This is a genomic window from Stenotrophomonas sp. STEN046, assembly GCF_056759755.1.
This window is the reverse complement of record NZ_JBRRDR010000025.1, coordinates 1-56137: the sequence shown is the minus strand read 5'-3', so window position 1 is coordinate 56137 and position 56137 is coordinate 1. Positions and strand designations below refer to the sequence as shown.

46 protein-coding genes, 12 tRNA genes and 1 other RNA gene (1 of these 59 cut by a window edge) are annotated in these 56137 nt (G+C 66.0%); 17 read left to right on the top strand and 42 right to left on the bottom strand.

What is annotated here, in order from left to right:
- From ACVOLJ_RS12945 to ACVOLJ_RS12930, 4 genes are all read right to left on the bottom strand, one after another.
- Positions 1–9, bottom strand: the beginning of a protein-coding gene (locus tag ACVOLJ_RS12945) for a BUD32 family EKC/KEOPS complex subunit (RefSeq protein WP_475277560.1). 774 nt of this gene lie to the left of the window's left edge; 9 of the gene's 783 nt are visible here — the first part of the coding sequence; its start codon is at positions 7–9; its stop codon lies off the left edge, out of view.
- 73 nt (positions 10–82) lie between these two features.
- On the bottom strand, positions 83–1060 hold the full coding sequence (locus ACVOLJ_RS12940) for a beta-ketoacyl-ACP synthase III (protein WP_475277559.1): 978 nt from the start codon (positions 1058–1060) through the stop codon (positions 83–85).
- A gap of 91 nt (positions 1061–1151) precedes the next feature.
- Positions 1152–1346, bottom strand: a complete 195-nt coding sequence (rpmF, locus tag ACVOLJ_RS12935; protein ID WP_475277558.1) for a 50S ribosomal protein L32 — start codon at positions 1344–1346, stop codon at positions 1152–1154.
- Positions 1347–1454: 108 nt separating this feature from the next.
- Positions 1455–1964, bottom strand: a complete 510-nt coding sequence (locus tag ACVOLJ_RS12930; RefSeq protein WP_475278168.1) for a YceD family protein — start codon at positions 1962–1964, stop codon at positions 1455–1457.
- A 114-nt stretch (positions 1965–2078) separates the two neighbouring features.
- On the opposite strand from ACVOLJ_RS12930, the gene ACVOLJ_RS12925 reads away from it, so the two are divergent.
- A complete protein-coding gene (locus ACVOLJ_RS12925) occupies positions 2079–2651 on the top strand; it encodes a Maf family protein (protein WP_475277557.1) in 573 nt (190 codons plus the stop codon).
- Between the two features lie 97 nt (positions 2652–2748).
- On the opposite strand, the gene ACVOLJ_RS12920 is transcribed toward ACVOLJ_RS12925, so the two are convergent.
- On the bottom strand, positions 2749–4590 hold the full coding sequence (locus ACVOLJ_RS12920; protein ID WP_475277556.1) for a glycosyltransferase family 39 protein: 1842 nt from the start codon (positions 4588–4590) through the stop codon (positions 2749–2751).
- 44 nt (positions 4591–4634) lie between these two features.
- Between ACVOLJ_RS12920 and ACVOLJ_RS12915 the strand changes: the two genes are divergently transcribed.
- From ACVOLJ_RS12915 to ACVOLJ_RS12900, 4 genes are read left to right on the top strand one after another with little or no spacing between them, the layout of a single operon-like run.
- Entirely contained in the window at positions 4635–5588 is a 954-nt protein-coding gene (locus ACVOLJ_RS12915) for an AAA family ATPase (RefSeq protein WP_475277555.1), read from the top strand.
- Between the two features lie 2 nt (positions 5589–5590).
- Positions 5591–6535, top strand: coding sequence for a DUF58 domain-containing protein (locus tag ACVOLJ_RS12910; protein WP_475277554.1), 945 nt, complete (start codon positions 5591–5593; stop codon positions 6533–6535).
- Positions 6528–8477 (top strand): transglutaminase TgpA family protein, encoded by a 1950-nt coding sequence (locus ACVOLJ_RS12905; protein WP_481564273.1) that lies wholly within the window; start codon positions 6528–6530, stop codon positions 8475–8477. Before ACVOLJ_RS12910 ends, ACVOLJ_RS12905 begins: the two co-directional genes overlap by 8 nt.
- A complete protein-coding gene (locus ACVOLJ_RS12900) occupies positions 8474–9001 on the top strand; it encodes a Slp family lipoprotein (protein WP_475277552.1) in 528 nt (175 codons plus the stop codon). The genes ACVOLJ_RS12905 and ACVOLJ_RS12900 overlap by 4 nt, the downstream gene beginning before the upstream one ends.
- A 102-nt stretch (positions 9002–9103) precedes the next feature.
- Here the strand turns inward: ACVOLJ_RS12900 and ACVOLJ_RS12895 are convergent, their stop codons facing one another.
- From ACVOLJ_RS12895 to dnaX, 4 genes are all read right to left on the bottom strand, one after another.
- Complete coding sequence (locus ACVOLJ_RS12895) at positions 9104–9463, bottom strand: histidine triad nucleotide-binding protein (protein WP_475277551.1); 360 nt, start codon at positions 9461–9463, stop codon at positions 9104–9106.
- A 66-nt stretch (positions 9464–9529) separates the two neighbouring features.
- Positions 9530–10129 carry a recombination mediator RecR gene (gene recR, locus ACVOLJ_RS12890; RefSeq protein WP_475277550.1) on the bottom strand — a complete coding sequence of 200 codons (600 nt, stop codon included), beginning with the start codon at positions 10127–10129 and terminating at the stop codon, positions 9530–9532.
- Positions 10130–10236: 107 nt separating this feature from the next.
- Positions 10237–10557 (bottom strand): YbaB/EbfC family nucleoid-associated protein, encoded by a 321-nt coding sequence (locus tag ACVOLJ_RS12885; RefSeq protein ID WP_176021600.1) that lies wholly within the window; start codon positions 10555–10557, stop codon positions 10237–10239.
- A 6-nt stretch (positions 10558–10563) separates the two neighbouring features.
- Positions 10564–12624 carry a DNA polymerase III subunit gamma/tau gene (gene dnaX, locus ACVOLJ_RS12880; protein ID WP_481564277.1) on the bottom strand — a complete coding sequence of 687 codons (2061 nt, stop codon included), beginning with the start codon at positions 12622–12624 and terminating at the stop codon, positions 10564–10566.
- A gap of 132 nt (positions 12625–12756) precedes the next feature.
- Between dnaX and ACVOLJ_RS12875 the strand changes: the two genes are divergently transcribed.
- A tRNA-Ser gene (locus ACVOLJ_RS12875) sits at positions 12757–12849 on the top strand.
- Between the two features lie 424 nt (positions 12850–13273).
- Here the strand turns inward: ACVOLJ_RS12875 and ACVOLJ_RS12870 are convergent.
- The 3 genes from ACVOLJ_RS12870 to ACVOLJ_RS12860 all read right to left on the bottom strand — a co-directional run bounded on the left by ACVOLJ_RS12870 (position 13274) and on the right by ACVOLJ_RS12860 (position 23920).
- On the bottom strand, positions 13274–13852 hold the full coding sequence (locus tag ACVOLJ_RS12870; protein ID WP_481564272.1) for a DUF3592 domain-containing protein: 579 nt from the start codon (positions 13850–13852) through the stop codon (positions 13274–13276).
- 144 nt (positions 13853–13996) lie between these two features.
- Positions 13997–23236, bottom strand: coding sequence for an autotransporter-associated beta strand repeat-containing protein (locus tag ACVOLJ_RS12865; RefSeq protein ID WP_481564271.1), 9240 nt, complete (start codon positions 23234–23236; stop codon positions 13997–13999).
- 366 nt (positions 23237–23602) lie between these two features.
- Entirely contained in the window at positions 23603–23920 is a 318-nt protein-coding gene (locus tag ACVOLJ_RS12860) for a DMT family transporter (protein WP_475277547.1), read from the bottom strand.
- Positions 23921–24220: 300 nt separating this feature from the next.
- Here ACVOLJ_RS12860 and ffs point away from each other — a divergent pair.
- An RNA gene (ffs, locus tag ACVOLJ_RS12855) (signal recognition particle sRNA small type) lies at positions 24221–24317 on the top strand.
- Between the two features lie 78 nt (positions 24318–24395).
- On the opposite strand, the gene ACVOLJ_RS12850 is transcribed toward ffs, so the two are convergent.
- Genes ACVOLJ_RS12850 through ACVOLJ_RS12840 form a run of 3 tightly spaced genes read right to left on the bottom strand, consistent with a single transcriptional unit; the run spans position 24396 to position 26298 of the window.
- Positions 24396–24785, bottom strand: coding sequence for a nuclear transport factor 2 family protein (locus tag ACVOLJ_RS12850; RefSeq protein ID WP_475277546.1), 390 nt, complete (start codon positions 24783–24785; stop codon positions 24396–24398).
- Positions 24782–25549 carry an MBL fold metallo-hydrolase gene (locus ACVOLJ_RS12845; protein ID WP_481564270.1) on the bottom strand — a complete coding sequence of 256 codons (768 nt, stop codon included), beginning with the start codon at positions 25547–25549 and terminating at the stop codon, positions 24782–24784. The genes ACVOLJ_RS12850 and ACVOLJ_RS12845 overlap by 4 nt, the downstream gene beginning before the upstream one ends.
- Positions 25549–26298, bottom strand: a complete 750-nt coding sequence (locus ACVOLJ_RS12840) for a 3-deoxy-D-manno-octulosonic acid kinase (RefSeq protein ID WP_475277544.1) — start codon at positions 26296–26298, stop codon at positions 25549–25551. The genes ACVOLJ_RS12845 and ACVOLJ_RS12840 overlap by 1 nt, the downstream gene beginning before the upstream one ends.
- A gap of 20 nt (positions 26299–26318) precedes the next feature.
- On the opposite strand from ACVOLJ_RS12840, the gene ACVOLJ_RS12835 reads away from it, so the two are divergent.
- Positions 26319–27365 carry a glycosyltransferase family 9 protein gene (locus tag ACVOLJ_RS12835; RefSeq protein ID WP_475277543.1) on the top strand — a complete coding sequence of 349 codons (1047 nt, stop codon included), beginning with the start codon at positions 26319–26321 and terminating at the stop codon, positions 27363–27365.
- A 109-nt stretch (positions 27366–27474) separates the two neighbouring features.
- Here ACVOLJ_RS12835 and ACVOLJ_RS12830 read toward each other — a convergent pair whose 3' ends face one another.
- Both ACVOLJ_RS12830 and ACVOLJ_RS12825 read right to left on the bottom strand, forming a co-directional pair.
- Positions 27475–27879 carry a DUF6165 family protein gene (locus tag ACVOLJ_RS12830; protein ID WP_303638112.1) on the bottom strand — a complete coding sequence of 135 codons (405 nt, stop codon included), beginning with the start codon at positions 27877–27879 and terminating at the stop codon, positions 27475–27477.
- A gap of 222 nt (positions 27880–28101) precedes the next feature.
- Positions 28102–28192 (bottom strand) — tRNA-Ser (locus ACVOLJ_RS12825).
- 168 nt (positions 28193–28360) lie between these two features.
- On the opposite strand from ACVOLJ_RS12825, the gene ACVOLJ_RS12820 reads away from it, so the two are divergent.
- Complete coding sequence (locus ACVOLJ_RS12820) at positions 28361–29065, top strand: PP2C family protein-serine/threonine phosphatase (RefSeq protein WP_475277542.1); 705 nt, start codon at positions 28361–28363, stop codon at positions 29063–29065.
- Positions 29066–29128: 63 nt separating this feature from the next.
- Here ACVOLJ_RS12820 and dnaQ read toward each other — a convergent pair whose 3' ends face one another.
- Genes dnaQ through ACVOLJ_RS12805 form a run of 3 tightly spaced genes read right to left on the bottom strand, consistent with a single transcriptional unit; the run spans position 29129 to position 30970 of the window.
- Positions 29129–29857 (bottom strand): DNA polymerase III subunit epsilon, encoded by a 729-nt coding sequence (gene dnaQ / locus ACVOLJ_RS12815; RefSeq protein WP_481564269.1) that lies wholly within the window; start codon positions 29855–29857, stop codon positions 29129–29131.
- A 3-nt stretch (positions 29858–29860) separates the two neighbouring features.
- Positions 29861–30313, bottom strand: coding sequence for a ribonuclease HI (gene rnhA, locus ACVOLJ_RS12810; protein ID WP_025878155.1), 453 nt, complete (start codon positions 30311–30313; stop codon positions 29861–29863).
- Positions 30314–30325: 12 nt separating this feature from the next.
- Positions 30326–30970 carry a methyltransferase domain-containing protein gene (locus ACVOLJ_RS12805; protein WP_475277540.1) on the bottom strand — a complete coding sequence of 215 codons (645 nt, stop codon included), beginning with the start codon at positions 30968–30970 and terminating at the stop codon, positions 30326–30328.
- Between the two features lie 11 nt (positions 30971–30981).
- On the opposite strand from ACVOLJ_RS12805, the gene gloB reads away from it, so the two are divergent.
- Positions 30982–31746, top strand: coding sequence for a hydroxyacylglutathione hydrolase (gloB, locus tag ACVOLJ_RS12800; protein WP_481564268.1), 765 nt, complete (start codon positions 30982–30984; stop codon positions 31744–31746).
- Complete coding sequence (locus tag ACVOLJ_RS12795; RefSeq protein ID WP_475277538.1) at positions 31743–32945, top strand: lytic transglycosylase domain-containing protein; 1203 nt, start codon at positions 31743–31745, stop codon at positions 32943–32945. The genes gloB and ACVOLJ_RS12795 overlap by 4 nt, the downstream gene beginning before the upstream one ends.
- A gap of 194 nt (positions 32946–33139) precedes the next feature.
- Here ACVOLJ_RS12795 and ACVOLJ_RS12790 read toward each other — a convergent pair whose 3' ends face one another.
- The 17 genes from ACVOLJ_RS12790 to ACVOLJ_RS12710 form a co-directional block, all read right to left on the bottom strand.
- On the bottom strand, positions 33140–35095 hold the full coding sequence (locus ACVOLJ_RS12790; protein WP_475281337.1) for a peptidyl-prolyl cis-trans isomerase: 1956 nt from the start codon (positions 35093–35095) through the stop codon (positions 33140–33142).
- A 183-nt stretch (positions 35096–35278) separates the two neighbouring features.
- Positions 35279–35355: transfer RNA gene (locus ACVOLJ_RS12785), tRNA-Asp, on the bottom strand.
- Positions 35356–35462: 107 nt separating this feature from the next.
- Positions 35463–35539 (bottom strand) — tRNA-Asp (locus ACVOLJ_RS12780).
- A gap of 89 nt (positions 35540–35628) precedes the next feature.
- Positions 35629–35705, bottom strand: a tRNA-Asp gene (locus ACVOLJ_RS12775).
- A gap of 26 nt (positions 35706–35731) precedes the next feature.
- Positions 35732–35806 (bottom strand) — tRNA-Val (locus ACVOLJ_RS12770).
- Between the two features lie 11 nt (positions 35807–35817).
- Positions 35818–36090 (bottom strand): HU family DNA-binding protein, encoded by a 273-nt coding sequence (locus tag ACVOLJ_RS12765; protein ID WP_004146343.1) that lies wholly within the window; start codon positions 36088–36090, stop codon positions 35818–35820.
- Positions 36091–36308: 218 nt separating this feature from the next.
- Complete coding sequence (lon, locus tag ACVOLJ_RS12760) at positions 36309–38759, bottom strand: endopeptidase La (RefSeq protein WP_481564267.1); 2451 nt, start codon at positions 38757–38759, stop codon at positions 36309–36311.
- Positions 38760–38901: 142 nt separating this feature from the next.
- Positions 38902–40191, bottom strand: coding sequence for an ATP-dependent Clp protease ATP-binding subunit ClpX (gene clpX / locus ACVOLJ_RS12755; protein ID WP_475281335.1), 1290 nt, complete (start codon positions 40189–40191; stop codon positions 38902–38904).
- Between the two features lie 126 nt (positions 40192–40317).
- Positions 40318–40944, bottom strand: coding sequence for an ATP-dependent Clp endopeptidase proteolytic subunit ClpP (gene clpP / locus ACVOLJ_RS12750; RefSeq protein WP_025878142.1), 627 nt, complete (start codon positions 40942–40944; stop codon positions 40318–40320).
- Between the two features lie 76 nt (positions 40945–41020).
- Complete coding sequence (tig, locus tag ACVOLJ_RS12745) at positions 41021–42316, bottom strand: trigger factor (protein WP_481564266.1); 1296 nt, start codon at positions 42314–42316, stop codon at positions 41021–41023.
- Between the two features lie 190 nt (positions 42317–42506).
- Positions 42507–42591: transfer RNA gene (locus ACVOLJ_RS12740), tRNA-Leu, on the bottom strand.
- A gap of 125 nt (positions 42592–42716) precedes the next feature.
- Positions 42717–43088 carry a hypothetical protein gene (locus ACVOLJ_RS12735; protein WP_481564265.1) on the bottom strand — a complete coding sequence of 124 codons (372 nt, stop codon included), beginning with the start codon at positions 43086–43088 and terminating at the stop codon, positions 42717–42719.
- A gap of 214 nt (positions 43089–43302) precedes the next feature.
- Positions 43303–43378, bottom strand: a tRNA-Lys gene (locus ACVOLJ_RS12730).
- A gap of 173 nt (positions 43379–43551) precedes the next feature.
- Positions 43552–43627: transfer RNA gene (locus tag ACVOLJ_RS12725), tRNA-Lys, on the bottom strand.
- 79 nt (positions 43628–43706) lie between these two features.
- Positions 43707–43783: transfer RNA gene (locus tag ACVOLJ_RS12720), tRNA-His, on the bottom strand.
- Between the two features lie 175 nt (positions 43784–43958).
- A tRNA-Arg gene (locus ACVOLJ_RS12715) sits at positions 43959–44035 on the bottom strand.
- A 39-nt stretch (positions 44036–44074) separates the two neighbouring features.
- Positions 44075–44151: transfer RNA gene (locus ACVOLJ_RS12710), tRNA-Pro, on the bottom strand.
- 180 nt (positions 44152–44331) lie between these two features.
- Here ACVOLJ_RS12710 and ACVOLJ_RS12705 point away from each other — a divergent pair.
- Both ACVOLJ_RS12705 and ACVOLJ_RS12700 read left to right on the top strand, forming a co-directional pair.
- Positions 44332–45090, top strand: a complete 759-nt coding sequence (locus ACVOLJ_RS12705; protein WP_475281332.1) for a Bax inhibitor-1/YccA family protein — start codon at positions 44332–44334, stop codon at positions 45088–45090.
- Between the two features lie 74 nt (positions 45091–45164).
- Positions 45165–45797: a flavin reductase family protein gene (locus ACVOLJ_RS12700; protein ID WP_481564264.1), complete on the top strand. Its 633-nt coding sequence runs from the start codon at positions 45165–45167 to the stop codon at positions 45795–45797.
- A gap of 30 nt (positions 45798–45827) precedes the next feature.
- Here ACVOLJ_RS12700 and ACVOLJ_RS12695 read toward each other — a convergent pair whose 3' ends face one another.
- The 5 genes from ACVOLJ_RS12695 to grxC form a co-directional block, all read right to left on the bottom strand.
- Positions 45828–46718 carry a LysR family transcriptional regulator gene (locus ACVOLJ_RS12695; RefSeq protein ID WP_481564263.1) on the bottom strand — a complete coding sequence of 297 codons (891 nt, stop codon included), beginning with the start codon at positions 46716–46718 and terminating at the stop codon, positions 45828–45830.
- Between the two features lie 85 nt (positions 46719–46803).
- The gene (locus ACVOLJ_RS12690; protein ID WP_481564262.1) at positions 46804–47538 is read right to left on the bottom strand and encodes a cysteine hydrolase family protein; all 735 of its coding nucleotides are present in this window, start codon (positions 47536–47538) and stop codon (positions 46804–46806) included.
- Positions 47539–47754: 216 nt separating this feature from the next.
- A complete protein-coding gene (locus tag ACVOLJ_RS12685; protein WP_475281328.1) occupies positions 47755–48759 on the bottom strand; it encodes an isocitrate dehydrogenase in 1005 nt (334 codons plus the stop codon).
- A 366-nt stretch (positions 48760–49125) separates the two neighbouring features.
- Positions 49126–49518, bottom strand: a complete 393-nt coding sequence (locus ACVOLJ_RS12680; RefSeq protein WP_475281327.1) for a carboxymuconolactone decarboxylase family protein — start codon at positions 49516–49518, stop codon at positions 49126–49128.
- Positions 49515–49805, bottom strand: coding sequence for a glutaredoxin 3 (grxC, locus tag ACVOLJ_RS12675; RefSeq protein ID WP_475281326.1), 291 nt, complete (start codon positions 49803–49805; stop codon positions 49515–49517). Before grxC ends, ACVOLJ_RS12680 begins: the two co-directional genes overlap by 4 nt.
- Before the next feature lie 142 nt (positions 49806–49947).
- Here grxC and ACVOLJ_RS12670 point away from each other — a divergent pair, with 142 nt between their 5' ends.
- The 4 genes from ACVOLJ_RS12670 to ppk1 all read left to right on the top strand — a co-directional run bounded on the left by ACVOLJ_RS12670 (position 49948) and on the right by ppk1 (position 55929).
- Positions 49948–51594, top strand: a complete 1647-nt coding sequence (locus ACVOLJ_RS12670; RefSeq protein WP_481564261.1) for a M48 family metalloprotease — start codon at positions 49948–49950, stop codon at positions 51592–51594.
- 116 nt (positions 51595–51710) lie between these two features.
- Positions 51711–52400 carry a phosphate regulon transcriptional regulator PhoB gene (gene phoB / locus ACVOLJ_RS12665; RefSeq protein WP_475281324.1) on the top strand — a complete coding sequence of 230 codons (690 nt, stop codon included), beginning with the start codon at positions 51711–51713 and terminating at the stop codon, positions 52398–52400.
- Between the two features lie 105 nt (positions 52401–52505).
- Positions 52506–53837, top strand: a complete 1332-nt coding sequence (phoR, locus tag ACVOLJ_RS12660; RefSeq protein WP_481564260.1) for a phosphate regulon sensor histidine kinase PhoR — start codon at positions 52506–52508, stop codon at positions 53835–53837.
- A 4-nt stretch (positions 53838–53841) separates the two neighbouring features.
- Positions 53842–55929 (top strand): polyphosphate kinase 1, encoded by a 2088-nt coding sequence (gene ppk1 / locus ACVOLJ_RS12655; protein WP_481564259.1) that lies wholly within the window; start codon positions 53842–53844, stop codon positions 55927–55929.
- Positions 55930–56137: the final 208 nt, after the last annotated feature.

Below are 56137 nucleotides of genomic sequence, written 5' to 3'. Positions count from 1 at the left end.
CTCAACCATGACAGTCTCCTTTAACGCATTACGGCCCCAGAGGGGCCGTAACGACGGTTTCACGTTGTCGTAACCTGCACTATCAATAGCGCAGCAGTGCCGAACCCCACGTGAAGCCCCCACCGAACGCCTCCAGCAGCAGCAGCTGGCCGCGCTCGACCTTGCCCGAACGGACCGCAGCGTCCAGCGCCAGCGGCACCGAGCCGGAAGAGGTATTGCCGTGCTTGTCGACGGTCACCACCACCTGGTCCATCGACATGTCCAGGCGCTTGGCGGTGGCTTCGATGATGCGCAGGTTGGCCTGGTGCGGGATCAGCCAGTCCAGGTCGGACTTGGTCAGGCCATTGGCCTCCAGGGTTTCGTCCACGACCGAGTCCAGCGCCTTGACGGCGTACTTGAACACGTCGTTGCCCTTCATGTTGATGGTGCCGCCACCATTGTTGCCTTCGCCGAAACCGACCGAGACACCGACCGGATTCCACAGCAGCTCTTTCTTGCTGCCATCCGAATGCAGGTGGGTGCTGAGGATGCCGGTCTCTTCGTCGGCCTTGAGCACGACGGCGCCCGCGCCATCACCGAACAGCACGCAGGTGGTGCGATCGTTCCAGTCGACGATGCGGGTCAGGGTTTCCGCGCCGATCACCAGCACATGGCGGGCATCACCGGAACGGATGAATTTGTCAGCCACGCTGAGCGCGAACACGAAGCCCGAGCAGGCCGCGTTGACGTCGAAAGCGGGACAGCCGCTCACACCGAGCTTGGCCTGGATCAGGCACGCGGTGGAGGGGAAGATCAGATCAGGCGTCGTCGTGCCGACGACGATCATGTCGAGCTGCGAAGCGTCGATACCGGCAGCTTCAAGCGCGCGCAACGCGGCCTGGTAGCCGAGGTCGCTGGTGGTCTCGCCTTCGGCAGCGATGTGCCGTTCACGAATACCGGTGCGCGTCTGGATCCACTCATCCGAGGTCTCGACCATTTTTTCCAGGTCGGCGTTGGTCAGGACTTTTTCCGGCAAATAGCTACCGGTGCCCGCGATCCTCGAGTAGATCCGCTTGCTCATCATGTTTCCTGTTGCACAGGCCGCCGTTCACCGGCGTGCCCGGGAAAGAAGGCGAAGGCCGCTGCCCAGCGGGCAGCGACCTTCCGGCACATCAGTCTTCCTGGACGGCCGACGACTTGGTCTGGATGACCTTCTTGCCGCGGTAGAAACCGTCAGCAGTGATGTGGTGACGCAGATGCACTTCGCCGGTGGTCGGGTCGGTCGACAGCTGCTTGGCGCTCAGGGCGTCATGCGCACGGCGCATACCGCGGCGGGACGGGGTGACACGGGATTTCTGCACAGCCATGGGATTGCTCCAAACTCGGTTCGATTTGCTTCGTCGTATCGTCGCGCAGGACGCCAGCGCCCAGCACAATCTTCGCTTTCGCCGCAGCCGCCGACGACAATCCGGCTGCTATTGTTTCTTCAATGCTGCCAACGCCGCAAACGGGTTGGCCTTTTCAGTTTCTTCTTCGGTCGGTGCCCAGTCCTTGTCGACTGCCTCACCGTCCGGCGACAGCGGTACCACCGGCACCGCCAGCACCAGTTCGTCCTCGACCAGGTCCAACGGACGCAGCTGGCCATCTTCGGGCACCAGCAACGCCTCGTATTCCTCCGGCAGGGACGATTCCTCGTCCTCGTCGCGGATCAGGCCAAGCCTCTGGGTCATCTTCACCGGCAACAGGAATCGCTGCATGCTGCGCTGACAGGTCAGCGGCAACGCGGTATCGATGGTCAGTTCCACATAGGATACCCGCAAGATCTCGTCGCGACCGAATTCGAGCGAGTAATTGCACTCACCTTCGGTATCAGCGACCAGCCCCTGCAGGCGAGTCAATTCAGCCAGGGAGACCTGACCGTCGAAGCGCCTTCGCGCTACGACCATCCGCCAGGCATCCAGCGTTTCGGGCACGTTCGCGGACATAAGCCGCCGAATATTAAGGATCGGCAGGACCTGTGTCAAATGACTGCCATGAAAGGCTTGCTGTGGCTGGCCGTGCCGGGCCAGACTGCCGCGCCCCGCTCCCGGAATTCTCGCATGCCTGCCCTGGTTCTGGCCTCCACCTCCCGCTACCGCCGCGACCTGCTGGAACGGCTGGGCCTGCCCTTCGACTGCGCACGCCCGCAGGTGGACGAAACCCCGCTGGCGGGCGAAGCCCCGGCCCCGCTGGCCGCACGCCTGGCTCATGCCAAGGCCGCCGAGGTGGCTGCGCGCCTGCCCGGCGCCTGGGTGATTGGTTCAGACCAGGTGGCCGACCTGAACGGCCAGCCGCTGGGCAAGCCGGGGACGGTCGAGGCGGCCTGCGCGCAGCTGGCGGCGATGTCCGGTCAGACCGTGCGCTTCCACACTGCCATCAGTCTCACTCGGGATGGAGAATCATGGGCCGCCATCGACCTGACCGAGGTGCGCTTCCGCGACCTGGGCGCGCAGGAGATCGCTCGCTACGTTGCCGCCGAGCAGCCGCTGGACTGTGCTGGCAGCTTCAAGTGCGAAGGTCTGGGCATCAGCCTGTTCGAGGCGATCGACAACCGCGACCCTACCGCACTGATCGGGCTGCCGCTGATCGCGCTGTGCGGCCTGCTGCGCAGGGCCGGGTTCGCGGTGCCGTGAGGGCCTGCACCTACCTGTAGCGCCCAGGCCATGCGCGGCTGCCGTTCGGTCAGGCATCAGGCCGAGCAGGGGCTTGGCCCTGCATGAGGCCCCCGCCTCAGCGCTTGACCACCACGAACGGCTGCTCCTGCCACAGCTCCACGCTGCCATCGCGGCCATGCAGCCGCAGTCCCAGCCAGTGCTTTCCGGGCGCCAATGTCGTGGTATCGAGCGTTGCGTCGAAACCGACTGCCGGATGGTTGGGATCGGTACTGTCCGGCCAGGTGTGGCGGATATCGAAGGCCCGTCCATAGCGGGCATCGCCGATCGATTCGCCATCGACCAGCACTTCAACCCGTGACAGGCCGACGCCATCCTTGAAGGCCCAGCCCTTTATAGCCAGCGTGCCTTCCACCGAATCGCCGTTGGACGGTGCGTCCAGCCATGCCAGCGCCGGCGTCACGCAGGGCCCCTGCGCGCGCTGCACCGGCAGGCGGAACAGCAGGAAACGCTGGAACCCATGGTCGTTGCTGACCACACGCGGCGGTGGCAGCGGCCCGACCTGCCCGCAGATCGCGTGATACCGGGTAAGCAGGTCGCGGAACCGCTGATCGCTGGGCGACAGCACCAGCAACAGCGGCACATCGCGCCGGCCTTCATGCACCAGGTTCCACTGCGCCAGCTGTGCGGTGCGGCCGTGCTTGTCGTTCAGCGGGTGCGGCAGCACTTCGATGTCGCCGCGATCGAGCTGGAAGCCCAGCTCAGCCCCGACCTTGAAGTTGCCGGCCAGCACGCGGCTGCCCGCCGGCATCTGCTGCAGTTCTTCGCGCACTGCGACGGCCAGTGGCTGCCAACCGGCGAAGTTGCGCGGGTAGTACTTGTCGCCGGCCAGCTGTTCGCGCAGCGACGACGATGACGCCATCAGGTAATAGCCGAACGCCAGCACCATGCCCAGCCCGGCCAGCCACCAACCGGTGCGCCGCAGCCAGCGCGGCCAGCCGTTGAGCACCACCGGCACGGCCACCAGCAGTGCCAGGTAGCCCGGCAGCGGCCAATGGAAACTGATGCGCTCGACGTCGGTGAAGAAGCCCAACGCGAAAATGCCCAGGGTGGAGACACCACCGACCAGGCCGAAATAACGCCACTGCACGCGCGCACCGCCACCGCTGCGGGTGCCGGCCAGCGCCACCTTCCACATCGCGATGCACAGGATGGGCGTGACCAGCATCGGCTGGATCACCAGGAACCACAGGCCGCGCCACTCGAACGCCCACGGATGCCGCTCGACCACCTGGAACTTCAGGCCCGCATCGTGGTTGTCCGCATTCCATGCCAGCAGTGGCAGCCACGCCAGCACGCCAACCGCCAGCGCCACCCAGACCCGTGCGTCGGTCAGCATGCGTCGGCCTTGTGGCAGCGCCAGCAACGCGATGAAGCCCACGCCGATCACGCCGATGAAGCGATAGTGGCTGAGCGCGCCGATCATCAGGCCCAATGCCAGCTTCACCGCCGAAGAGGCGTCGACGGTGCGCAGCAGGCGGGCGCCGGCATCCAGGCACAGCACTGCCGCCAGTGCCAGCGGCACATCAGGAACTGCCAGCAGGCCCAACGTGGCCGACAACGGCATCAGCAGCGTCAGGCTGCCCGCCTGCCACCCCGCCACGTTGCCGAACCAGCGCGCGGCCGTGCGCGACACCAGCAGCGGCAACAACGCGCCGATGGCCAGGAACGGCAGGCGCAGCGCGAGCACATGCTGGCCGCCGATCTCCACGCCCAAGCGCGCCAGCCAGGCGGTCAGCCCGGGTAGATCCGAATAGGCGGCTGCCAGGTGCTGCCCTTCCTGCCAGTAGAACGCCTCATCGACGAACAATGGCAGGCGTGCGGCCACGACAAGCTTGGCCGCTGTGACGAGCGTCCATAACCAGAGAAAAATCGTACGTGCGCGCTGTTCGCCCTGCATTGCTCTATGGATAGAATCGAACGGTTCCCGACATTGAGACGATCATGACAGCTTCGTCCCCCATGCCCAGCATGCTAACCGATCAACTGCGCCAGTCCCTGCGTGATGCACAGGACCAGGTCAACGCGCTGGTGCTGGGCAAGGTTCACGAGGTGCGTCTGGCCTTCGTGGCCCTGCTTTCCGGCGGCCATCTGCTGATCGAGGACCTGCCCGGCCTCGGCAAGACCACGCTGGCCCATGCGCTGGCCAGCAGCCTGGGCCTGAGCTTCCAGCGCGTACAGTTCACTTCCGACCTGCTGCCAGCCGATGTACTGGGCGTATCGGTGTACGACGCCGGCAGCCGGCAGTTCCAGTTCCATCCCGGCCCGGTGTTCACCCATGTGCTGCTGGCCGACGAGATCAACCGTGCACCGCCACGCACGCAGAGCGCGCTGCTGGAAGCGATGGCCGAGCAGCAGGTCACGCTGGACGGACAGACCCATGCCCTGCCCGATCCGTTCTTCGTGATCGCAACGCAGAACCCGGTCGATCTTTCAGGCACGTTCCCGCTGCCCGATTCACAGCTGGACCGTTTCCTGCTGCGGCTGGCCATGGGCTACCCGAGCGCGCAGGCAGAGCGCGAGCTGCTGCGCGGCACCGATCGTCGCGACCTGATCGCACGCGCGCTGCCACAGCTGGATGACAACCAGGTGCGTGCGCTGCGCGAGGCCGTCGGCCAGGTGCATGTCAGCGACGCCCTGGTCGATTACGTGCAGGCCCTGCTGACCCGCAGCCGCCAGCATGCCGGAGTGCGCGTGGGATTGTCGCCGCGCGCCGGCCTGGCCCTGCTGCGCGCAGCGAAGGCGCATGCGCTGCTGCTTGGCCGTGGCCATGTGGTGCCTGAAGACGTACAGACGCTGTTCGTGTCGGTTGCCGGGCATCGGCTGGTGGGTGAAGCGGAATCGAGTTCCGGGCCGGCACTGGCACGCGCGATCCTGCAGACCGTCGCGGTCGACTGACGGTGGCATCGCCGGTCCCACGCCTGTTGCAGTTTGCACGCCCACGCGTGCCCGAGGCATTGCCGCAACGACTGGATCGCCGGCGCATCTATGTATTGCCGACCCGCTTCGGCCTGTTCATGGCCTGCCTGCTGGTGGCGATGCTGCTGGGCGCGTTGAACTACAACAACAACCCGGCCCTGCTGCTGGCTCTGCTGCTGGCGGCGGCGGCCATCGCCAGCGCGATCGCCGCGCACCTGCAGCTGTCCGGCGTGCAGATCGATGCGGTCGCCGCCGAGCCGGTCGCGGCCGGGCACCCCCTGCGCCTGCGCGTGGATCTGTCGTTGCGCGACCCGCGCCCACGGCACGGCCTGCACCTGCAGCTGGGCGCGAGTGAAACCTGGCTCGACCTGCCGGCGCTCGGCCGCGGTGAAGCCGAGCTGGAGGTGCCCAGCGAACGCCGCGGCTGGCTGGAACTGCCACGCATCCGCCTGTCCACCACCCAACCACTGGGGCTGGTGCGGGCCTGGTCCTGGGTGTGGCCCGAACAACCGCTGCTGGTCTATCCACTGGCCGAAGCGAAGGCACCGCCCCTGCCGGAACAGGGCAGCGATCCCCTGCATACCCGCGCCCACGCCAGCGGCGAAGAGCTGCACCAGCTGCGCCCCTACCGCGCTGGAGATCCACCGCGCAGCATCGCCTGGAAGCATTCGGCGCGGCGCGACACACTGCTGGTGCGCGAGTACGAGAAGCCGGTAGGCATCGAAGTCGTGCTGGACTGGCGTGCGCTGGCGCCGCTGGACCAGGAAGCGCGCATCGCACGGTTGGCGCGCTGGGTCGACAGCGCCGAACGCGAAGGGCGTCGCTACACCCTGCTGCTGCCGATGCAGCCGCCCATCGGCCCGGGCCAGGGCGCCAGCCACCACCATCTCTGCCTGCGCGCACTGGCGCTGCTGCCCCATGACTGAGCCCGCCCTGCTGCTGGACCGCAATGCCAAGGCATGGTCATTGGCCAGCGCGGCGCTGGCCCTGCTGCCACTGCTGCTGCAACTGCCGGGCGCGCTTGCCGGCCTGATCGCCGTGGCCGCGGTGCTGACTGCGGCGCTGTCCCAGCGCGGCGTACTGCCGATGCCGGTGCGGGTACTGCTGGTGCTGGGCATGCTCGGCGCCATCGTCTGGCAGATGGGCCCCGTGCGTCCGGGCCGCGATACCGGCTGCGCGCTGCTGGCGGCGATGCTGGCCATCAAATCCAGCGAACTGCGCAGCCTGCGCGATGCACGCAGCCTGGTGGGTTTCGCGCTGTTTGCCCCGTTCGCCGCCTTCCTGCTCGATCAGGGGCCGCTGACCACCGGGCTGGCCGTGCTGGCCGGCACCTGTGCGCTGATCGCGTTGCAGCGGCTCGCACAAGGCGAAGGCCGCAGCGCGCAACCGCCGGTATCGGCGCAGTTGCGCGGGGTGGGACGCCTGCTGCTGATCGGCCTGCCGCTGGCACTGGCCTGCTTCTGGTTGTTCCCTCGGTTGGCGACACCGCTCTGGGGCATTCCTGATCGTGCGGTCGGCACACCCGGTCTGTCAGACACGATGGAACCGGACCAATGGCTGGACTTGATGGCCGACGACACCCCGGCCCTGCGTGCGCAGTTCTTCGGTGCGGTTCCAGAGCCGGCGCAGCGTTACTGGCGTGGGCCGGTGCTGACCCGGTTCGACGGTCACGTCTGGAAACGCGACCGTCGCAGCGCACAGTTGCCTGCGGCGGAGGTTGAACATGGCGCGCAGGGCTGGGACTACCAGATCGATTACGAGCCCACCGACCGTCGCCAGCTGGTGGCACTGGACCTGCCTACTGCGGCGCCGGCAGGCAGCCGGCTGGATGCGGAGCTGAGCCTGAGCAGCGACCGGCCACTGGCCGCATTGAGCCGCTGGCGCCTTCACTCGGCGCCGCCGCAACGATTCGATGCGACGCTGTCGGAGTACCAGCGGCGTACCGCGCTGCAGCTGCCGGCGGGGTTCAATCCCCGCACGGCAACCCTGGCACGGCAGTGGCGGCAGGAAGCAGGCAACGACGATGCCGCGCTGGTCCGCCGCGCATTGGCCTGGATCACGGCAGACTTCTCATACACGCTGGAAACACCGGCGGCCGGTCGCGACCCGGTCGATGGCTTCCTGTTCGATTACAAGGCCGGCTACTGCCAGCATTTCAGTTCGGCGTTCGTGGTGCTGATGCGCAATGCCGGTATCCCGGCACGGGTGGTGACCGGTTTTGCCGGCGGCACCCGCAACCGGCTCGGCGACTACTGGGTGCTGCGGCGGATGGATGCCCACGCCTGGGCTGAAGTGTGGCTGCCGCAGCGCGGCTGGGTAAGCGTCGACCCGACGGCGGCGGTGGCACCTGAGCGCATCCTGGACACCCTGGATGACCGACTGGCGGCAGGCGCCGATGACGGCCTGCAACAGGGATGGCTGCAACTGGGCCAGGTGCGCGACTGGATGCGCCGCGGCTGGAACGACCTGGTGCTTTCCTTCGATGCACGCCACCAGCAGCAACTGCTGCAACCGTTCGGGTTGGACGAGCTGGGTCCGGGACAGCTGTTGGCCGGCTTCGTGATGGCCGCGTTGTTGGCATTGGCCTGGATGGCATGGCTGCTGGCCCGCGGCGAGCGCGAACGCGACCCGCTGCTGCGTGCCTGGCACCAGCTGGGGCGGCGGTATGCGCGGCGGGGGCTGGGCCGTGAACCGCACGAACCGGCACTGGCCTGGGCCCGCCGGGTTGACCGGCAGCGCCACGATCCGGCCCTGATCGCACTCAGCCAGCGTTTCGCCGACGCACGCTACGCTGGCACTTGTACCGAGCTCGCCCCATTATTGCGGGACCTGCGCAGGCATCGCCCGACTTCCGGAGCCTCCCCATGAATACCAAGTTCCTCCTCACCGCCGTGGCCGCCCTGGCCCTGTCGGCCTGCGCCACGGCTCCAAAGCCGCTGCAGGGACAGTTCAGCCTGGTTTCCCCGCGCGACTCGGTTGCCACCCAGCAGGTCGGCACGCCGGTCCGCTGGGGTGGCCGCATCATCGAAACCAAGCCCGGCCAGGGCGAGACCTGCTTCCAGATCATCTCGCGCCCGCTCAACGGTAGTGGCCGCCCGAACACGACATCCTCGGACGCCAGCGACGGCCGCTTCATCGCCTGCCGCGCCGGCTTCTACGATCCGGCCGTGTTCGAAGCCGGGCGCGATGTGACCTTCATCGGCAAGATCGACGGCTATGCCAATACCCGTATCGGTGATTACGACTACCGCCTGCCCAAGCTGGCCGCTGACGTGATCTACCTGTGGCCGGAGCAGCGCCAGGTCGATGTGGTGCCCTATCCCTACAGCCCATGGGGCCCGGGTCCATATGGCCCGTACTGGGGCGGCTACCGCGGCTGGGGCTGGTGGTAGTCCAAGCCTGATACACATGACGCGAAAGGCCGCCCTCGGGCGGCCTTTCTGCATTCACGCATTGCAACGCCAGTAGATCCACGCCATGCGTGGATGGCGGCCTCAACGCCCTGGCGTACCGAAGTGACCCAGCGGCGCGCCAGCCAGCAGATGCATGTGGATATGGAACACGGTCTGCCCGGCATCTTCGCGACAGTTCATCACGATGCGGTAGCCGTCCTGCGCAAAGCCCTCGGCACGTGCGTATTCGGCGGCGGCCAAGGCCAGCTTGCCGATCAGATGCGCCTGCGACGGCTGCAGATCGTCCAGGGTCGGGATGATCTCGTTCTTGGGGATGAACAACACGTGCACCGGCGCCTGCGGCGCGATGTCCTTGAAACCCAGTACGTCCTCATCTTCATAGACGATGGTGGCCGGAATCTCGCGGCGGATGATCTTGCTGAAGAGGGTTTCGCTGCTCATGGTCGGCCTCGGCGGAATGTCACCCGCATTGTAGGCCGGTAGCGCCGGGGCCTGCCCGACGCAGGCTCAATCGCGCACTTCGCTGCGGGTACCGAACGCGTGGGAAAGCGTGCCGCGATCGACGTATTCCAGTTCGCCCCCCAGTGGCAGGCCCTGGGCCAGACGGCTGGGGCGCACCTGGCGGGCGCGTGCCAGCTGCGCGAGATAGTGCGCGGTGGCCTCGCCTTCGACGGTCGCGCTGGTGGCAATGATCAGCTCCTGTACTTCAGCCTCGGCCAGCCGCTGTTCCAGCTGCTCCAGCCCCAGCTCGCGCGGGCCGATGCCATCCAGCGGCGACAGGCGCCCCTGCAGCACGAAGTACACGCCGCGGAAGCCGGTGGCATTCTCGATCGCCAGACGGTCCGCCGGTGATTCGACCACACACAGCTGGCTGCGCTCGCGGCTGCCGTTGGCACAGGTCGGGCACAGCTCGGTTTCACTGAAGTCACGGCACTGCGCGCAATGCCCGATGCGCTCCACCGCCTGCGCCAGCACTTCAGCAAGGCGTTTGCCGCCTTCGCGTTCGCGCTCGAGCAGGTGATAGGCCATGCGCTGTGCCGTCTTCTGGCCTACGCCAGGCAACACCCGCAATGCATCGATCAGTTGTTCCAGCAGAGGGGCGGACACGGCGGCGTGCTCTTGTAGCGTCGAGCGGGCTCGACTGATATCCAGGGCAGTCGAGCACGCTCGACCCTACGCGGCGGCACCCGCACGCGCGGGCGCCACGCACTGCATCAGAACGGCATTTTCATGCCCGGCGGCAGCTGCATGCCGGCGGTGGCCGAACCCATCTTCGACTTCGATTCTGCATCGATCTTGTTGGATGCATCGTTGAAGGCGGCGGCGATCAGGTCCTCGAGCATCTCCGGATCGCTGGTCAGCGACGGATCGATGCGCACCTTGCGGCACTCCTTGGCACCGGTAAGCGTCACGCTGACCATGCCGCCACCGGCACTGCCGGTCACTTCGATCTTGGCGATTTCTTCCTGGGCCTTCTGCAGGTTTTCCTGCATCTTCTGGGCCTGCTGCATCAGTTGGGCGATATTGCCGCGCATGTCGTCTTACTCGTCAAAAGAACGGATGGAATCGGAAACAACCCGGGCGCCGTGCTGCTGGATCAGCAGCTGGACTTCCGGATCGTCCATGAAAATGGCCTCGGCGGCCTGCTGTCGCTCACCACGCTGACGGTCGGCACGCTGATGCAGGGTCTCGGCCGGAACCTGCTCGGTCTCGGCGATATCGACCACGATCTTCAACGCCCGGCCCAGGGATTTTTCCAGTACCTCGCCCAGGGCTGCCAGCGCACGTTCGGAGCGCAGGTACTCAAATCCGGGCGAAAGGCCCAGTTTCAAGACCCCCTGCTGGCAGCTGATGAACGCCGCATTGGCCGCCAGCTGCCGTGAGGGACCGCTCAGGCCACTGCTGGCCACCAGGTCAAGCCAGTCCTCGGCACAGGCCAGATCACCCAGGTTGCCCGCCGGTTCGGCCACGGGACCGCGCGCCGTCTCGGCCGGCGCGATCTCGATTCCTTCGGCGTGGAAGGGACGCTCTGGTTCGTGCGCAGGCGGCAGCGGCTGTGAACGCGTCGCTGCTGGTGCCTGCAAAGGCGCGACCATGGCCGCATCCGGGGTGGCCATTTCAACGGCCAGCGCCTCATCGCGGGCGTCGGCCTCTGCGGTCGCCCACGGCGGCAGATCGTCGCCGCCTTCAGCGGCAGGCTCGGCAGCAGCCAGCGCTGCCTCGGCCTTCACCGGCGGCGGCGACTCGGGCTCCTCCACGGGGACCGGCTCGGGCTCGGGCGTGGGTTCGGGCTCGGGGACTGGAACCGGCTCAGGTTGCGGTTCGGGCGCGCGCTGGGCCTGAACGGCCGGCGCAGCCTCCACGGCTGCCGGAATGTCATGGTGTGCTGCCGCGGCGGCGGCGGGTGCGGCCTGCGAACTTCCGGTGCCAGCCGCAGAAGGGCCGTTGCCGGAGGGTGCAGCGCCGCCGACAGCATCGGCAGTACGCGGCACCGGCGGCACCATGGCGGCCGGACGGAACGCCAGCATGCGCAGCACCGCCATTTCGAAGCCGGCGCGCGGGCTGGGGGCCAGCGGCAGGTCGCGGCGACCGTTCAGGGCCATCTGGTACCAGAGTTGCACCACTTCCGGGCGCAGGCGCTCGGCGAAGGCACTCGCGTCCAAGCCTTCGGCGGCGGCCGCAGCGCCCGGCACCAGCTGCTGCACCTGGATGCGGTGCAGGCCCTCGGCCAGCGCGTCCAGCACGCCACTCCAGTCCGGCGAGAATTCAGCCAGTGCCGCCACCACCTGCAACAGGCGCGGGCCATCGCCCTCGGCCAGGGCATCAAGCATGGCTGCAACCTGGGTGCGATCAACCGTACCCAGCATGGTGCGCACCACGTCCTCGCGCAGCGCACCGCCGGCATAGGCAATGGCCTGGTCGAGCAGCGACAGGCCATCACGCAGGCTGCCGTCGGCGGCCTTGGCCAGCTGCACGATGGCGGTCGGGTCCGACTCGATCTCCTCGGCGGCCAGGATCCGGGTCATCTGGCCCTGGATCTGGTCCTCGTCCAATCGCTTGAGGTTGAACTGCAGGCAGCGGCTGAGCACGGTGACCGGCAGCTTCTGCGGGTCGGTGGTGGCCAGCAGGAACTTCACGTGTTCCGGCGGCTCTTCCAGCGTTTTCAGCAGCGCGTTGAACGCCGCCTTGGACAGCATGTGCACTTCGTCGATCAGGTAGACCTTGTACTTGCCACGCGAGGGCATGTACTGGGCGTTCTCGATCACCTCGCGTACGTCATCCACACCGGTGTTGGACGCGGCATCGATTTCCAGCAGGTCGATGTAGCGGCCGGAGTCGATATCCAGGCAGGCCGCACACTGGCCACACGGGTCAGCGCTGGTGCCCTGCTCGCAGTTCAGCGACTTGGCGAAGATGCGCGCGATCGTGGTCTTGCCCACGCCGCGGGTACCGGTGAACAGGAACGCATGGTGGACCCGGCCGCTGTCCAGCGCATTGCTGAGCGCACGGACCACGTGTTCCTGGCCTACCAGCTCGGCAAAACGCTTCGGACGCCACTTGCGGGCAAGGACGAGATAGGACATCAGGCCACCGTCTTCCATCGGATGTTCCATTGTGCCATGCCTGTCCAGCCCCTCGGCCTGGATGCACCCATGAATGGGGTGCTTGTGTACTGGCGCGCCGCCCGCTAGAATTTGCGCCCCTGCTGAGGCGTTTGCCGATGGCAGGGATCCGGAGAGGTGTCCGAGTGGTTGAAGGAGCACGCCTGGAAAGTGTGTAAGCGTCTAAACCGCGCTTCGGGGGTTCGAATCCCCCTCTCTCCGCCAGATAAATGAGAAAGCCGCCCAATGGGCGGCTTTTTTATTTGGCTGGCGGAGAGCATCGGGTGAGAGAAGCCCCGTGGGTTCGACGGTTCTGCAGGAGCAGAACCGGACAGCCGAAGGCTGGCCCCGCAGCGCGCAGCGCGTAGGGGCTGGGTGCAGGGATGCACCCAGCAATCCCCCTCTCTCCGCCAGATAAACGCAAAAGGGCCGCCCATAGGGTGGCCCTTTTGCGTTTGCCTGGCGGATGGGATGGGTGGTGAGAAGCCCCGCCGGGGTTCGACGGTTCTGCAGGAGCAGAACCGGACAGCCACAGGCTGGTCCCGAGGCGCAACGCGCATCGGGATCGGGTGCATGGATGCACCCAGCAATCCCCCTCTGTCCGCCAGATAAATGAGAAAGCCGCCCAATGGGCGGCTTTTTTATCTGGCTACGATCCCTGTCGATGATCACTTCGCCTGATCACTGCGCGCAGCGCAATACCCACAAAGGTCAGCCCGATCAACGCCACCATGAGGGTCATCCCCCACAGTGCGCCGAAGCTGTCGAGTGACGGTTGCCGGGCCGGCCGCGCAGGCTGATACAACACGCGCACTGCCTGGCCTGGCTCATACCCGAAGATCATGCCCCCCTGCGCATAGGAGACCCGCTCGCCGGCCGCAGTGGTGAATGCCACCTGTGGGTGCGACCCGCCCGCGTTCAGGCTCTCGACGTGGCCATCGGCGATCTGCGCGACCCGCAGGAACGCCAGGCGATGGTTCACTTCAAGGCCGACAACAGCCAGCATCAACAGACCCATGGCGCCGAACGCCAGGCCACGCATGATCTCGCCGGTCCGGGAAAGAGGGGGTTCTGACATCGCGAGGCAACTCCATTGCAGACGGTAGACGAGAGGGCCGGTGCGCTCCTGTCGCCCGGTCGATCCCACTCGCTGCAAGCATAGCCGAGACGCGGCCAGCCGCTTCAGCACATCACGCGCACCGCCTGCCCGCACCCGCAGCGCTTCCATGCAGGCCCCGGGCTCGTGGTGACGCAGGTGCTGGCCTATCGCAGCGGCACCGGTATCGCCGCCCATTCAATGGGGCGGGAGCTCCAGTGCTCCCGCCCCGGCATCACCCACACAGCGCCTGGATCTACCGCAGGCCCACCCCCCTCAGAAACCCACGCGCAGGTTCAACTGCCCGCCGACGTCGCTGCGACCATCCCCATGCTCGCCCTGCACGAACAGAGACAGCTGGCTGCTGCGCCCCAGGCCGACGGCCACGCCAAGCTGGCTGACCACTGCGTTGCGGGCGAAGCGCGCGCCGTACACATCGAATGCATCACCACCGACGGCAAAGCGCTGGCGGCTGGCGACGTCGGTGTCGCCACTGATGTGCTGCCAACCCACGCCGACCGTCAACTGCGCGGGGAAGCGCTCACCGCTGCCGACATCCCAGCGCCCACGCACACCAGCCGTACTCACGTTGAGCGTGTGCTTGCCGCCCTCCAGCACCAGCGCCGCGCTACCGCCCTGCTCCACCGCGCTGTCACTGTCCAGCCAATGCCGGCTGAAGTTCACGTACGGCTGCAACTGCGTGCGGCCCGCAGTCCAGGTCCACGCCGCCTCGACCTGGGCAATGGTTACGTCCGCATCCTGACGGCTGTACAGGGTCTGCTGCAGCAAAGGCACTTCGCGGGTGGTACGCGTGCGGTAGTCACCGCGTGACACGCTGCCGCCGACGCTGAAATCATTCCACTGCCCCTGTGCATACAGGCCGTAGGTATTGCCCCGGGTCTTGGCCCGCGAGTCACGGTCGTACAGACGGGTATCGAGACGCTCGCTGCCGGCAGCTACGCCCAGCACAGCGTGTTCGCCCAGATTCCAGTCAACACCGGCCATCGCCGCATTGCGGTTGTTGCGGATCTCATCGCCGTTGCCGTCACCGTCTTGGCGCGACACCTTGCCACTGCCCGCCAACCAGGCCGACGCACGTTCACCACGTACGCTCGGCAATTCGCTACCCAAGCGTTGGCGGATGCCTTCTTCAAGGTAGTTGTCACGCAACAGCACCGACCGGGTCGCCGCGTGGCTCTCGCCGGAAAGCTGGTTGAATGCAGAACGGGCCGTGGCCGCGTCGTACATCAGCACGGTGTTGTACAGGCCCAGTGCCGCGCCCGTCTGTGGGAGGCTGTCCAGTGCACCTGCAACACCCCGTTGGTTTCGGGTCTGCGCAGCGGTGACGAATGCGGCAGTCTGCGCAACATCGATCTTCAGCTGCGCCGCATTCGGGGTATAGACCGGCGTCAACGACAGGAATGCCGAGGTGGTCTTCGGTGGCACGAACTGGCCACTGACGCCGCCTGCCGCGTTGACCACCGTGTACTGCTGCCCCTGCTGGTAACTGGTGTTCGGATTGATGGCGTTGACCACCAGAGCGGCGCCGCCGACGTTGGCGCTGCCGCCGACCTGCACCACATCGCTGCTGGTGCTGCCCAGGTCGACCGCCAGCGTGCTGCCCGGTGCCAGCGTCAGGTTGCCGCCGACGGTGATCGTGCCGATGCCATTGCCGCCACTGCTGCCGTTGCCGGCACCATTGCCTGGCGACAACACGCCCCCTGCAGACACCGTGGTGGTACCGGTAGAGCCGCCGATCGTGCCGGTGCCCGACAGCGTGGTGCCGGTGCCGATGGTCCACTGGCCACCGATGTTGCCGGTGACATTCAGGCCGCCAGCATTGACCTGGCCGGTGCCGGTAAAGCCACCGCTGTTGCCGCCGATGGTGACCGCGCCCGGTCCGTTCTGCACGATGCTGCCGCCGCCATTGATGGCGCCACCGAGTGTGGTGTTACCGCCCACGTTGAGCACCAGCCCACCATTGTTGGTGATGTCGCCGCTGATCGCCCCGCTCGCACCGCCGGTGCCGACCTGCATGGTGCCACCGGCGTTGATCGTGGTGCCGCCGGTGTAGGTGTTGTTGCCGGTCAGCACCAGTGTGCCGCTGCCAGCCTGGGTCAGCCCGCCGGTGCCGCTGACCACGCCATCGACGGTCGTGCTGCCGCCCACGTTGAACAGCAGGCTGCCGTTGTTGTTGACGTTGCCGGTGATCGCACCCGTGCTGCCACCATTGCCCACCTGCAGCGTACCGCCAGTGTTGATGGTGGTTCCACCGGCATAGCTGTTGTTGCCGGTCAGCGTCAACGTTCCGCTGCCGGCCTGGGTGAGGCCGCCGCTGCCGCTGATGGTGCCGGCCACTGTCGTGTTGCCGCCGACGTTGTAGACCAGGCTGCCGTTGTTGCTGACGTTGCCGGTGATCGCACCGGTGGCGCCGCCGTTGCCGACCTGCAGCGTGCTGCCGGTGTTGATGGTGGTGCCGCCGGTATAGGTGTTGTTGCCGGTCAGGGTGAGTGTGCCTGCGCCGGCCTGGGTCAGGCCGCCGCTGCCGCTGACGATGCCTGCAAGTGCGGTGTTGCCGGCCAGGTTCACCACCAGCGCACCGTTGTTGCTCACATCGCCCACGATCGCGCCGGTGGCGCCACCGTTGCCGATCTGCAGTGTGCTGCCCGCGTTGATGGTGGTGCCACCGGTATAGGTGTTGTTGCCGGTCAGGGTCAGCGTGCCGGTGCCGCTCTGCACCAGGCCACCACTGCCGGCCAGGGTGCCGCCGAAGGTGGTGCTGGCGTTGTTGCCGCCGGTGGTCAGGGTTGCACCGCCCAGCGCCACGCTGCTGCCGGCCACACCGGCCAGGCCGCCAATGCCCTGGTTGCCTGCAGCACTGATGTCGAGGATGCCGGCACCGGCGAGGTTCACCGTGCTGGCCGCAGACAGGCTGCCACCGGCTGCCACCGCCAGGGTGCCGCTGTTGATCGTGGTGGTACCTGTGTAGCTGCCGGCACCGCCCAGCGTCAGCGTCGCCGCACCCTCCTTGAGCAGGTTGCCGCTGCCGCTGATATCGCCGTCCAGGGTCAGCGCCGCGCTGCCAGGCAGGGTCAGCGTGCCATTGGCCAGCTGCACGTTGTTGGCCACGGCCAGCGCCGCAGTGGCATCCAGGCTGGCGTCGCCGCCCACGGTCAGGGTACCGCTGCCCAGCGCAGTGGCGTTGCCCAGCGACAGGCCTCCTGCATTGAGCGCCACGCCGCCACCGAAGGTGTTGTTGCCGGTCAGGCCGAGGACGCCCGCGCCGTTCTTCACCAGCCCACCGGTGCCCGTGATATCGCCGGCGAACGTGCTGTTGGCCGCGGCATTGGTGGTCAGCGTATTGCCTCCCAGGGCGACCGTGCTGCCGGCCACGCCGGACAGCGTGCCGATTGCCTGGTTGCCGCCGCCGGTGATGTCGAATCCGGTACCGGCGTTGGCCAGGGTCACCGCACCGCTCGCCGCCAGGCTGCCACCGGCACCGATCGCCAGCGTGCCGGCGTTGATCGTGGTGCCGCCGGTGTAGGTGTTGGCGCCGGTCAGCGTTTCAGTACCGGTACCTTCCTTGATGAGCCCGCCGGTGCCGCCGATCGAACCGCTGAACGTGCCGTTGGTGGCATCACCGATGGTCAGCGTGTTGGCACCCAGGTTGACCGTGCCATTGCCGATCAGGGTACCGAACACCTGGGTACCGTTGCCGGCCGACAGATCGAAGGTGGCCCCGCTGGCGAGGTTGACGATGCCACCGGCACTGAGGCTTGCACCCGCTCCCAGCGCCAGCGTACCGGCGTTGATGCTGGTCCCGCCGGTATAGGTGTTGGTGCCGTTCAAGGTCAGCGTCGCCAGGCCTTCCTTGGTCAGCCCGCCGGTGCCGGAGAGATTGCCGTTGAGCGTGAGGTCGTTGCTGCCGAGCACGGTCAGGCCAGCATTGAGCACCACGTTGTTGCCCAGGGTCAGTGCGCTGCTGCTGTCGACGGTGGAGGCTCCGCCTACGGTCAGCGTGCCGGTGCCGAGGGCTGCACCGTTGCCGACCACCAGGCCACCGGCGTTGAGGGTGACGCCGCCGCTGAAGGTATTGGCGCCGGCCAGCGTCTGCACGCCGCCGCCGTTCTTGACCAGGCCGCCACTGCCGCCGATCTCGCCTGCGAACGTGCTGTCGCTGGTGCCACCCAGGGTGAGCGTGTTCCCGCCCAGCGATACGGTACTGCCTGCCACGCCGGCCAGAGAGCCGATGGACTGGTTGCCGCCGCCGGAGATATCGAATGTGCCAGCGCCTGCCAGGTTCACCGCGCCCACCGAAGCAAGGCTGCCACCGGCACCGATGGCCAGCGTGCCGTTGTTGATGGTGGTACCACCGGTGTAGGTATTGGCGCCGCTCAGGGTCACCGTCGCGCCGCCGTTCTTGATCAGGCCACCGCCGCCGGAGATGCCGCCGCCCAGTGTCAATGCGTTGCTGCCAAGCAGGTTGAGGTTGGCGCCTGCGGCAAGGTTCACATCGTTGCCGAGCACCGCACCAATGTTGCTGTCCAGTGATGCATTGCCGCCCACCGACAGCGCGCCCGTACCCAGCGCGCCGTTGTTGCCGACCACCAGCCCGCCGGCATTCAGCGCAACCCCGCCGCTGAAGGTATTGGCACCGCCCAGGGTCTGGATGCCGGTGCCGTTCTTGACCAGCCCACCGGTACCGGCGATGAGGCCATCGAAGGTGCCATTGCCGATTCCGCCGAGGGTGAGCGTGTTTGTTCCCAGCGTCACGGTGCTGCCGGCAACGCCGCTGAGCACGCCGATGCTCTGGTTGCCACCGGCGGCAATGTCGAAGCCGGTACCGGGATTGGCCAGCGTCACTGCACCAGTCGCGGCCAGGCTGCCACCGGCGCCGATCGCCAGCGTGCCGGCATTGATGGTGGTGCCACCGGTGAAGGTGTTGGTACCGGTCAGGGTCTCGACGCCTGCACCGACTTTGGTCAGGCCGCCGGTTCCGGTGATCGAGCCACTGAACACGCCGTTTGTCGGGCCGCCCACTTCAATGGAGTTGGCTCCCAGGTTGACCGTGCCGTTGCCGTTGAGCGTGCCGAATATCTGCGTGCCGTTGCCGGCCGACAGATCCAGCGTTGCACCGCTGGCCAGGTTGACGATCCCGCTTGCAGCCAGGCTGGCACCGGCGCCGAGCGCCAGTGTGCCTGCATTGACGTTGGTACCACCGGTGTAGGTGTTCGCACCATTCAAGGTCAGCGTCGCAGCGCCCTCCTTGGTCAGGCCGCCGGTGCCGGAAAGCACGCCATTGAGGGTCAGCGCATTGCTGCCCAGCACGGTCAGGCCAGCATTGAGCGCGATGTTGCTGGCCAGCGTCAGCGCACCACTGGTGTCCAGCGTGGCCGCACCACCGACGGTCAAACCGCCGCTGCCCAGTGCCGCATCGTTGCCCAGCACAAGGCCACCGGCGTTGAGTGCAACACCGCCGCCGAACGTGTTGGCCGCAGACAGTGTCTGCACACCGGCGCCGACCTTGACCAGGCCACCACCGCCACTGATGACACCCCCGAAGACACCATCGGTCGCTGTACCAAAGGTCAACGAGTTGCCGCCCAGCGCGATGCTGGTAGCGCCCACGCCGTTGAGGGCACCGATGGTCTGGTTGCCGGCAGCGGCGGAGATATCGAAGGTGGAGCCTGCACCACCGAGCGTGATGCCACCCGTCGCGGCCAGGCTGCCGCCTGCACCCAGCGCCAGCGTGCCGGCATTGATGGTGGTGCCACCGGTATAGGTGTTGGCGCCGCCCAGCGTCAGCGTGGCCACGCCGTTCTTGGACAAGCCACCGGCACCGGAAACCACGCCGTTCAACGTCAACGCGTTGCTGCCCTGCAGGCCCAGCGTGGCGCCGGCAGCCAACCCGATGTTGTTGCCAAGCGTGAGCGCGCTGCCAGCATCCAGCGATGCATTGGCCCCCACGTTGAGCGCGCCGGTACCCAGCGCCCCACTGTTGCCCAGCAGCAGACTACCGGCATTGAGGCTCAGGCCACCGCTGAAGGTGTTGGCGCTGTTCAGCGCCAACGTGCCCGCGCCGTTCTTGATCACACTGCCGGTACCGCTGACCAGCCCGCTCAGTGTCAACGCATTGCTGCCAAGCAGGTTCAGCGCACTGCCTGCGCCCAGGTTGACCGCATTGCCGAGCGCCAGCGGAACGCTGCCATCGAGGGTGACGTTGGCGCCAACGTTGAGTGCACCGCTACCCAGTGCACCCGCATTGCCCAGCAGCAGACCGCCACCATTGAGCGCCAGACCGCCGGTGAAGCTGTTGGCGCCATTGAGGGTCAGCGTGGTGGCGCCATTCTTGACAATATTTCCTGCACCGGAGATCTCCCCGCCCAAAGTGACGTCCTGGCTGCCAACCAACGTCAGCGCCGCGCCGAGTCCGATGTTGTTGGCCAGATTCAGCGCGACCGTGCTGTCCAGCGTGGCGGCACCATTGACGCTCAGCGCACCACTGCCCAGCGCCCCGGCATTGCCGAGCAGCAGACCACCGCCGTTGACGGTGAGGCCACCACCAAACGTGTTGGCACCATTCAATGTCAACAACGAGGCGCCGTTCTTGGTCAGGCTGCCGGCACCTGAGATGACTCCGCCAAGGGTGACGTTCTGGCTGCCCAGCAACGTAAGCCCAGCATTGAGGTTGACGTTGTTGGTCAGGTTGAGTGCGGCGGTGCCATCCAGCGTGCTTGCGCCACTGACGGTCAGTGCGCCGCTACCCAGCGCACCGTTGTTGCCCAGCACCAGCCCCCCGGCGGCAAGATTGACGCCGCCACCGAAGGTGTTGGCGCCGGTCAGTGTCTGTACGCCGACGCCCTGCTTGACCAGCCCGCCACTACCACTGATCACACCGGCGAAGGTCTGGTTGGTCGCATCACCAAAGGTCAGCGTGTTGGCGCCCAGCGCGAGCGTGCTGCCCGCCACACCGGAGAGCGCGCCAATGGTCTGGTTGCCCGAGGCGACGATATCCAGGCCCGCCCCGGCACCGCCCAGAGTCACCGCGCCGGTGGCCGCCAGACTGCCGCCACTGCCCAGCGCAACCGTACCGGCATTCACCGCAAGACCGCCGGAGAACGTATTCGCACCGGTAAGCGTGAGCGTCGCCGCGCCGGTCTTGACCAGGCTGCCGGTTCCGCTGATGGCACCGCCCAGCGTGAGCGCATTGCTCCCGAGCAGACTCAGGACGCTGCCGCTGTTGATGCTGACGTTGTTGGTCAGTGTTGCGGCAACACTGCTGTCGAGCGTGCTGCTGCCGGTAACCGCCAGCGCGCCGCTGCCCAGTGCATTGGCGTTGCCCAGTTGCAGGCCACCGGCGTTGAGCGAAAGCCCGCCGCTGAAACCGGCGTTGTTGCCGTTGAGGGTCAGCAGCGAGGCGCCGTTCTTGACGATGTTGCCTGCACCGGCGATCACGCCATTGAACACCAGCGGCTGCCCACCGAGCAGGTTCAACGATCCGCCTGCGCCCAGGCTGACCGCGTTGCCCAGCGTCAAGGGCGCGGTGCCATCCAAAGTGACCGCCGCGCCGACGCTCAACGTGCCCGTACCCAACGCCGCGTTGTTGCCCAGCAGCAGCCCACCGCCGTTGAGGACAACGCCGCCGGTGAAGGTGTTGGCCCCTGACAGGGTCTGGATGCCGGTTCCCACCTTCACCAATGTGCCGGCGTTGCCGGTGATCGTGCCAGCAAACGCATTGCTGGTGTTCAGGCCACCAAAGGTGAGCGCATTGCTCCCCAGATTCAGCATGCCACCAGGCCCGGCGAGGGAGCCCACGGTCTGGTTGCCACCTGCGGACAGATCCAGCGTGCTGCCCGTAGCAAGGGTCAGGGCGCTGGTCGGCGCAAGGCTGCCACCGGCGCCCAGCGCGACAGTGCCTGCATCAACAGACAGATTGCCGCCAAGCGCGAATGCACCGCCCAACGTGAGGGTGCTGGTGCCGTTCTTGGTCAGGTTGCCTGCACCGCTCACGGTGCCGTTCAGGGTGAGCGCCTGGCTGCCGCCCAGTGTCAGCGTACTGCCAGCGCCGATGGTGATCGGATTGATCAGCGCATAGGCGCCCTGCGTATCCAGGCTGGCCGAACCCCCTACGGCCAGCGTACCGGTCCCCAGCGCGTTGGCATTGCCCAGCAGCAACCCGCCAGCATTGAGGTTGACCCCGCCGCCGAAGCTGTTGGCACCGGCCAGGGTCACCACGCCGGTGTTGTTGACGGTCAGGCCACCCGCACCGGACAGCGCTCCCCCCAGACCGAACGCATTGGTCCCCCCCAGCGTCAGTCGCCCACCGCTGAGATTGAAGGCGTTGCCAAGGGTCAAGCCGCCGCTGGCCGCCGCAAGCGTGCCGCCCGACGCAGTGACAGCTCCCGCACCCAACGAAGCGTTGTTGTTGAAGTTCACCAGGCCATCGGCCAGCGTGGCGGAGGTGCCCGTCCACGCGCCCTGCAGGTTCCAGGTGCCGCTGTTGACGGTCAGGTTCTCGAAGTTGACGAAATTGGGCCAGGCAATGGTGGTGACCGCCCCGGCGGTGCCCGAACCCGGGCCGGTAGCGCTGTTCTGCAGAATCAACCGGTCATTGCTGCCGCTGCCACCGTTGACTTGGCCGGCCGCTGCCAGATTGATGTTCAGGCCGACCGGGCCCAGCGCCACGCCAACGCCGGTACCGGAACTGGCGACGCTGGAACCGGACACCGCGGTGTAGGTATTGCCCGGCACCGAATTGCCCAGGTGCACGCTGCCGGAGATCGTGCCGGCATTGAGCACGCTGTTGCCGGTCGCACCGAGCGAGGGCGCGAACGCCACACGACCGCTGATGCTGCCAGTGGCGCTGTTGGTCAGCGCAGCGCGCGCGCCACCGTAGTTGACGATGACCGGCGCATCGGAAAGGGTGATGCCCGCCGGGACATTCATGCCGATGGCACCGTCATTATTGATGGTGGTGGTGCCGCCGGTGTAATTCTGCGCAACGATGGCCTGCCCATCCAGGCCCAGCAGCCCAAGCACCGTGGTCGCGCCGCGGATGGTGCCACCGGCCTGGTTGTTCACCGTAATGGCGTTGGCCGTCGCGGTGGCATTGCCCAGCGTCATGCCTGCACCCAGCACGCCCACGCCCAGCAGCAGCTGCGGATCGACCGTGCCCTGGTTGTTCACGGTGATGCCGTTGCCGTTGAGGAACACGGCACTGCCCAGCGCTGCGGCCACCTGTGCATCGGGCTGGATGCTCAAGGTGACGCCGTTGAGGGAGGAATTGACCCCGCCGGGAAGGCCGGGCGCACAGGTAATGACGGTACCTGCCGTCGAGCACAGCGCGAAGGCCGAACCGCTGGCCAGCGTGGCCGCCAGAGCGACCGACAGTTGCTGGATCCGAATCACCCGGCCGGTGCTGGACCGCACACCTCCCGCTGGATTCCGCGCCACTTCCGAAGCCACCTGCATGACGCCAAGGGTGCGATTGAAAACCAGACGGTAAATGCGGTTCATCTATGAATCTCCATGATTTGACCGGCCACACAAGGGGTTTCATGGGTTTTTCAAGGTGAAGGCCGCCCAGCCTGTTCCAGATGGAACAAGACAGACCCTGCAGCATTGGATCGGACGTCACGCCTTCACACGAAAACCCTGCAGAAGCAGCGTGCTCCTGCATGTCCACCGTGCGAAAACTCCCCGTTCCGCATGGCGAATGGCTGCACTCTGCGTGCGCCGCCGCAACTACCACGTGAATCAGGCACGTTATTTTCTTGATGCACGTCATATAAATCCGGCGTTTTCACATAATTGCCGAATACGTGCATCGTTAATCCGGCCACACGCGGAAACGTCCATGTTTCCGTCGGCCGAAGTGCAGACTCAGCTGCTGGAGAGTTTCATCAGCACCAGGCCGGAAACAATCAATACCGCCGCGCCGATACGCATCGGGCTGACCTGCTCGCCAAGGAACACGATGCCAACCACGAATGCGCCTACCGCACCGATGCCGGTCCAGATCGTATAGGCCGTTCCCAACGGCAGGGTGCGCATTGCCACGGCCAGCAGCCAGAAGCTGGCGACCATGCCGATCAGGGTGATCACGGTGGGGGTGAGTTTGCTGAAGCCATCGGACTGCTTCATCGAAACGGCCCAGACGATTTCCAGCAGGCCGGCAAACAACAGATAGATCCAGGCCATGACAGCCCTCCTATTGGTAGGGCCAGGCCGTCCTGGTCATTGATTCCCGATACGGGGGAGGTCGTTCCTCCAGGTCCGCATTCTAGCAACGGCCATTGCCTCCGGCCGACGCGGCGGCGGTCGGGTTACAACCGATTCAGTGCGTGCAGCTGGCGTCGGCATGCGCGACTGCGCTAGAATGCGCGTCTGCCATCGACCCGTCGATGTGCAGTCCGGCTGTGGTCTCCGGCGCACGACGCGCTGCTTCCCCTGATCCGTGAGCTGGCCGCCCTCGGGGCGGCCAACGTCTCTATGGTGGCCCCGTCGGCCCCTCGCGACGCTAGGTCGAAAACTCCGCCAGGGCCGGAAGGCAGCAACGGTATCGATCGACGCGGGCGCCGAGGTCAGCCGGCGGGGCCACCGCCTTTTCAGGCGATGCCTCCGCTTCTGGTAGATGCCACCCCTGGTTGGCGCTCTCGCCGGGTATGGCCCGGCGCTACCCTGCCTCGGGCGTGCCTTGGTGGAACACCGCCCGCCATCCCTGCGCATGTCGGCGCCACAGTGAACTGCGCAGCACCCAGCGCTGGGGCCGGCCATCAACGTGGTAGCGGCTGCGATAGCGCACCTGTGCGAGTCCGTCGGACAGCAGCCACACGGCATAGTCGCCCGATTCAATCTCAACCCCCGCCCGTTCCTGTGGAATCTCCTCCAGCGCCGCAGCACGGCCATAGCATTGGCCGGAACTGCCGATCTCGCTGAAATCCTCATCCAGCAGCCTCCCAAGCCGCTCGCGGTCGCCGCGTACCTGCGGTGTGTGCAGCGCACGCTCCAGTGCTTCCAGTTCGGCGGCCAGCGCCGCATCGGCAGGCTGGCCAGCAACGTTCACGGTGGATCCTGCGCCAGCACGTGCGGCGCGGTCGGCGTAGCCAGCACCACGCACTGCCCGGGCTGGGCCACCCGATGCCCGCGCGCGGCCAACGCCTGTCCATCGGCCATGCTGGCGTAGTGGTACAGCATCATCCGCGCCTGCAGCTCGGCGCTGTACTCGCGCTCCAGATCATCCACGCCGGTATGCGATGGATTGCCATGCAGGCCGCAGTCATGCGCGATCAGCTCGTTGTCGCCGGCATAGCGGGCCAGCATCTCCGGAATCGGCCGGGTATCGCCGCTCCAGGTCAGCGCGCCCTGCAGGCGCAGGCCATAGGCCGTCTCCGGCCAGTGATGGCGTACCGGGAACACCTCCAGGCGCACCCCCTCGTGCCAGAACGCATCGCCCACCACGATCAGCTGGAACGCATCCCAGAAGTTGGCACCGCCCTCGGCCAGTACGTTCGGGTAATCGCCGATGCGCTTGTGCAGCAGCGGCACCACCGTCGCCGGCACATACAGCCGCACTTTGCCGCGCCGCTGCCCGCTGAAGAAGGTATCGACGAACAGCCGCTCGAAGCCGGCCACATGGTCCAGGTGCACGTGGGTGACGAACAGGGCCTGCGGCATGTGCCCGTAGTGCGCCTTGAACGCGGTCAATCCTTCGCCACCGCAATCGATGGTCAGCCACGGCCGGCCATCGCGCTCGATCACCGACATCGGCGAACCCAGCTCGACCGCCGACGCATTGCCGACGCCGAGAAAACGCAACGACCAATCCATCAGGTGCCCCGGTTCCAGGCCATGTCATAGGCGCGACGCAGCCGCGCGTAGTCCTTTTCGACGTCTTCCACGCTGCGCTCGCCGCGCAGCTTGACCAGCGAACGCAGCAGGCGCTTGAGGTTGCGTTCGCGCCAGGCGGTGGCCGGGATGCGGATCACCCCGCGGTCGAAGTCGATCAGCCAGCCATGGCCGTTGCCGTCGAACAGGATGTTGTGCGCATTGAGGTCGGCATGGTCCAGCCCGGCACGATGGAAACGCGCGATGAGCCGCCCGGTTTCCTCCCATGGCGCACCTCGCCCGGCCACCAGCGCGCGGTCGGCCAGCGAACGCACGCCTTCGATCCGCTCCATCAGGATCGCAGCACGGTAGCGCAGCCCTTCACGCATGTAGAACGCGGCAAGCGGCCGTGGCACGGGCAATTTCTTCTCGCGCAGCGCGCGCATCAGCCGGAATTCGGCGAAGCTGCGGGTCCGGTCCGAACCCCGCCAGATGTACTGGTCGTGGCTGATCCGGGCCGCCAGGCCGCCGCGCAGGTAGTGCCGCAGCACGCTGGGACCGAACGGCGCATCGACGAACCAGGCACTGCCACGGCCACCTTCACCCACCGGCCGGGCCTTGCCGGCCCAGTGCTGTGGCGAGAACAGGCCAGCCTCGGCTTGCCGCAGCCGCTCGCGGTCGAACAGAATGGCCCCGATGCCGCGACCCTCGCGGCATGGCGTCAGCGCTTCATTGGCGTCGAATGCGACCATTCCTTTGAGTCTAACAACACATGGCATCAGCGTCCTCCTCCTTGTGTCTTCTGCGCCTGTCCGCTCTCGGCGATGTGACCCACGTGGTACCGCTGGTGCGCACCCTGCAGGCCGCCCGCCCGGACACCCCGATCCACTGGATCATCGACAAGGTCGGGCAGAAACTGCTTGATGGCCTGCCCGGCGTGACCTTCCATGCGTACGACAAGAAGACCGGCATGGCCGGGGTGAAGGAGCTGCGCAAACAGCTGCCGCCCGGGCGTTTCGAGGCCCTGCTGCAGATGCAGGTCGCGTTCCGCGCGAACGTACTGTCTGCCTTCATTCCCGCAGAGCGCCGCATCGGCTACGACCGCAGCCGCTCCAAGGACCTGCACGGTCTCTTCATCAATGAGCGCATCGCCGATCGCCCCGGCATCCATGTGCTCGATGCCATCGGCAGCTTCTGTGAGCCGCTGGGCCTGCGCCAGACCGAGGTCAGCTGGGACCTGGCCGTACCGCAGTCGGCCTGGGACTGGGCTGCAGCGCAGTGGCAGGACGACGGTCGCCCGGTGCTGATGATCTCGCCGTGCTCCAGCCATGTGCGCCGCAACTGGTACGCAGACCGCTATGCCGAAGTGGCCAACCACGCCGTTGCACGCGGCTGGCAGGTGGTGCTGTGCGGCGGTCGCAGCGAGCTGGAGCGCAGCATGGCCGACGCCATCCAGGCGCAGCTGGATGTTCCAGCACTGGATCTGGTCGGCAAGGACACCCTCAAGCAGTTGCCGGCGTTGCTGGCGCGCGCCAACCTGGTGATGACCCCGGACTCGGGCCCGATGCACATCGCCAATGCCATGGGCACCAAGGTGCTCGGCCTGCATGCTGCCAGCAACCCGCACCGCAGCGGCCCCTATTCGGACCGCCGCTACTGCGTGGACCGCTATGACGATGCCGCGCGCAGATACCTGGGCAAGCAGGCCGCCGACCTCAAGTGGGGGACCAAGATCGAATTCGACGACGTGATGGAACTGATCACCGTCGAGGATGGCATTGCCGCATTCGAACGCTACGTAGCTGATCACCTGGGGTAAGCGCGCAGTCGGGCGGTGCGGACTCCGGTCCGCACCGGCTCCCGCCGCTGCCCTGCCCTGCCCTGCCATCCACGCATGGCGTGGATCTACTGCATCGGACCGCCTGCGGTTACGCGCGCTGCGTGTAATCCTGGTAAGACTTCTCTTCCACGTAGGCCGAACCCAGCGCCAGGTTGATCGCCTTCTTGATCCGCGCGCGTTCGTCGTTGCGCAGGTACACGCTGCGCGCGAGGTCGACGAACGACTGGTCGAAGGCCTGCGCCTTCTCTTTCAGGCGGATGTCGTCCTCGATCTCCCACAACTGCTCGTTGACCGCCTTCAGTTCGGCACGCAGCTTGGCGATGTCCTTCACTGCCGCCGGGTGGGCCATCCAGGTGTGCTCCAGCGCAGACAGTTCCTTGCGCACATTGGCCAGCTTGCCTTCGTCGCTGATCCGCTCGGACTTGATCTGCAGGATCGAGATCTTGTCCAGCAGCTCGCCGAAGGAAACGGGCACGAGGATTTCAGCGGTCATGGGGGATGCTCCAGCAGGTGATGCACACATGGTAACCGCAGCGCACCGTCGAACTCCCCGCACGGCACCGTTCCGATAGGCCGTTCTGATAGGTCGTTCCGATAAGCATCTGGTGGAACAAGCCTCTCCGTTGAGGGGCTGCCCCGACAGGGGCGGAGAGAGGAAGCCAAATGCCAGACAAAGAAAAAAGGGCTGCCTTTCGGCAGCCCTTTTTTCTTTATCTGGCGGAGAGGGGGGGATTCGAACCCCCGAGGCGCTATAAACGCCTGCCTGATTTCGAGTCAGGTACATTCAACCGCTCTGCCACCTCTCCAGAAGTGCCCCGGCGAACCGGGGACGCGCATCATACGAGGAAGTGCGGCTGACGACAAGTCATTGCGGCAGATGAAGTGAAATTTTCCTGACTGGATGCCTTGCCGGATGTCCGCTCCACCGTGATGATGCCGTTCTCCCCGGCAATACCCCGCCCCCAGTACCCACCATGATCGAATTCGGACATCTCACCCACCCTGGCCTGCGCCGCGAGCTCAACGAAGACACCTACTACGGTGACGGCGAGATGGCCCTGTGGCTGGTGGCCGACGGCATGGGCGGACACGCCTGCGGCGAAGTGGCCAGCGCGCTGGCGCGCGAGACCATCGTCCGCGAGATCCGCCGCGGCGCGCCATTGGCGCAGGCCATCCGCACCGCCGACGAAGAGATCATCCGCGCCTCGCGCAGGCGCAATGACAGCCTGCCGATGGGCACCACCGTGGTCGCTGCACGGGTGCAGGGCAACCGCTACGAGGTGGCCTGGGTCGGCGACAGCCGCGCCTACCTGTGGCGTGATGGCCAGCTTGCGCAGCTCAGCCAGGACCACAGCGTGGTGCAGGAACTGGTCGCCCAGGGCAACCTGACGGCCGAGCAGGCGCGCGCCCATCCGCATCGAAACGTGGTCACCCAGGCACTGGGCGTGACCGACCCGGCGCACCTGAACGTGGCAACCACCAGCGGCGAACTGCGCCCGGGGATGCAGCTGCTGCTGTGCAGCGATGGCCTTACCGAGGAAGTGGATGATCGCGGCATCGCCCGCACCCTCGCCTTCGACGATGCCAGTGCCCAGGAATGCGTGGACAGCCTGGTCGCCTCGGCCCTCGACGGCGGTGGTTCGGACAACATCACCGTGATCCTGGTGCGCTGCCACTGAACCACGCCCTGCAGGGATGCGGGGGTAGCGCCGGGCCATGCCCGGCGGCCACGCAACCCGCGCTTACGCGCTGACGACCTCTTCCACCTTGGGGCCATCCCACAACGCGTGACCGGCCTTCTTGCGCAGCCGCTCCAGTCGCGCGTTGTGCGCCTCCTGCTCCGACGGCGTAGCCACCACCCGCGGACGCGGCAACAGCTTGGATGCATCGAAGGCCAGCAGTGCCCCGCCGCCGCCGGCGTCATCGTCACCCAGCCCAAAGCCGATTTCCTCCTGGCCCGAGGTCAGCGCGATATACACATCGCCCAGGATCTGCGCATCCAGCAGGCCGCCGTGCAGTGCCCGGTGCGAGTTGTCCACGCCGAGCCGCTTGCACAGCGCATCCAGCGAATTGCGCTGGCCCGGGAAGCGCTCGCGCGCCAGCGCCAGGGTATCGATCACCGAACAGCGGTCGGTGATCTTCCCGTACTGCTCCCCCAGCAGGGAGAGTTCGTTGTCGAGGAAGCCCAGATCGAACGCGGCGTTGTGGATGATCAGCTCGGCGCCATCGATGAAGGCGAGGAACTCTTCCACCACCTGCGCAAATTCCGGCTTGTCGGCCAGGAACTCCAGGGTGAGGCCGGTGACTTCCTGCGCACCCTGTTCGAATTCGCAATCCGGCTTCAGGTACTGGTGATAGGTGTTGCCGGTCGGGCGGCGTTTGAACAGTTCCACGCAGCCGATTTCGACGACGCGGTTGCCCTTTCTCCACTCAAGGCCGGTGGTTTCGGTATCAAGGATGATCTGACGCATGGCTCAGTTTACCGGGCTGCCGTCGCGGATCTGGATCGCCGCATTGCGGGCCAGAGTATCCACGCGCTCGTTGTCCGGATCGCCGGAATGCCCCTTCACCCAGCGCCAGTCGATCTGGTGGCGCAGCGTGGCCGCCTGCAGGCGTTCCCACAGTTCGCGGTTCTTCACCGGGTCACCACCAGCGGTCTTCCAGTTCTTGCGGATCCATCCCGGCAGCCACTGGGTCAGGCCCTGCCGCACGTACTGCGAATCGGTGTAGAGCACGATCTCGCAGGGTTCGGTCAGCGACTCCAGGCCGGAAATGGCGGCCATCAGCTCCATCCGGTTGTTGGTGGTATGCGCCTCACCGCCACTCAGTTCGCGCTCATGCCCCTTGTAGCGCAACAGCGCCGCCCAGCCACCGGGGCCGGGATTGCCGAGGCAGGAACCGTCGGTGTGGATTTCGATGGTTTTCAATACAACTCCAGATCAGGTAGCAACGGTGCCGTGCCAGCGCACGGGCAACGGGGTCGGCCCGGGCAGGGCCAGCGTGCGTTTTTCAGCGTGGAACAGGCAGGCCGCGCGCAGGGGCGCCCAGCCACCGCGACGGCGGCTGCCCGCACCCTGCCACATCGGCCCCAGGTAACGCATGTCCTCGCACTCCAGGCCATGACGCTGCAGCAGCTGGCGGATCCGCTGCGGGGTGCGCACCACCAGGCCATGCTGGCGCCAGCGGGTGCGGAACGGGCTGAACGGATTGAGGCTGCTCAACCACAGGTGGCCGCCAGGCATGAGCACCCGCTCGCACTCATCCAGCAGCCGGTCGGCGTCGCCGACGGTCACATGCTGCAGCACGATGGCGTTGACGCTCTCGTTGGGCAGCGGCAACGGCAGTGCGCAGCGGGTGTCACCGGCATAGCCACTGCCGTCGCGGTGCAGCCTCAGGCCGCGTCCGCCCAGCTGCGCATCGGCCAGCCAGGCGGCGCTGGGCGCGATCCACAGCCAGGGCCGGGCCGGCAGCAGCGACAACTGGGGCAGCAGCAGCTGGCACTCGAGCACGCGCAGGGCCTCCGCCGGTTCGCTGTCGAACCACGGGGCCGGGCTCGCTTGACGGGTGCTCTGCAGCGCGGGCATGGTCCAATTCTATGCGACTGACTGCCCTGCCCGCATTTGCGGACAACTACATCTGGATGCTGATCGCCGACGACGGCGCCGCAGTGGTCATCGACCCCGGCGATGCCGCCCCGGTCCTTGCGCTGGCCGCGCAGGGCCTGCGCGTGGACACCATCCTGCTCACCCACCACCACGACGATCATATTGGCGGGGTACCCGCGCTGCAGGCGCATTTCCCCGGTGTGCGGGTGGTGGCGCCGGCTGAGGAACGCATTCCCATGGCGACCGAGCGGGTCGGCGAAGGTGAACGCGTTCAGGCACTGGGCCAGATGTTCCACGTACTATCCGTGCCCGGGCACACCCGCAGCCACATCGCGTTTCACACCGCTGAACATCTTTTCAGTGGCGATTCGTTGTTCAGCCTGGGCTGTGGACGCCTGTTCGAAGGTACGCCGTCCCAGCTGCTGGCATCGATGCTGAAGCTGGGTGCCCTGCCCGCGCAACTGCTGCTGTGTTGCGCTCACGAGTACACCGTGTCAAATGCCGTCTTCGCGCGGCATGTCGACCCCGCCAACGCTGCCTTGTTGCAGCGCCAAGAGGAGGCTTTGGCCATGCGCCGCGATGATCGCTCCACCCTGCCGGTATCCCTGGCCGAAGAATTTGCCTGCAATCCGTTCCTGCGTACCCACACCGCGCCGATCCGCGCGGCTGTATCGGCGCACCTGGGATGCGAAGTCGTGGATGACGTCGACGTCATGGCCGGTCTCCGGCACTGGAAAGACGGCTTCCGCGCATGATGCCGCGAAGTCTGCCGCTGGCCCTGGGCCTTGTCCTGGGGCTGGCCGGAACCGCCGGCGCACAGTCGCTGGGTGCCGGCATCAGCCAGAACCTGACAGCCGCCGCGGCGCTGCCGCTGGATCCGTCGACCCTGCCGGCCGCCTCGGTGCGCAACGGCCAGGAGATCTTCTCCAGCTTCCGCGACGGCCTTGCCGAACCCAGCTGCGACGCCGAGGCCACCAGCCCGCGTTGGCAGAAGCAGTTCGCCCACGCACCCTCCCGCCTGGCCAATCAGGATGACGATGCACTGGTGCTGTTCGGCTACGTGGTCGAAGAGCTGCGCAAGGCCAACCTGCCGACCGAATTCGCCCTGATCCCCTTCGTGGAAAGCGGCTACCGGCCCAATGCCCGCAACGGCAGCGGCCCGACCGGACTGTGGCAGTTCATCGCCACCACCGCACGCAATCACCGCGTGCCGATGAGCAACAACTACGACGGCCGGCTGTCGGCGGTGGAATCCACCCAGGCCGCCGTGCGCTATCTGAAGACCCTGCACGGCATGTTCGGCGGTGACTGGCGTTTGGCCACCATGGCCTACAACGCGGGCGAGTACCGCGTGCTGCAGTCCATGCGCAAGGCCGGGATGAACGCGCAGAACGCCAAGCCGGCGGCCCTGCCGGGTTTGTCCCCGGTTACCCATGCCTACGTAGAGAAGCTGCATGCCCTGGCCTGCGTGCTGGAAGACGTGGAAGACCAGCCGGGCGTCATGGCCTCGCTGGACCGCACCGTGCCGGTGCTGAAGGACCACACCCTGCCGGCCGGCACCAGCGTCCAGCAGTGGGCCGCCCAGCGCGCCCTGGACCCGGCGAAGATCGCCCGCCTGAACCCGGCGCTTGCGGCAGGCAACCGCCCCTCCGGGACGGCGCGGCTGCTGGCGCCGGTCTCAGCGAGCAGTGCAACGGTTGTTGAAACTGCCGGCACCGCCATTGCCTCGACGGCGGCAAGCGCGCCAAGTGCGGCTCCCGTGGCGCAGGTGGCCAAGGTTGTCGCCTCGGCTGCAGATCGCCCTCGCAACCGGCGCCATACCGTGCGCAACGGCGAGTCGGCCTGGACCATTGCCCGCCGCTATGGCATGCCGGTGAAAGCCCTGCTGTCACTGAACGGGCTCAGTGGCAGCAGCGTGCTCAAGCCGGGCGCGGTACTGCGCGTCGAAGACTGAGGGTGAGCGCGGCGCCGCCGCGCGACCTGTCCCATTTGTGCTTCCTGTAGAGCCGAGCCCACGCTCGGCTTTTTCATGCGCGCACCTGCCGGTGAGCCGGGCACAGACTCGGCTCTACCGCCGGATGACCCGCACCCGGCCCACAAAAAAGGCCCGGCATTGCCGGGCCCTTCTTTGCCTGCCTGCCGTGAGGCTTACAGGTTCGCTTCGGTGGTCTGCACCACGAACTTCTTGCGCATCGCGTCGATGTAGGCCTTGGCCGCAGCCATGCCGTCGATCTGGCTCAGCTGATCCTTCAGCTGCTTCTGCTGCTCGGCGGTCACTTCCTTGATGTCGCCCGGGTTGACCTTGTTCACCGCGAACACCAGCGCATGGCCGTTGACATCGACCTTGCCATAGCTGGGCTTGCCGTCAGCCGGCAGCGCGGCGCTGAAGATCGCACGGTTGATCTCCGGGGTCGGCACCGGCTGGCTGCGCGGCAGGCCCGGCATCGGGCTCAGCTGCAGCTTCTCGCTGGCGGCCAGCGACTGCAGGGTTGCGCCGGCCTTCAACTTGGCCAGCAGGGCATCAGCAGCCTTGTCACCGGCCTGGCGCTGACGGTCAGCACGGATCGCGGCGATCACCTGCTCACGCGCCTTGTCCAGCGGCATGGCCTGTTCCGGGGTGTGCGCGGCAACACGGATCACCACGCTGTGGTTGCTGCTGCCACCCAAAGCGATCGGATCGCTGGCGGTACCGTCCTGCACCAGCAGGTCGGAGAACGCGGCGCGCAGCACGGCCGGATCGGCCGCGATGCCGCTGGCGGTGGTACGGGTCATCGGACCCACCGTCTGCATCGGCAGGCCCACTTCCTTGGCAGCAGCGGCCAGGTCGCTCGGGCTCTTGTTGATGGCATCGACCAGACGGCCAGCCAGATCGTTGAAGCCACGCTCGCCGTCCGCCTTCAACTGCTCGGCCGCCAGCGTGTCGCGCACTTCCTCGAAGGACTTGCCCTGGCCACCGCGAACCGCTGCGACCTTGATGATGTGATAGCCGAAATCCGTCTTGACCGGGCCGATCACTTCGCCAGCCTTGGCGGCGAACAGCGCGTCTTCGAACGGCTTGACCATGGCGCCACGCTCGACCCAACCCAGGTCACCGCCCTGTGCCTTGGAACCCGGATCTTCCGAGTTGGCCTTGGCCAGCGCGGCAAAGTCGGCACCTGCAGCCTTCGCCTCGGTCGCCAGCTTGGCAGCCTTGGCTTCAGCGCCGTCGCCGGTGATCAGGATATGCGCCGCCTGACGCTGTTCCGGCGTGGTGAACTTGGCCTTCTCATCTTCGTAGCGCTTGCGCAGCGTGGCCTCGTCTGCCGCGGTCGGCGCCGGCAGGTTGGCACCGTTGAGCTCGACATACTCCAGCGACACCGATTCGGCCTGGCGGAAATCCTTGCCATGGCTGTCGTACCACTGCTTGATCTGCGCATCGGTGACCGCGGCGGTGTCGGCCGGCACTTCCGGCAGCGCAGCCAGTTCGACGTCGCGGGTTTCGCCCAGCAGCTTCAACAACCGCTCGGTCTCGGCCTGGGTAACAAAGCCGGAGTTCTGCAGGCCCGACGGAATCACCGACTGCTGCAGGCTCTCACGCACCAGTTCCTGGAACTGGGTGGGTGTACGCGGCGGATTGCCACCGGCCAGCGCCAGGCGGTAATTGCTCTCGCTGAACTTGCCATCGGCGCCCAGGAAGCCCGGAATGGTGGTGATGTACTCGCGCACTGCACCGTCACCGATCACCACACCGGCCTGCTCACCGACCAGGCGCACGACCTGCTCGTCGATCAGCTGATCAAGCACGGCCAGCTTGTTCTCGGTGCTTTCGAACGCGCGCGGGTCGAAATTCTCGCCCTGCTGCTGGCGTTCGCGCATGCGTTCCTGTTCGAAACGCGTGCGGAAATCCTGCGAACTGATCTCATGGTGCTGCCAGAGCATGCGCACCGGCCACCACGACGGGGCCGAGCGCCACCAGGTCGGCGGTGCCGAAACCTTGGCCACGTTCTGCGCACCGACGCCACCCAGGTAGCTGTTGTCGATCACGAACAGGAACGGAATCATCAGCAGCCCCAGGATCACGGTAACGATCCAGCCTGAGGTCTTGTCGCGAAGTTTCTGCAGCATGGTGAGGAATCACAAGGCCTGATTGGCGAGCCCGGCAGTGTAACCCGCTTCGCGGCGTGGACCAAAAGCCGTGCCGATGGGGCGTGCGCCCGCCACGGCGGACCCGCTGCGCGATCGCGCGCATCCAATGCTGCAGACGACACAAAGAAAAAGCCCCCGACTTGCGTCGAGGGCTCTTAGAGTTGGCGGAGCGGACGGGACTCGAACCCGCGACCTCCGGCGTGACAGGCCAGCATTCTAACCAGCTGAACTACCGCTCCGCGCTTGAAACTTTGCAGGCGCTCAGTATATCCGAAGACTTCCTGAAAACCTACCCCGCTAAACACTTTTTTCAAAGTTTTTTCACGAGGATTTAAGAGTTGTGCAATGGCGGAGCGGACGGGACTCGAACCCGCGACCTCCGGCGTGACAGGCCAGCATTCTAACCAGCTGAACTACCGCTCCGTATTGCAAACCTCTTTGTTTTCCCGACAACCCAGAGGTTGGAGAGAAAACAAGGCCCCCAGCTTTTCGGCCGGGGGCCTCGTTGAAAATGGCGGAGCGGACGGGACTCGAACCCGCGACCTCCGGCGTGACAGGCCAGCATTCTAACCAGCTGAACTACCGCTCCACATTTCAAACTTTACCGCGGTGCTGTGGTGGGTGCTGAGGGTTTCGAACCCCCGACCCTCTCCGTGTAAAGGAGACGCTCTACCGCTGAGCTAAGCACCCCAGCGAGCCGCTTAGTTTACAGCATCCTTCAGGGCCTTACCAGCCTTGAACGACGGATTCTTCGAAGCAGCGATCTTGATGGTGTCGCCGGTCTTCGGGTTGCGGCCGGTACGGGCAGCGCGGTCGCGGACCTGGAAGGTACCGAAGCCAACCAGGGTGACCGCATCGCCGTCCTTCAGCGCCTTGGTGACGGCAGCAACGACGGCATCGACAGCGCGGCTGGACTCGGCCTTGGTCAGGTCGGCGGCTTCAGCAACGGCGTCGATCAATTCGGTCTTGTTCATTCTGTACAACTCCTTTGGCGGTGGGTTCCGCTTATTCGACAGGGAAGCAACCGCATGACATCTGCATGCGGTCGCCATGTGGAAACGGTTCGCCGAATTCAGTGAGCGCCGACTGCGATCACTCATTCGCGAGTGCTGCTTTTATACCAGCGGCCCTACCCCCACGCAAGCTGGAAAGCCAGCAACGACGCGGGTTTCAAGCATTTCGACAGGACGCATCAATGCTTGACGCGGGCGTTTCCACTGGGTTTGGCCTTGCTGCGCACCGTGACACGCTGCGCACTCTTGCGCGTCTTCTTCGGTGCAAGCGGGCGTTCCAGCGCCAGATCGAGCACTTCCTCGATGTACTTCACCGGCACGATCTCCAGATCGCGGGTGACGTTGGCGGGGATGTCGGCAAGATCCTTGCGGTTCTCTTCCGGGATGATCACCGTGCGGATTCCGCCGCGCAGCGCTGCCAGCAGCTTCTCCTTCAAGCCACCGATCGCCGTCACGCGACCACGCAGGGTGATCTCGCCGGTCATTGCCACATCGGCGCGCACGGCCACCTTGGTCAGCATCGACACCAGCGACGTCACCATCGCCGCACCGGCACTGGGGCCATCCTTCGGAGTTGCACCATCGGGCACGTGCAGGTGCACGTCGTGCTTCTGCAGGAACTCCGGATCGATGCCGAATCCGACAGCGCGCGAACGCACCACCGACAACGCCGCCGACGCCGATTCCTTCATGACGTTGCCAAGCTGGCCGGTCAGGATCAGCTGGCCCTTGCCCGGCACCAGCGTCGATTCGATCTGCAGCAGATCGCCGCCGACTTCGGTCCAGGCCAGGCCGGTCACCAGGCCGATCTCGTTCTCTTCTTCGGCACGACCGAAGTCGAAACGACGCACGCCCAGGTACTTGTCCAGGTTCTTGCTGGACACACTCACCAGCGCCTTGGACTTCTTCGCACCCTTCTTCGCCTTCACCGGCTGCGGGCCGGCCAGCGCGATTTCCTTCACCACCTTGCGGCAGATCTTGGCAATCTCGCGCTCCAGGTTGCGCACGCCCGATTCGCGCGTGTAGTAGCGCACGATGTCCTGGATGGCATCACTGCCGATCTCCAGCTCTTCCGGCTTCAGGCCGTTGGCCTTGATCTGCTTGGGTGCCAGGTAACGGGTGGCGATGTTGAGCTTCTCGTCCTCGGTGTAGCCGGGGATGCGGATCACTTCCATGCGGTCCAGCAGCGGGCCGGGAATGTTGAGCGAGTTCGAGGTAGCCACGAACATCACTTCGGACAGGTCCAGGTCCACTTCCAGGTAGTGGTCGTTGAATGCGTTGTTCTGCTCGGGATCCAGCACTTCCAGCAGCGCCGAGGACGGATCGCCACGGAAGTCCATCGACATCTTGTCGATCTCGTCCAGCACGAACAGCGGGTTCTTGCTGCCGACCTTGTTGAGGTTCTGCACGATGCGGCCCGGCATCGAACCGACATAGGTACGACGGTGGCCACGGATCTCGGCTTCGTCACGCACGCCGCCGAGCGACATGCGCACGAACTTGCGGTTGGTGGCCTTGGCGATGGACTGGCCCAGCGAGGTCTTGCCCACGCCCGGCGGACCGACCAGGCACAGGATCGGCCCCTTCATCTGCTTCACGCGCGACTGCACCGCCAGGTATTCAAGGATGCGTTCCTTGACCTTCTCCAGGCCGTAGTGATCGGCGTCGAGGGTGTCCTGTGCGGCCTTGAGGTCCTTGCGCACCTTGCTGCGCTTCTTCCACGGCACGCCCAGCAGCCACTCCAGGTAGTTGCGCACCACGGCTGCTTCGGCAGACATCGGCGACATCTGCTTGAGCTTGTTCAGCTCGTTGCGCGCCTTGGTCTCCACCGGCTTGGGCATGCCTGCTTCGGCGATCTTGCGTGCCAGCTCTTCCAGCTCACCCGGTGCGTCGTCGAGATCACCCAGCTCCTTCTGGATGGCCTTCATCTGTTCGTTGAGGTAGTACTCGCGCTGGCTCTTTTCCATCTGCGACTTCACGCGGCCGCGGATGCGCTTTTCCATCTGCTGCACGTCGATCTCGCCGTCGACCAGACCGACCAGCATCTCCAGGCGCTCGCCCACGGCCAGCGTTTCCAGCAGGCGCTGCTTGTCCGACAGGCGCACGCTGATGTGCGCGGCGATGGTATCGGCCAGCCGCGTCGGTTCATCGATGCCGGCCAGGGTCTGCAGCAGCTCCGGTGGCAGCTTGCGGTTGGTCTTGACGTACTGCTCGAACAGCGACATCAGCGAGCGGGCGATCGCTTCGATCTCGCGCGGTTCGCGCGGATCGGCGGCATCGATCTCCACCGCCTGGCCGTGCAGCGAGCCATCGCGTTCGCTGACACTGGTCACCTGCACGCGCGACAGGCCTTCAACCAGCACCTTGATGGTGCCGTCGGGCAGCTTCAGCAGCTGCAGCACCTGCGCCAGGGTACCGACCTGATAGAGATCGGCCGCCTGCGGGTCATCGGTCTCGGCCGACTTCTGCGCCAGCAGCAGGATGCGCTTGTCAGCTTCCATCGCCTGTTCCAGCGCGTGCATGGACTTGTCGCGGCCGACGAACAGCGGGATGACCATGTGCGGGAATACCACTACGTCGCGCAGCGGCAGGACCGGCAGGTCGAGGGTCTCACTTGGGGAACGGGCCATGGGGGCTCCAGGGAAGGGGAAAACCGTCTCCGGGAGGGCATCTTCCGGAGACAAAAAAAGCCGATGGCCCCGTTATGGGGCCATCGGCTTTCAGATGCAAGACGTTCCGATAAAATTCTTTCCATTCAACAACTTGAAAGAATCACTCGGCGCCAGCGGCCTTCTGTTCAGGGGCCGGTGGGGTCTGGTAGATCAGGTACGGCTCGGACTTGTGCTCGATCACCGATTCATCCACGACAACCTTGCTGACGTTTTCCTGCGAAGGCAGGTCGTACATGGTGTCCAGCAGGACCGATTCGACGATGGTGCGCAGGCCACGGGCGCCGGTCTTGCGCTTGAGCGCCTTCTTGGCAATGGCCGACAACGCGTCAGGCCGGAACTCCAGCTCGACGTTCTCCATCTCGAACAGCTTCTTGAACTGCTTGGTGATGGCGTTCTTGGGCTCGGTCAGGATGCGGATCAGGGCCGGCTCGTCCAGTTCTTCCAGGGTCGCGACCACCGGCAGGCGGCCGACGAACTCGGGAATCAGGCCGAACTTGATCAGGTCTTCCGGCTCGACTTCCGCCAGCACCTTGCCCACTTCCACCTTGCGCTCGCTGCTCTTGACCTTGGCACCGAAGCCGATACCGCCGGCGTCGTTGGAACGCTGCTGGATCACCTTGTCCAGGCCGGCAAACGCGCCGCCACAGATGAACAGGATGTTCTTGGTGTCCACCTGCAGGAATTCCTGCTGCGGATGCTTGCGCCCGCCCTGCGGCGGAACACTGGCCACGGTGCCTTCGATCAGCTTCAGCAGGGCCTGCTGCACACCTTCGCCGGACACATCGCGGGTGATCGACGGGTTCTCGCTCTTGCGCGAGATCTTGTCGATTTCATCGATGTAGACGATGCCCTGCTGTGCCTTCTCGACGTCGTAGTCGCACTTCTGCAGCAGCTTCTGGATGATGTTCTCCACGTCCTCGCCCACGTAACCGGCTTCGGTCAGCGTGGTGGCGTCGGCCATGGTGAACGGCACGTTGAGCAGGCGGGCCAGGGTCTCGGCCAGCAGCGTCTTGCCCGAACCGGTCGGACCGACCAGCAGGATGTTCGACTTCGCCAGCTCGACCTCGTCGTTCTTCTGGCGGCTCTCGATGCGCTTGTAATGGTTGTACACGGCCACAGCCAGGGTGCGCTTGGCGCGGTTCTGGCCGATCACGTACTGGTCGAGCACCTCGAGGATCTCGCGCGGCTTGGGCAGCGAACTGCGCGCCGACTGCGCCTTTTCCTCAAGTTCCTCACGGATGATGTCGTTGCACAGCTCCACGCACTCATCGCAGATGAACACGCTCGGACCGGCAATCAGCTTGCGCACTTCATGCTGGCTCTTGCCGCAGAAAGAGCAGTAGAGGATCTTGCCGGTGTCCGTGGAACGACCTTGGCGGTCTTCGCTCATGCTTCGCTTACCCAGTTACCCCACCCGCTGAACGGGGGTTCGATTCGAGAATAGCACAGGGCCGGAGGGACACCAGTCCGTCCGACCCTGCAGGAACGGGGCCTTTCATGGCCCCGTGGTTGCCGCTCAGCCGGCCTGGATCGACTCTTCCGGACGACGTTCCAGGACCTGGTCCACCAGGCCATAGGCAACGGCATCGACCGCGCTCTTGAAGTTGTCGCGCTCGGTATCGCGCGCGATGGTCTCCAGCGACTGGCCGGTGTGCTTGGCCAGCACTTCGTTCAGGCGCGCACGCAGGGTCAGGATCTCGCGTGCGTGGATGTCGATGTCGGTGGCCTGGCCCTGGAAGCCGCCCAGCGGCTGGTGGATCATCACCCGCGAGTTCGGCAGCGCATAACGCTTGCCCGCCGCACCCGATGCCAGCAGCAGCGCGCCCATCGAGGCGGCCTGGCCGACGCAGATGGTGCTCACGTCCGGCTTGATGTACTGCATGGTGTCGTAGATCGCCATGCCGGCGGTGACCACGCCACCCGGCGAGTTGATGTAGATGCTGATGTCCTTTTCCGGGTTTTCCGCTTCCAGGAACAGCAGCTGCGCCACCACCACATTGGCCATGTGATCATCGATCGGGCCAACCAGGAAGATCAGGCGCTCCTTCAACAGGCGCGAATAGATGTCGTAGGCACGCTCGCCGCGGCTGGTCTGCTCGACCACCATGGGAACCATGTTCAGGGCTTTGGTTCGGTTGTCCATTTCGTGAGGCACCTATCTTGGGGGGAAACAACCCCGCGCCAGGGCTGGCGCGGGGCATCCGGGGATCCGCCCGGGATTACTGGCGGATCGCGTCCTGGAACGACAGCTTTTCTTCAGTGTGCTGGGCGCGCTCGGCGATCCAGTCGATCACCTGCTCCTCCATCACACGGTTCTGCAGACCAGACATCAGCTGGGGGTCGTTGCGGTACATCTCAATGACCTGCTCCGGCTCTTCGTAGGTCGAGGCGATCAGACGCATCGTTTCGTTCAGACGCTTCGGCTCCAGGCGCAGATCGTTGCTGCGGGCCACTTCGCCGACCACCAGGCCGACCAGCACGCGCTTGGCAGCGGCGTCCTTGAAGCCTTCGTGGGCGTCGGCCGGGATCTCGCCCGGGTTGCGACCGCTGCGGCGGATCTGCTCGACCTGCTGGGCCAGCATGGCGCGGGCTTCGTTCTCGACCAGGCGCGGCGGCATTTCCACCGATGCGTAGGCCGCGATCAGCTGCTCGCCGACTTCACGACGCAGGCGGTTCATCAGTGCACCCTTCAGCTCACGCTCGAGGTTGGCGCGGATGTCGCTGCGGAACTGCTCGACGTCGCCGCCCTTCACACCGAAGCTCTTGATGAAGGCTTCGTCGACCGCCGGGACGACCGGCTCGGAGACGTCGGTGACCTTGACGGTGACCTGCACCGTCTTGCCCGCCAGCGCCGGCACGCGCCAGTCGGCCGGGAACTCGACGTCCAGGGTCTTTTCTTCATCCTTGGCCAGGCCGACCAGGCCCTGCTCGATGGTTTCGAACATCATGCCCTGGCCGAGCACGATGCTGCCCTTCTCGGTGCCCTCGACCGGCAGGCGCTCTTCACCAGCCTGCGACCAGGTTTCCAGTGCGACCAGATCGCCGTCCTGCGCGCCACGGGTGACCGGGCTCCAGCTGCGGCGCTGGGTCTGCAGGTTCTCGATCATCTGATCGATGTCGGCATCATTGATTTCGGCGGTGTGGCGCACGACGGTCAGCTTGCTGACGTCGATGTCACCGAAGTCCGGCACCACTTCGACGGTGGCCACGAAGGAGAATTCACCCTCCTCGCCCTTGTCGATGCGCGGGCTGCCGACGATGCGCAGGTCGTGCTCACGCACGGCGGCATCGAAGGTTTCGCGCAGCAGGCCGTCCAGCGCCTCGCCACGGACCTGCGCGCCGAAGCGCTGCTCGATCACCTTGGCCGGCACTTTGCCCGGACGGAAACCCTTGATGCGGGTGGTACGGGCGATTTCGCCCAGGCGGCCGTTGATGTGGCTCTGCAGACGGTCTTCCGGCAGCGAGAAGCTCAGGCGGCGTTCCAGGTTGCCGATGGTTTCGATCGAAGCTTGCATGTTGACTCCTGCCACCGACGGCGCATGGGCCCCCGGCTCGATGATGGATGAAACGGTTGTAAGGACACGACGTCGATGACGCGCCTGCTTGCCGCAGCCCTTTAGTTTCGCCCAATTCGGGCGGCGCCGCCAGCAGGGTCGGGTACAGGGAGGGGCGCGGCGCCCGATGGGGCGGGGAGACGGGCCGGCCTGGTGCGAAAGGGGGGACTCGAACCCCCACGCCTTGCGGCACTGGAACCTAAATCCAGGGCGTCTACCAATTCCGCCACTTTCGCGTGGCCGGCACAGGCGCTCATTGTTGCAGGCGGGGACGACAAGGGGAAGGCCTGCACAAAGCTGAACCCGCCTGGAGACCGATAAAACCGGCCCGGGTGCGTATCGTCGCCCAGGCCGGCCCCGGTCAGTGCGCGGGCTTGGCGGGCATTGCCGCGCCACCATCATCGGCGGTGGCGGCGTCGACCTTGCGGATCTGCAGCGTCGAGCCGTCTTCAGAACGCTTCATTTCCATCGCATCGGCAGGTGCCGCCTGCCCTGCACTCTCGGCCGGCCCCATCATCATCGCGTCGACCGGCTGCGCAGCAACATGGTCTGCATCGGCAGACCGCTCGACCGGCTGCGCATGATCCGGTGCTGCCACCGCTGGGGCCGCATCGTCCGCCTTGCATGCTGACAGCGCAACCACCAATCCGCCGCACAGCACCATACCCACAACACGCGTATTGACTGCCATCGAACCACTCCTCATGCATGCGCCATTGCGCGGAATTTCCATTGGGAGCGATACGGCCAGCGATTGGTGAGATACAGCGCACAGCATTGAAAATGCCGATGTCGCGTTTGACGCGGGTTTCAGTGTTGCTTCATCAGAAGGCCCTCGCCCCGCATGGATGGTGCGGGGCGTGCGGCCGTGCTCCACGCAGGCGCGAGGTCTGCGGCGTTGCCGCAGGCAAGAAAAAAGCCACTTGGCGGACCAAGTGGCTTTCGTCTGGTGGGCTGTCAAGGATTCGAACCTTGGACCTATTGATTAAGAGTCAACTGCTCTACCAACTGAGCTAACAGCCCGTAAATCGGGGGGCGAATTATGACGCGATCCGCGCGTGAGGTGCAAGAACTTTTTTCACCGTGATCGAAATGCATGTCACGGAGGAGGCCACACCACGCCACGTGCGGAATGGGATCGGCCACTGTGTTGCAGAAAGAAAAAAGCCACCGGGCGGACCCGATGGCTTCTGTCTTGGTGGGCTGTCAAGGATTCGAACCTTGGACCTATTGATTAAGAGTCAACTGCTCTACCAACTGAGCTAACAGCCCTTGAAACTCAGACGCACATTGTAACGTGCTTTCTGTTTATTGCAATACCGTTTCGGCCATGCCGATGCGGTTGAATCAGTGGGGTGGCTGAGGGGATTCGAACCCCCGACCACCGGAATCACAATCCGGTACTCTAACCAACTGAGCTACAGCCACCACTGAAACTTTCGTTTCCCCGCCGATGCTGCCGGCGCTGAAACTTGATACGTTGCCCGAGGACTGTCACCGAAGTTCCGATCCGCCGAAGCGAGTCCGACATTCTGGTGGAGTCTCCATGCTTTTGCAAGCACTTCTTCACATCCGCCGGTGACCTGCGGGTGAACCGCGCCAATGGCGCGCCCGACAGGAATCGAACCTGTAACCGCCGGCTTAGAAGGCCGGTGCTCTATCCAGTTGAGCTACGGGCGCCCGAACCGGAACGGTGTCCAATCCGACGTGACGTGGGATTGGTCGGGGTAGAGGGATTCGAACCCCCGACATCCTGCTCCCAAAGCAGGCGCGCTACCAGACTGCGCTATACCCCGGTGTTGCAATCCCCTCGGGCCAGGCCCGCGGAGTTGGCCATTGTCGCCAAGCATGCACCGCACGTCAACGCAAACCGCGCGGGCCCGGACAGTGCCACGGCATCGCAGGCGGTCATCGGCTATGCTCGCGGTCATCGGCCGGATGGCCGGAACGTTCCCTCATTCGCACGGAGATCTCGCATGCGCAGCGGCAATCCGGCTCTTTCCGAGTCGACTTTCCTCGATCTGGCCAGTGGCTCGGTGGTGACCCACCCCGACCAGGCAATGACCCTCAATGGCACCGTCAACAAGACCGGCATCCTGTTGCTGCTGACCGTGCTCACCGCGGCCTTCGCCTGGAACCAGACCGTGGACGACTACGGCCAGGTGATGGCCGGCGCCAAGTTGTACGCCATCGGCGGCGCGATCGGCGGCCTGCTGCTGGCACTGGTCACCGTGTTCAAGAAGGAATGGTCGCCGGTCACCGCGCCACTGTACGCGCTGGTTGAAGGCCTGTTCCTGGGTGCGATTTCCGCAGTGTTCGAACTGCGCTTCCCGGGCATCGTGTTCCAGGCCGTGCTGCTGACCTTCGGCACGCTGTTCGCACTGCTGATCGCCTACCGCAGCGGCTTGATCAAGGCCACCGAGAACTTCAAGCTCGGCGTGGTCGCCGCCACCGGCGGCATCGCCCTGCTGTACCTGGCGTCGTTCGTGCTGGGCTTCTTCAACATCAACGTGCCGGTGATCCATGACGCCAGCTGGCTGGGCATCGCCTTCAGCCTGTTCGTGGTGGTGGTGGCCGCACTGAACCTGGTGCTGGATTTCGACTTCATCGAAACCGGCGTGGCCCAGCGCGCGCCGAAGTACATGGAGTGGTATGGCGCATTCGGCCTGATGGTGACCCTGGTCTGGCTGTACGTGGAATTCCTGCGCCTGTTGTCGAAGATCCAGCAGCGCTGAGCAGGTCCAAGCAGTAAACGACAAGCCGCGATCCGCGAGGGTCGCGGCTTTTTCTTTCTACGGAATCACCCACCATGGCCGACCACTGCCCTCCCCGCTTTCACAGCTACCGCCCGGCTGACGGCCACCGCCTGCCGCACGATCCTTTCAACGCCATCATCGGTCCGCGCCCGATCGGCTGGATTTCCAGCTGCGATGCCGATGGCAACGTGAACCTGGCGCCCTACAGCTTCTTCAACGCCTTCAACTACACGCCACCGATCATTGGTTTCAGCAGCCAGGGCCGCAAGGACTCGCTGCGCAACATCGAAGCCACCGGGCAGTTCGTCTGGAACCTGGCGACGTTCGACCTGGCCGACGCGATGAACGAAACCTGCCGTGCAGCGCCCGCCGAGGTCGACGAATTCGTATTGGCCGGCCTGACCCCACTGGCGTCGGAGCAGGTTGCAGCGCCGCGCGTGGCGCAGAGCCCGGTGAGCATGGAGTGTCGTTGCACCCAGATCGTGCGCCTGCGCGATATTGCCGGCAACGACACCAACGGCTGGCTGGTACTGGGGGAGGTCGTTGCGGTGCACATCGACACGCGCCTGCTTGTCGATGGCATTTACGACACCGCGTCCAGCGATACCATCCTGCGCGGTGGCGGGCCAGCCGACTACTTCAGGATTACCGCGGCGCAGCGGTTCCGGATGATGCGGCCGGGCTGAAACAGCACCGCATCCACGCATGACGTGGATCTACCGGCCATAGTGTGCCGCCAGGTGATCAACCAGCGCGCGCACTTTCGGCGCCAGCGCGCGTGCATGCGGATACAACGCGACGTAGCGGCGCATGCCGCCGTGCCAGGTCGGCAGCACGCGGATCAGGCGACCGGCGCGCAGGTCTTCCTGCACGGTAAGCTCGGTGAACAAGGTGATGCCCATGCCGGCCAGCACGGCGGCATACAGTGCCGGGGTGGCATCCACGCGCAGGCGCTGGCCGGTCTCCAGCTCGGCGCTCGCGCCGCGCAGGCCGTGCAGTTGCCAGGGCGCCATTGCAGCGGTTGGACTGAATGCCAGCAACGCGTGCCGCTGCAGATCGACGGGCTGCCGCGGCAGGCCATGCCGTGCCAGATAGGCCGGTGCGGCGACAAGGATGCGCGGGCAGCACGCCAGTTCCCGGGCAACCAGCTGGCTGTCTGGCAATGAGGGCGCAATACGCAGGGCGAGATCGAAGCCGCCGCCAACCACGTCGACAAGCTGGTCATCGGCAGACAGATCCAGTGCCACCTGCGGGTAGCGCTGCAGGAAGGGCGGCAACCAGTGTGGCAACTCCTGACTCGCGACCACCTGCGGCACGCTGATCCGCAATCGCCCGCTGGGCTGGGCCTGGCCGACCCGTGCGCGGTCGTCGGCGGCCTCCAGGCGGTCGAGCAGCGCCACCGCCTCGCGGTAGTAGTCCCGCCCGGCCTCGGTCAGCGACAGCCGCCGGCTGTTGCGATCCAGCAGCCGCACCTGCAGGTGATCTTCCAGCTGCCGCAGTTGCCGTGACATTGCCGAATGGGTGGTGCCCAGCCGCTCCGCCGCAGCGGTGAAGCTGCCCGCATCGACGATGGCGCGCAGCGCGCGCAGGGCGGCGAAATGGTCCATCGACGGGCGGCTCCAATGAAAACGGGGCCCGCCGGATGCGGGCCCCGCCAGCTTAGCAAGCCATCCGGCCGGGACGGCCCGGTGCTTACTTCCTGGCTGCCACCGGCAGCGCCAGGATTGCATCGGTACTCATCACATCGCCGAAGGTGTCTTCGATCTGTGCCAGGGTCGCTTCATGCAGCGCGCGATGGCCGATGGACCGGCCGCCGGCCAGATCCAGGTCGCGGCTGGCGGTGGCGTCGGCGTCCACGATCACCCGGTAGCCACGCGGCGCAGCGGCGGCATCGCGGGCGGCACCGGCCACGCAGGCATGGGTCTGCAGGCCGGTGACGATCAGGGTATCGATGCCGGCGTCCTTCAGCACCTTGTCCAGCACTGCTGCCGAGGCGCCAGCGAACACGCTGACGTTGTCCTTCTGCACCACGGTCTCGCCCTGGCGCGGCTGCATGTCGCGATGGAAAGCAGCGTTGATGCTGCCCTGTGCGAACAGCGGTGCGCCGGCCGGCAGCACGTGCTGCACATGGATCACGCGGATGCCGTTGGCATCGGCAAAGTCGATCACGCGGCGGGTCTGGCGCAGCGCGGCCACGCCATCGGGAATGACCATGCGGCCACCGGCGAAGCCCGGGGCGGCGCTGGCGTCGAAGTACTCGTTCTGGAAATCGATCACCAGTACCGCGGTCCTGGCGGCGTCCAGCGATGCCGCCACCGGGGCACCGGCCATATGGCGGATGGTGGGATGGGCCGGCTCGGCAGCGACGACCGGGACGGTGGCGGCCATGCCGATCAGGCTGGCCAGGCCGAAAGCAGTGAGGTTCATGGTCAAGCTCCTGTGCGGTTGAAAGTGGGCACAGGATGCGCAACGGATGACGCACGAACCAGCCGCCCCTGAGCACATCATCTGTGCGGTTCTCGCACAGATCGTTTTGCTTGGAGATGCCGTCATCCACGCATGGCGTGGATCTATCGGCCGGTGAAACGCAACGGGGCGCCCGAAGGCGCCCCGCTGTGGTTCCGTCCGAGGATCGCCGGCCGCTTACAGGCGGGTAGCGATGGCCTTGGCGAAGCTCATGGTGGTGCCGGTGCCGCCCAGGTCGCCGGTCAGCGAATCCTTGGCTTCCATGGTGGCCACGATGGCCTTGCGCAGGCGCTCGGCGTTTTCCGGCTGGCCAACATGGTCCAGCATCTGTGCCGCTGCCAGCAGCAGTGCGCACGGATTGGCCTTGCCCTGGCCGGCGATATCCGGCGCGGTGCCGTGCACGGCCTCGAAGATCGCCGCGTCCTTGCCGATGTTGGCACCCGGGGCCAGGCCCAGGCCGCCCACCAGACCGGCACACAGGTCGGAGATGATGTCGCCGAACAGGTTGGTGGTAACGATCACGTCGAACTGCTCCGGACGCATCACCAGCTGCATGCAGCAGTTGTCGACGATCATTTCCTGGAACTCGATGTCCGGGTACTGCGCGGCCACTTCACGGGCGACGTTCAGGAACAGGCCCGAGGTCGACTTGATGATGTTCGCCTTGTGCACCGCGGTGACCTTCTTGCGGCCGACACTGCGGGCCAGCTCGAAGGCGTAGCGCACGATGCGCTCGGAGCCCTTGCGGGTGATGCGGGTGCCCGAGAAGGCGGTCTCGCCGTCGGCGGACACTTCCTGGCCTTCTGCCAGATAGGCGCCTTCGGTGTTCTCACGAACGGTGATCAGGTCGACGTTGTCGAAACGCGACTTGGTGTTCGGGAAGGTGTGGGCCGGACGCACGTTGGCGTACAGGTCGAAGTGGCGACGCAGGCTGACGTTGATGGAGGTGAAGCCACCACCGACCGGCGTGGTCAGCGGGCTCTTCAGCGCGATCTTGTTGCGTGCGATCGACTCCAGGGTGACCGCCGGCATCAGGTCACCGTGCTTTTCCAGGGCCACCAGGCCTGCGTCGGCATCTTCGTACTCCAGGCCAGTGTTGAGCTGGTCGAGCACGTAGAGGGTGGCGTCCATGATTTCCGGGCCAATGCCGTCGCCGCGGATGACCGTAATTTTCTGCGTCATTGATCGATGTTCCGAACAGGGGGAAAAACGCCGTCCGGACGTGCCCGGAAACGCCGGCGCAAAGGAAGTTTCACCCGCAATTATGCCTGAGCCGGGGCCGAGGTCCCAAATAGACCATGGTCCCAGTCCCCGGCTCAGGCAGAATTGCCCGCGCCTTCCACCTTATCCCCGCGCCTGTCGGCGCGCCCCTTTGAACAAACCGCTCTGCGGTTTGCCCGCGCATCCCTCCTTATCCCCGCGCCTGTGGGCGCGCCCCCTTGAACAACAAGGGGGCTCTTGGGCTGGGGGATCGCGGGAAAGGCCTCTCCCCGCGCGCGCCCGGCGGCTTTTCGTTCAGGTGCTCGCCGGGCATGGCCCGGCGCTACCTTAATGCGCGTGTGCTTCGGGGGCGGCGGCGCCACCTTCCAGCTGGTCGAGGAAATCGACCGCGCGGCGCAGGTGCGGGATGACGATGGAACCGCCGACCACCAGGCCGACCGAGAAGGTTTCGAAGAACTCCTCGCGGGTCACGCCGGCGTCCTTGCACTGGGCCACGTGGTAGCTGATGCAGTCATCGCAGCGCAGCACCATCGAGGCCACCAGGCCCAGCAGCTCCTTGGTCTTCACATCCAGCGCGCCGGCCTGGTAGGTCTGCGTGTCCAGCGCGAAGAAGCGCCGCACCACCTGGTTGGGCTCGCCCAGGATGCGTTCGTTCATGCGCTTGCGGAAGTCGGTGAACTCGGCGATGCGGCCCTTGCTGCCGTCGTCGGCCGCGCTCATGCCTGTCCCTGCCCGGCCAGCAGCGGCTCGAGCTTGCCCTCGCGGTGCAGGGCCATCATGTCGTCGTAGCCGCCCACGTGGACGTCTCCGACGAAGATCTGCGGCACGCTGGTACGGCGGGTCTTGGCCATCATCTTCTCGCGCTCGACCGGATCCAGGTCGATGCGGACCTCGGTCCACTGCTGGCCCTTGCTCTTGAGGAAGTTCTTGGCGGCCACGCAGTACGGGCAGACGGCGGTGGAATAGATGGTGATGGCGGGGGTAGCGCCGGTGGGCTGGGCTGTCACGGGAAACTCCACGATGGATCGACGGTCCATATATGGTACCGGTGCGCTGGAATTTCCACGCCACGCCCGCAACACTGTGGATTAACGAATGGTTGCCCCCTGCCCTGCCACGCTGGGCAGGCCCTGTCCGAGGACTGCCTGCTTGCGACCCCTGCTGCTCACCGCCGCCCTGACCCTGGCCCTGGCCGCCCCGCTGGCACAGGCCCAGGAAAAGCTGCCCGACATCGGCTCCTCGGCCGGCGAGCTGCTGACCCCGGCCCGCCAGGCCGAGTACGGCGCGATGATGCTGCGCGAGCTGCGCAACTACGGCTACCTGCTGGACGATCCGCTGGTGAACGACTGGCTGCAGACCATGGGTACCCGGCTCGGCTCCAACAGCGACCAGCCGCGCCAGCCCTACACCTTCTTCGTGATGAAGGACCGCCAGATCAACGCCTTCGCCACGCTGGGCGGCTACATCGGGGTCAACGCCGGCCTGGTGCTGACCGCCGAACGCGAAGACGAAGTGGCCGCCGTGCTGTCGCACGAAATCGCCCACGTCACCCAGCAGCACGTGCTGCGCGGGGTCGAGCGCGCGCAGCGCGACCAGATCCCGATCCTGCTGGGCATGCTGGCGGCGGTGGTTGCCGCCCAGGCCAGCAACAGTTCTTCTTCGGGCAACGCGACCATGGCTGCGATCAGCTCGGGCATGGGCCTGATGCAGCAACGGCAGATCGACTACACCCGCTCCAACGAATCCGAAGCCGACCGGCTGGGCATCCGCACGTTGTCACGCAGCGGCTATGACGTGGATGCGATGGCCGGCTTCTTCGAGCGCATGTCCTCGGCGATGCGCGGCAACGACGGGGGCTACAGCGTTCCCGACTTCCTGCGCACCCACCCGGTCAACACCACCCGTATCAGTGAAGCCAAGGCTCGCGCCGAGCAGATGAAGAAGGACACGGTGCTGCTGACCACGCGCACCCCCGGTGGCGAGCGCAGGGAGCGGGTGGACCCGGCGGATCCGACCCTTGGCGACCCGCTGCTGCGCGGCAGCAACCCGCTGCTGCCCGGAAGCGTGCTGCGGGTACCGATCGCCCAGCTCAGCCGGGGTGCCAGTGGCGATTTCGAGTGGGCCCGCGAACGCCTGCGCGTGTTGAGCGCCGACAGCACGCCGGAGCTGGAACGCGAGTACAGCGATCTGGCGCGGCGGCAGAAGGACGGCCTGAACGACGCCCAGCGCTATGGCCAGAGCCTGGCCACCATGCGCGGCGGCCGCGGCGGGGCCAGCCAGGCCCGGCAGACGCTGGCCGACCTGCTGAAAACCCACCCGGACAGTCTGTGGGTCGCCCTGGCCCTGGCCGAGGCCGAATCGCGTACCGGCCAGGCGGGCCAGGCCAATGCGCGCTTCGAGCAACTGCTGCACGACCACCCCAACAGTCGGCCGGTGGCGCTGACCTATGCCGAAATCCTGAACGAGCAGGGGGGCCGCGAGGCTGGCCAGCGCGCACAGGCGATGCTGCGCCCGCTGCTGTCGCAAAGCGGTAACGATCCGGTCTTCCAGCAACGCTACGCCCGCGCCAGCGAACTTGCCGGTGACACCGTGCGCGCCAGCGAGGCGTACGCCGAGGCGGCCTTCCTTGGCGGTCGCCCGGAACAGGCCCTGATGCAGCTGCAGGCACTCAAGCGCAACCCTGCGCTGGACTACATCGGCCGGGCACGGGTGGATGCCCGCATCGAGTCGATCACGCCCACGGTGCTGGAGCTGCGCCGACAGGGTGTGCAGGACCCGGACCTGGATCGCCGCTGAGCACGCCATGACCGGTAGATGGCAGAGATGCGAGATGTCGCCCGGCTAGTCACAAACGTGTCATCAAACCGTAGTCTACTGGCACCACTCCAGTAACTGAGCCCTACGGTGTCCTCGTGCAGAAACGCATCCTGATCGTCGACGACGAGCCCGCGATCCGCGAAATGGTCGCCTTCGCCCTTCGCAAGGGCGACTACGAACCGGTCCACGCCGGCGACGCCCGGGAGGCGCAGACGGCCATTGCCGACCGCGTTCCCGACCTGATCCTGCTCGACTGGATGCTGCCCGGTACCAGCGGCCTGGACCTGGCCCGACGCTGGCGCAAGGAAGCCCTGACCCGCGAAGTGCCGATCATCATGCTGACCGCGCGCGGCGAAGAGAACGACCGCGTCGGTGGCCTCGAAGCCGGTGTCGATGACTACGTGGTCAAGCCGTTCTCGGCACGTGAGCTGCTGGCGCGCATCCGTGCGGTCATGCGCCGCGCCCGCGACGATGACGAAGACGGCAGCGTGGCCGTCGGCCCGATCCGCATCGATGGCGCTGCCCACCGGGTGTTCGCCAACGACCAGCCGGTACCGATCGGTCCGACCGAATATCGCCTGCTGCACTTCTTCATGACCCACCCCGAGCGTGTTTATACCCGCGCGCAGCTGCTGGACCACGTGTGGGGCGGCAGCGTGTACGTGGAAGAACGCACCATCGACGTGCATATCCGCCGCCTGCGCAAGACGCTGGAACCGTTCAATGCCGAAAACATGGTGCAGACCGTGCGCGGCGCCGGTTACCGCTTCTCCACCGCCACCTGAGTCCCGTCGTGCCGGCACCGTGCACCCCACGGTGCCGGTGCCGGCAACTCTGCTATAACCCTCGGTTCACCTGCGTGAACCGCCGCAACCCACGACGAGACCGCAATGCCCCGCCACATCCGCTCTGCCTGGTTGAAGACACTGGCCACCGTGGCCACCGTGTTGCTGTTGGCCGGCCTGGTCGGATGGTTCTCTGGGCACCTGTGGCTGTGCATCGCGCTGGCCGCACTGGCCACGCTGGTGTGGCATTACTGGCGGCTGCGCCGCGTGCTGCGCCGACTGACCGCGCGCCAGCGCTGGGATACCGCTGCCGAAGGTACCGGGGTCTGGAACGAACTGGATCGCCTGCTGTACCGCAACCAGGTGGAGATGCGCGTGCGCAAGCGCCGCCTGCTGGACATGCTGCGCAGCTATCGCGCCGCGGCGGCCGCGCTGCCCGATGCGGTGGTGGTTCTGGACCGCAACAGCCAGCGCGTGCAGTGGTTCAATGAAGCGGCCACCGCCCTGCTCGGCCTGCACCACCCCGGCGACCTGGGTGAGGCGCTGGTCGAACGCCTGCAGCCGATGCCGCTGGCCCACTGGCTGGCCGGGGGCCGCAACGCCGAACCGATCCTGGATGTGCCCTCGCCGGTCGATCCGGCGATACGCCTGAACCTGCGCCTGATTCCCTATTCTTCGGACTACTGGCTGCTGATCGCCCGCGACGTCAGCAAGCTGCTGCGCCTGGAACAGGTGCGCCGCGACTTCGTGGCCAACGTTTCGCACGAACTGCGCACGCCACTCACCGTGGTCCACGGCTACCTGGACATGATGGACCCGGAGGATTTTCCCGGAACCGGACCGATGCTGGAGGAAATGCGCAAGCAGAGCCAGCGCATGGCCCAGCTGGTGGAAGACCTGTTGACCCTGTCGCGGCTGGAATCGCAGGAACACAGCGAGGCCGAGACGGTGGCCATGCAGCCGATGCTGGCCACCCTGCGCCGCGAAGCCGAGGCCCACAGCCAGGGTCGCCACCAGATCAGTATCGATGACCTGGCCGGCGTGGACCTGCAGGGCTCGACCAAGGAACTGCACAGCGCCTTCTCCAACCTGGTGACCAATGCGGTGCGCTATACCCCGGCCGGTGGCCGCGTCGCCGTTGAATTCCGTCGCGAAGGTGACGGCGCGGTGCTGGCGGTGCGTGATACCGGCTATGGCATTCCCGCCACGCACCTGCCGCGCCTGACCGAACGTTTCTACCGGGTGTCCAGCAGCCGCTCGCGCGAGAGTGGTGGCACCGGCCTGGGCCTGTCGATCGTCAAGCACATCCTCGGCCTGCACCACGCCCGCCTGGAGATCGACAGCGAAGTCGGCAAGGGCTCGGTGTTTGCCTGCCATTTCGATGCCGATCATGTACGACCCCGTGATTCCGCCCCCCTGACCTCTTTCGAAGAATGACGCCATGAGCAGCCTCGGATCCCTCCCCCTCCCCGTGAGCACGGACAGCGATCCGCTGCGCGACCCGGCGCTGTACATCAATCGCGAGCTGTCACAGCTGGACTTCAACTTCCGCGTGCTGGCGCAGGCGATGGACCCGCTGGTACCGCTGCTGGAACGGCTGCGCTTCATGTGCATCTCCTGCACCAACCTCGACGAATTCTTCGAGATCCGCGCCGCTGCAGTGCGCCACGCACAGGAGTTCGGCCTGCCGCCGGCACCGGATGGCATGAGCCCGCAGGCCATCCTCAACGCCATTCACGAACGCGCCGCCGAACTGGTGGACCTGCAGTACCGCTGCTGGAACCAGACGCTCCGCCCGGCTCTGATGGACGCCGGCATCGGTGTGCTCGGTCGCAATTCCTGGACCCATCGCCAGAAGCGCTGGCTGCGTGCCTACTTCCGCAACGAGATCATGCCGGTGCTGTCGCCGCTCGGCCTGGACCCGGTGCATCCGTTCCCGAAGATCCTCAACAAGTCGCTGAACATCGTGGTGGTGCTGAAGGGCACCGATGCGTTCGGCCGCGCCGGCCACCTGGCGATCGTGCGTGCACCGCGTTCGCTGCCGCGCATCATCCAGCTGCCGGAAAAGCTGGGCGGCCCGCAGAACTTCGTGTTCCTGTCGTCGGTACTGTCCACCTTCGTCGACGAGCTGTTCCCCGGGCTGGAAGTCCAGGGCGCCTACCAGTTCCGCGTCACCCGCAATTCCGAGCTGGTGGTGGACGAGGAGGAAGTGGAGAACCTTGCGCTGGCGCTGCGCGATGAACTGGTCGACCGCGGCTATCGGCCCGCGGTGCGGCTGGAAATTGCCCACGACATGCCGCGCGATATCGTGCGTACCCTGCTGCAGAACTTCGGCCTGACCGAGAACGCGGTGTACCGCATCGACGGCCCGGTCAACCTCAACCGCATCATCCAGCTGTACGACCTGATCGCGCAGCCGGATCTGAAGTATCCGCCGATGACCCCGCGCACCCTGCGCGACAGCGACGGCATCTTCGAAACCGTCACCCGCAAGGATCTGCTGCTGCACCATCCCTTCGATGCGTTCGCAGCCGTGCTTGACCTGATCCGCCAGGCCGCACTTGACCCGAACGTGCTGGCGATCAAGCAGACCCTGTACCGCACGGGCAAGGATTCGCTGATCGTTGATGCATTGATCCAGGCAGCGCGTGCCGGCAAGGACGTGACCGTGGTGGTCGAGCTGCGCGCGCGCTTCGACGAAGAAGCCAACCTGGGCCTGGCCGACCGGCTGCAGGAAGCCGGCGTGCAGGTGGTATACGGCGTGGTCGGCTTCAAGACCCACGCCAAGATGCTGCTGATCGTGCGCCGGGAAGGCCGCAAGCTGCGTCGCTACGTGCACCTGGGCACCGGCAATTACCACAGTGGTACGGCCCGCGCGTATACCGACCTGAGCCTGATCACCGCCGATGCGGATATCGGCAATGACGTGCACCTGCTGTTCCAGCAGCTGTCCGGGCTGGCCTCCAAGATGAAGCTCAAGCGTTTGCTGCAGTCGCCCTTCACCCTGCACACCGGCATCCTGGAACGCATCGAGCGCGAAACCCGCATCGCCGCCGCCGGGCGCCCGGCGCGGATCATCGCCAAGATGAACGCCCTCAACGAGGCGCAGGTGATCCGTGCGCTGTACGCCGCCTCGCAGGCCGGTGTGCAGATCGACCTGATCATCCGCGGTGCCTGCACCCTGCGTCCCGGCGTACCGGGGGTGTCGGACAACATCCGCGTGCGCTCGATCGTCGGCCGCTTCCTGGAACACAGCCGGGTCTACTGGTTCGGCAACGACGGTGCCCCCGAGCTCTACTGCGCAAGCGCCGACTGGCTGGAACGCAACCTGCTGCGCCGGGTGGAAACCTGCTTCCCGATCCTCGATGCGGCACTGGCCAAGCGGGTCTACCGCGAAGTGCTGCAGAACTACCTGGACGACAACCTCAACGCCTGGGAGCTGGATGCCGAAGGCATCTATCACAAGCGCACCCCGGCCCCCGACGAGGCTCCGCATTCGGCACAGATGGCGTTGATGCAGGGGCTCTGACCCGGTAGGTGCCGACCTCGGTCGGCGCGTTTGGATTCATCCACGCATGGCGTGGATCTACCGTGTCGACCAAGGTCGACCCCCACCAACAGCGGCGCAGAACGCCGTCCCGGCAGATCGCAGCGAACTGTCGAAGGCGGGGTGGGGGGGGGGGGGGGGGGGGGGGGGCGGCGGAGGGGGGGGGCCTGCGGGCGACCGCGCGCGGTGG

Excerpts from the sequence above, each read along its gene's own strand:
- gloB (WP_481564268.1), top strand. The coding sequence starts at position 30,982 with ATGCGACTGACTGCCCTGCCCGCATTTGCGGACAACTACATCTGGATG.
- ACVOLJ_RS12805 (WP_475277540.1), bottom strand. The coding sequence starts at position 30,970 with ATGCCCGCGCTGCAGAGCACCCGTCAAGCGAGCCCGGCCCCGTGGTTC.
- ACVOLJ_RS12900 (WP_475277552.1), top strand. The coding sequence starts at position 8,474 with ATGAATACCAAGTTCCTCCTCACCGCCGTGGCCGCCCTGGCCCTGTCG.
- ACVOLJ_RS12680 (WP_475281327.1), bottom strand. The coding sequence starts at position 49,518 with ATGAGCGCGGCCGACGACGGCAGCAAGGGCCGCATCGCCGAGTTCACC.
- clpX (WP_475281335.1), bottom strand. The coding sequence starts at position 40,191 with ATGAGCGAAGACCGCCAAGGTCGTTCCACGGACACCGGCAAGATCCTC.
- ACVOLJ_RS12845 (WP_481564270.1), bottom strand. The coding sequence starts at position 25,549 with ATGGATTGGTCGTTGCGTTTTCTCGGCGTCGGCAATGCGTCGGCGGTC.
- ACVOLJ_RS12870 (WP_481564272.1), bottom strand. The coding sequence starts at position 13,852 with ATGGAAGCGCTGCGGGTGCGGGCAGGCGGTGCGCGTGATGTGCTGAAG.
- ACVOLJ_RS12930 (WP_475278168.1), bottom strand. The coding sequence starts at position 1,964 with ATGTCCGCGAACGTGCCCGAAACGCTGGATGCCTGGCGGATGGTCGTA.
- ACVOLJ_RS12795 (WP_475277538.1), top strand. The coding sequence starts at position 31,743 with ATGATGCCGCGAAGTCTGCCGCTGGCCCTGGGCCTTGTCCTGGGGCTG.
- ppk1 (WP_481564259.1), top strand. The coding sequence starts at position 53,842 with ATGAGCAGCCTCGGATCCCTCCCCCTCCCCGTGAGCACGGACAGCGAT.
- ACVOLJ_RS12765 (WP_004146343.1), bottom strand. The coding sequence starts at position 36,090 with ATGAACAAGACCGAATTGATCGACGCCGTTGCTGAAGCCGCCGACCTG.
- ACVOLJ_RS12685 (WP_475281328.1), bottom strand. The coding sequence starts at position 48,759 with ATGACGCAGAAAATTACGGTCATCCGCGGCGACGGCATTGGCCCGGAA.
- ACVOLJ_RS12820 (WP_475277542.1), top strand. The coding sequence starts at position 28,361 with ATGATCGAATTCGGACATCTCACCCACCCTGGCCTGCGCCGCGAGCTC.
- lon (WP_481564267.1), bottom strand. The coding sequence starts at position 38,759 with ATGGCCCGTTCCCCAAGTGAGACCCTCGACCTGCCGGTCCTGCCGCTG.
- ACVOLJ_RS12905 (WP_481564273.1), top strand. The coding sequence starts at position 6,528 with ATGACTGAGCCCGCCCTGCTGCTGGACCGCAATGCCAAGGCATGGTCA.
- ACVOLJ_RS12915 (WP_475277555.1), top strand. The coding sequence starts at position 4,635 with ATGACAGCTTCGTCCCCCATGCCCAGCATGCTAACCGATCAACTGCGC.
- ACVOLJ_RS12735 (WP_481564265.1), bottom strand. The coding sequence starts at position 43,088 with ATGGAAATTCCGCGCAATGGCGCATGCATGAGGAGTGGTTCGATGGCA.
- ACVOLJ_RS12840 (WP_475277544.1), bottom strand. The coding sequence starts at position 26,298 with ATGGTCGCATTCGACGCCAATGAAGCGCTGACGCCATGCCGCGAGGGT.
- dnaX (WP_481564277.1), bottom strand. The coding sequence starts at position 12,624 with ATGGAAGACGGTGGCCTGATGTCCTATCTCGTCCTTGCCCGCAAGTGG.
- ACVOLJ_RS12830 (WP_303638112.1), bottom strand. The coding sequence starts at position 27,879 with ATGACCGCTGAAATCCTCGTGCCCGTTTCCTTCGGCGAGCTGCTGGAC.
- ACVOLJ_RS12705 (WP_475281332.1), top strand. The coding sequence starts at position 44,332 with ATGCGCAGCGGCAATCCGGCTCTTTCCGAGTCGACTTTCCTCGATCTG.
- clpP (WP_025878142.1), bottom strand. The coding sequence starts at position 40,944 with ATGGACAACCGAACCAAAGCCCTGAACATGGTTCCCATGGTGGTCGAG.
- ACVOLJ_RS12860 (WP_475277547.1), bottom strand. The coding sequence starts at position 23,920 with ATGGCCTGGATCTATCTGTTGTTTGCCGGCCTGCTGGAAATCGTCTGG.
- ACVOLJ_RS12695 (WP_481564263.1), bottom strand. The coding sequence starts at position 46,718 with ATGGACCATTTCGCCGCCCTGCGCGCGCTGCGCGCCATCGTCGATGCG.
- ACVOLJ_RS12895 (WP_475277551.1), bottom strand. The coding sequence starts at position 9,463 with ATGAGCAGCGAAACCCTCTTCAGCAAGATCATCCGCCGCGAGATTCCG.
- ACVOLJ_RS12865 (WP_481564271.1), bottom strand. The coding sequence starts at position 23,236 with ATGAACCGCATTTACCGTCTGGTTTTCAATCGCACCCTTGGCGTCATG.
- ACVOLJ_RS12700 (WP_481564264.1), top strand. The coding sequence starts at position 45,165 with ATGGCCGACCACTGCCCTCCCCGCTTTCACAGCTACCGCCCGGCTGAC.
- ACVOLJ_RS12940 (WP_475277559.1), bottom strand. The coding sequence starts at position 1,060 with ATGAGCAAGCGGATCTACTCGAGGATCGCGGGCACCGGTAGCTATTTG.
- ACVOLJ_RS12925 (WP_475277557.1), top strand. The coding sequence starts at position 2,079 with ATGCCTGCCCTGGTTCTGGCCTCCACCTCCCGCTACCGCCGCGACCTG.
- phoR (WP_481564260.1), top strand. The coding sequence starts at position 52,506 with ATGCCCCGCCACATCCGCTCTGCCTGGTTGAAGACACTGGCCACCGTG.
- ACVOLJ_RS12690 (WP_481564262.1), bottom strand. The coding sequence starts at position 47,538 with ATGAACCTCACTGCTTTCGGCCTGGCCAGCCTGATCGGCATGGCCGCC.
- ACVOLJ_RS12835 (WP_475277543.1), top strand. The coding sequence starts at position 26,319 with ATGGCATCAGCGTCCTCCTCCTTGTGTCTTCTGCGCCTGTCCGCTCTC.
- tig (WP_481564266.1), bottom strand. The coding sequence starts at position 42,316 with ATGCAAGCTTCGATCGAAACCATCGGCAACCTGGAACGCCGCCTGAGC.
- ACVOLJ_RS12920 (WP_475277556.1), bottom strand. The coding sequence starts at position 4,590 with ATGCAGGGCGAACAGCGCGCACGTACGATTTTTCTCTGGTTATGGACG.
- dnaQ (WP_481564269.1), bottom strand. The coding sequence starts at position 29,857 with ATGCGTCAGATCATCCTTGATACCGAAACCACCGGCCTTGAGTGGAGA.
- ACVOLJ_RS12885 (WP_176021600.1), bottom strand. The coding sequence starts at position 10,557 with ATGCGCGGCAATATCGCCCAACTGATGCAGCAGGCCCAGAAGATGCAG.
- rpmF (WP_475277558.1), bottom strand. The coding sequence starts at position 1,346 with ATGGCTGTGCAGAAATCCCGTGTCACCCCGTCCCGCCGCGGTATGCGC.
- ACVOLJ_RS12790 (WP_475281337.1), bottom strand. The coding sequence starts at position 35,095 with ATGCTGCAGAAACTTCGCGACAAGACCTCAGGCTGGATCGTTACCGTG.